This is a genomic window from Streptomyces alboflavus (assembly GCF_000716675.1).
Lineage (GTDB): Bacteria > Actinomycetota > Actinomycetes > Streptomycetales > Streptomycetaceae > Streptomyces > Streptomyces alboflavus.
Window position 1 is genome coordinate 54360 of sequence record NZ_JNXT01000010.1, and the last position, 55483, is coordinate 109842.

Consider the following 55483-nt stretch of genomic DNA (forward strand, 5'->3'; position numbering starts at 1 on the left):
GGAACGGGGCGCAGCGTCGTGCCGTCGGCAGGAGCGGACCAGTCGTCACCGCCGCCGGGCGGGCGCAGGTGGTAGGTGCGCCGCTCCTCGTCGGGCAGGGCGACAACGACACCGATCCGTCCGTCTCGGGCGGCATCCCGCGCGAGGTCGCCGAGTCGGGGGATGAAGGGGGCTGCTGTGCCTAACTCCCCACCCTGGGAAGGGAGATGAGGTGTTGGTCGTGGCGTCATGCCCCGACGCTAGGAGCGCGTCAGGGGCCCAATATGAGGGCGAGGAATACGATCCTCATCCGTCCAGGTGGAAGCGGTCGGACATGCGGCGCAGCTTCTCGCGTGTGGCCGCGCGTTCGGCGTAGACGATGCTGCGGAGCGTCGAGCGAGCGATGGGGTGGTTGCGCACGAGCTGCGGAGCGATCCGCTCGGCGGTCTCCAACTCGGCGAGTGCCTTGTCCCGGCTGCCGTCCCACAGCCACGCTCGCGCCAGGTCCATGTGGTGGTGCCCCTGGCGGGAGTTGGGGAGGGCGGCGACCAGCTCAGGGCTGGTGCGGCGGTTTATGGCGAGGGCCTTGGCCTGCTCCCCCGTCTCCAGGGCCACGCTGATCGCGTGGATCTGCACGTTGCCGGGCGAGAAGGTGACTGAGTGGCGGTCGTAGACCGGTGGCCCCTGGTAGCCGCGCATGCGGTCGGCGGCAGCACGCGCGTGGCTGATGCGGTCGTCGGCCTCGGACGGCCGTCCTGCGCGCGCTGCTGATACGGCGGCCCGGAGTTGGAGCGAGCCCCACATCCGCAGGGCGAGCGGGGCGCCCCGGTCGTAGTCCTCCTGGAGGCTGGCCAGTGCCTTGTCCGACAGGGCGATTGAGTCGGCCCAGTCCGCCGTTGCCCACATGTCCCAGACTCGCATCCAGTCGGCGAGCGAGGGCATGACGGGGTCGCCGGAGAGGCGAGCGGACCACGCGGCGCGCTCGGCGGCCATGGCGATCAACTCGGCATGACCGAGGGCGTGCGCGGCGGTGTGGGCGAACTTGCAGGCGACCGCGTACACCGCGTACGCCTCTTCGCGCTCATGGCCCGTGGCCGCCTCGGCGAGCGCGCGTGCCTCGCGCAGCAGGTCGGGCAGAACGCGCAGGATCGCGACGTTGGCCGCAGCGTCCCGCAGACGGTGCAGGCGGGTCATCTCCCGCCACAGCTCACCGGACGGCCGAGGCATGCCGTCGAATACCGGGGTGAGGTCGTAGCGGCGCAATTCCCGCATGATCGATGCCGCAGCAACCTGCCACTGGTTCTCGGCCGGACTACTCGTGTACGGCCGCCCGATCAGGTCGTTGGGATGGACGTGCAGCTCGGCGGCGATCGCGTTGAGCAGCCCCACGCGATCGAGTTCGATCTGCCCGCGCTCCATCTTGGACACCCACCCCTGGGTCTTCCCCAGTGCGGCGGCGAGGTCCGCCTGCGGCATCCCCAGGCGCAGACGCGCCCGGCGTGCGCGGCGGCCGATCTCCTCGGCTTCCTCCAGCATCAGCGCACCCTCCAGACTGCGGCGGGCCCGCTGCACTCGTGCCGTCGGCAGGGCATAGGGGCACCATCCGTTCGGGCCTGTCCCTCAGCACGGTACCCATGCCCGCGGTGGAGCGACGAGATACCCATGCCCCCGTCTCGCACCGCGGAAGGCGGGGCGTGAACGGTCGTGCCCCGAGGGCACACCCAGGGCACAAGACCGAGAAAGGGCCCGGAAAGCGGCGGCAACTACTGGAGGTAGTTTTCGCAGCTCACGGGCCCTTTCGGGGCTAGCTCGCAGGCCAGACGATCATGCGGGAAGTTCGTGAACTACCGGTAGTTCGTGGGCCGTTCGGTCCGCCGAGGTACGACGGAGGGCGGGCACCCGGATCGGGTGCCCGCCCTTGCTGCTGGCTGCAGTCTGTGTCGTCGTCAGCGGCGCGAGTGGCCGAAGAGGATGCGGTAGGCGATCAGGAGGACGAGGGAGCCGCCGATGGCCGCGGCCCAGGTCGCGCCGTCGAAGAAGTGGTCGGCTATCGGGCGGTCGAGGAAGCGCGCGGAGATCCAGCCGCCTACGAAGGCTCCCGCGACGCCGATCAGCGTCGTACCGATGAAGCCGCCCGGGTCGCGGCCCGGGAGCAGGAGCTTGGCGGTGGCACCGGCGAGCAGCCCTAGAACGATCCAGCTGATGATGCCCATGGTGACCTGCCTTTGCGTGCTGTAGTGCGGGTGGCTCTTCGTACCTTTTCGTGGGGTGTTGTCCTCAAGGACGTTGTGGGGGGCGTGCGCGGTTCCCGGGCGCCGTGCGGGTGCGGCGCATGACACAGCGGTGACCGTGGGGTCTGGTGTGGTTGGTGGGACGTTCCGGCGGGGCGTCGGGCCCTCGTCACCAGTCGCGCTTCTCGTCCCGGTTCGCCGGGGGCAGGGTGCCTGCGGGGGCGGGGGCGCCCGTCGGGCCGGCGGTGAACGGCTCGTCCGTGGGCACGATGTCGCGGCCCAAGGGCAGCAACGAGATGGGGATCATCTTGAAGTTGGCGAGGCCCAGCGGGATGCCGATGATCGTGACGCAGAGCAGCAGGCCGGTGAAGATGTGGCCGAGGGCGAGCCACCAGCCCGCGAGGATCAGCCAGAGGACGTTGCCGATCAGCGAGGGCGCGCCCGCGTCCGCGCGCTCGACCGCCTTGCGCCCGAAGGGCCACAGTGCGAACAGGCCGATGCGGAACGACGCGAGGCCGAACGGGATGGTTGCGCAACACTCCGCATGAGCATGTACGGCCGTTCCGGTTCGGGTCGCACATCTGAATGACCAGATCGGGTACTACTGGTGGGGCCGGGTACGAGCGGTGGCCGCGAAGGAGAAACGATCGTGAAGCTGATCCTGAACATCATCTGGTTGATCTTCTGCGGAATCTGGATGGCATTGGCGTACACCGTCGCGGCGCTCATCTGCTTCGTGTTGATCGTGACCATCCCGTTTGGCATCGCCGCGCTGCGCATCGCTGGCTTTGCGCTCTGGCCGTTCGGCCGTACGACGGTCGAGAAGCCCACGGCAGGGGTGGCCTCACTCATCGGAAACGTGGTCTGGATCATCGTCGCGGGCTGGTGGCTGACCATCGGCCACATCGTCACCGGAGTCCTGCTGTGCCTCACGGTCATCGGCATCCCGCTGGGCCTCGCCAACTTCAAGTTGATCCCGATTTCACTCATGCCGCTTGGTCGCGACATCGTCCCCACGGACCAGCCGTTCAGCGCGGCATCTGTTCGCGGCCCGGCTCCGGCAGGCCACCCTCAGAACCCCGGCTGGTAGCCCGCGCGGCAAGACGGGAAAGCTAACGGGCTGTGCCCCGCACCTGCTTCGAGGTGCGGGGCACAGTTGGTGCTGCGCAGACGGATGCGTCTACTTCGCAACCTTGCTGACGCGCCAACCGACCATGCCCCTGACTCCGGGCAGCCCGCTCGTGTCGATCTCCAGATTGCTTCGCGATCCCACAGTGCGCTGCGTCACCGGGACGCCGTCGCAGTCCACGGTTTCGCGAGTGTGCTTTTCCGCACGGATGGACAGGCTGATCTTGCCCTTCCCGGCGCAAGCGACCGCCACCTGGTACGACCTTCCCGGGGACAGCTTCGGTCGTGTGTGAACACCGTCGCTGACACGTTCGAGGCCGGATTCGACCAACGTGCCGGTGTCCTCGAGTTCGTCCGTGCCCAGCGCCTCCTTCACGCGCTGGCCGAGCTTCGGATCGTCCTGGACGCGTGCGGTCCTGGTGGGCTTTGGGCTGCCCTTTTCGGTTGACTCCCCCGACCTGTCCGAGTCACCCGAGCATCCGGCGACGAGCGCGAGGGTCAGCGTGGTGCAGAGGGCCCATGCGTACCGCTGTGGGGTACTCATGAACTCGTCGACCAGTATCGCCAGCCGGTCGACTTGGTGGGGAGCTTCGCCGAGCCTGACCCAAGCTTCACCTTGCCGCAACGGTCCGCACTCGTCGCGTACTTGGTCCACTTGACGTTGTATCCCCATGAGCCGTACTGCAAGTGGCCGTACTTGCGGGCAGGAATGTCGTGGCTGTATTCGTGGCCGACAGTGACCCCTACCTCGCCGACGACCTTGACGCCGAACGTCACCTTGGACTTGGCGATGATGGCATTGGTGCTGGCTTCAACGCTGCCGCTCAACTCGACACCGATCTTGCCGGACTTCTCGACCTTGACCTTCATCGTGCCGCCGGGGCCGTCCTTGAACGTGGTGCCGTTCCAGCGCGAAGGTACGTGGTAATTCTTCTTGCTGGTGATCTTGTACCACTTCTTGTACGGGTAGTCGCACCGGGGCGGGGCGGACGCGTCATCGCTCACCTCGGGCAGAGCGTCGAGCTTGTCCTCGCTGGCTACTTCCTCTGCCGACATGCTGGGGCCTTCCACCACGCTGTCGGCAGTCTCCTCGGTGGCGATCTGCTCGGAGCTGACCTCCTCGGGCGCCGCGTCCGCAGCGGATTCCTCGGCGTTGGCAGTGGCCGCCAGCGACGTAGTGAGGACAAGAGCCGCAGCCGGTATGAGCACACGCCGCATCGACGTTCTGCGCATGGTTTTCCCCCTCTTAGTTTCGCCTGGTCAGGCGGGTCGGGGAAAACGTATAGCTACTCACCGGTCACGGTCGATCACTGAGTGGATCTTCTGAGTAAGAATTGAGACAGCGGCGGAGGAGCCGCCTGGGTCTGCGCGTCAGAAGGGCAGTTCCGGCCTGGCTGCGCCGCGCTTGATGGTTGTGATCTGCTCGTGGAAGTCGCGCGCTGTGGCTTCGCGGGGGTAGCGGGAGCGGAGTTCTCTGTCCAACTCGTCCGCGACCAAGAGCAGGGACGGGAGCGACTTCCGGTTGGCTTCAAGGGCTGCGGTACCCATGCCCACCGCTTCCTCGATCTCGCCAGTGCGAGCGGCGGCAACTCCGAGGGTGAGGCGGGCCTCTGCCGCGCGCATGGGCGAGATCTCGGTTCCGTCGGGTCCCGTGCTGATCCGGATCACTGACCGGGCGTGGGTGGCGGCGCGCTCGTCGTCTCCGAGGAGGCGGTAGGCATCCATCTCGTAGAAGTCCCACTTGTCCGGGTCGATGATGAAGTGGTGCTCGGGGTGGTCCGGACGCGGAAGCCGTTGCCTCGTCGCCGATCCGGAGCGCTGACGCCGTGACCGACGAGCGGCCGCCATAGCGACCTCCGGCCCGTCGCTGCCTGTACGCCCTCCTGCGCACCGGGGAGGAGTGGGCGACGAGCCGGATTTGCAGCTGGTTGCCGACCCAGCCCGGCTGCGAGGAGCGCGGCTCCTTCGGACGCCTCGGGAGCTCCCTTCCTGAGGAGTGGCCGCGCTTCACAACCTCATACCGAGACCGGACCACCCCCGCGCCTGGCAGCAACTGGGGTGGTCCGGGAGAGGGACGCAGCGGTCCCCGGTTCCTGATGGTGCCGGGCCGCTGTCGTGCATCTGGGCCTTGGCCAAAGGGAGTTGAGGATCCGCTATCCAGATCAAGGCAGAGGTGGGCAGGGTGACTGGCGCGGGTGAGGACTGGCTGAGCGACGGCCTCGACGTGGCGGGCGATGACTGCGGTCTGTGGGTTTCCGGCGTGGACTACGTGACGGGCCGGCGCGATGCACGGGAGGCTGCTGGTCGGCTGAACCGCGCGCTCTTTGGCGCAGGCTTCGGTCTGTCGGAGGTGCGGGCGGTCGCGTCGACGGGGGCGACGGTCGCGGGGTCGTGTGCGTCACGGGCTGACCGAGAGCGGTGGACCGCCTTGCCGGGTTCCTGAAGTCGGCCACTGGCACGGACGGCGGTGTGGCATGAGGTGCCTTTTCGCTGATGAGCGCCGCAGGTGGGCACGTCGCCGGCCGCAGAGGCTTTGGGCGGGAGCTGCCATGGGGCGAGTGAACAGGGGGCCTTACCGCGCGACATTTGAGTCAAAGTGACTTCGTATGGCGCTTAACCGGTGAGCCGGTTGGCTCTGCCGCAGTGTTTGCGGGAGCAGGGGCCAACCCTTCTGACGAACCTCCACAACAAGACCTCTTGCCAGGACCTCGGCGCTACCTCGCACCATGCGACCCCGAATGTTCCATGTGTCACATGGCCAAGGAGGCCCACCATCACGGGGCCACCAGCCACGTCGAACTCAGATCGACGGCCTGAGCGGCACTCATTCAATTTTTCATGCCATAGCCCTTCAGCGGTGCAGCACAACAGGCCGCCTCATTCACGCCAGAGCTACATGCGGCATGACCGATTCCGGGCTTTGCGTATGCGACGTTCCATCCGAGGATTCGTGAAGTTGCCTGATTGATCGAAGGCAACGCGAACAAGTGGACTCAATCGACTAGGGAGAGCTCTGTGCGTTCCAAGCGCTTCATAGCCGGCGTCGCAACCCTGGCGTCCGTCGGACTCGTCGGTGGTATCGCCTCACAGGCGATGGCCGACAGCAGCACCCCCGCCGCGATCACCGCCGAGGACGGCCGTGCCCTCTACGCGGGCGCGTTCTTCCTTCAAGGGGAGACGGGCAAGGACCTGGCCGGGTCACCGTACTTCAACGGCTCCGCCACGGTCCTCAAGGAGAACAACACGGCCAAGGCGAAGGCCGCGGTCGCCAAGGTCCTGGACAGGATCGAGGCGGACCGACCCGGGTTCTTCAAGAGCTTCGGCCAGCAGCTGTCCTCGGGGGACCCGCGCCTGGTCGAGGCCGGCCTCATCGAGGGCGGCAAGGCCCTCGGTGAGGTGGCGAAGACCGAGACGTTCAAGAAGGAGCTCGGCGACGGGAAGGGCCTCGTCGTGACCGCGGTCAACGTCGTCGCTGCCGTGAACGTCGTCACCTCCGTGGCCGCCGTCAACGTTGCCGCCGTGTACAACAGGGTCAAGTTGTGGGCGCCGCCGCAGAACTCCGGCAGCGGCATCGCCAAGGAGAAGGCCATCGCCGACCTGACCCAGCGTCTGGCGGCCTGACGCTCACGTCGCCGGCCCTTGGCCGGGGCCGGTGACGTGAGGTGATTCCCCGGGGCGCACAGCTTGGTCCCTTTCGCTGTGCGCCCCGCTTCCCGTGCAGTGTCCCGGCCGGAGTGTCCTTCCACGAGCGCTCCGGCCGGTATGTCCACGAGAGGAGAACTCTTCGGTGAAGCGTATCGCCGTATCCATGGTCGCTGTAGGGGCAGCCGTCGGACTCGCCGTTCCGGCCGCCGCGGAGGGCCGGTCCCTCGCCACCGCCCACGCAGTGGCCCCTCCGCCCGATGACGGGCGGAAGCTGTTCGCCGGCCTGTACTTCGGTCAGGGCGAGGTGGCCGAGAAGCTGTCCCGCAGTCAGCTGTTCGACGTCCCCGAGAATCAGGCGGCCAGGGCCAACAGCCCCGACGCGCTGCGGCACGCCGCACGTGTCCTCGACCGGATGGAGGCGGTCGAGCCGGGCTTCTTCGCCGCGTTCGCCGACGACCTGCGGTCGGGTGATCCGCGCCGGGCCCAGTCCGCGCTGTCCCTGCCGATCGACGCTCCCGCAGCCGGCAGCGCCGGAAAGGGAACCTGTCTCGACATCGTGACGAACCTGACGGTCGTCACGCAGGGCGCACTGATCATCAACCTGCAGAACATCGCAGTCAAGCCGCCTCAGGACGGCACGGGCAGCGGCCAGGGCGCGCGCCTCGTCCCCCTCCGTGCCATCGCACAGGCCATGACCAGTGACGGGCTCGGCAAGGAGAAGGTCACAGCCGAGCTCACGCGGGCCCTCAAGGACGCCTGATCCGCACGCCAACGCAAGGCCGGCCGACATGGGTGGCCGGACTCGCCTTTCCCGACGGGGCTGTTGTGAAGCGAGACCAGTTGATCGAACGCATACCGTGGCAGCACGAGCCCGGCCACCGCGTGGCACTGTCACGCCGCTGGCTGGCGGCCCTCACCACTGCCTGGGGGGTGGTGATTCTCTATGTGGCACAGGCCGCGCTGCCGGAGAACGTCCTCACCCTGCCCTGGCAGGAACCCACGACCCGCCCGGTCGCCAGCACGGCGCCACAGGGCTGGGCCTTCTTCACCAAGTCCCCCAGGGACGCTGAACTCACCCCCTACCGTCTGGACGGCGGGAAGTGGGGCAGCGTGCGGCTGACCCCGCACTCGAAGCCGTCCAACGCCTTCGGGCTCGACCGGGCCTCCCGCTCCCAGGGCATCGAGGCGGCGCTGCTGGTCAGCGTCGCGGGGAAGAAGGTGAGGTGGCGCAACTGCACCAAGGAGCGCACCGCCGAGGACTGCCTGGCGAGCACGCCGAACTCGGGTAAGGTCACCAACCCCTCACCGGCCCCCTCGCTCTGCGGTACGGCGGCGCTGGTGCAGATGAAGCCGACGCCGTGGGCCTGGCGTGACTTGCTGAAGGAGACCCACACCCCGGAGAAGGCGGCTGTGTGGGAGGTGTCATGCTGACGGGTACGCGCACGCTGCCCTTGCCATGGACCAGTCTGTACGGTCTTGCCCGCACCCTGGTGGCGCTCGGTACGGCCGGGACTCTGACGTTCTCCAGCGCGGAGACCCTGTTCCGGCCGGTGGCCACGCTCGGCCCGCACCCAGTCTGCCAGGGCCCCGGCGCGGCCTCGGTGTTCTGCTTCGTCCCCGATGCCTCCCAGACGTACACCGGGCTCATCTGGGTGAAGTGGCTCTGTGTCCTGGTGCTCCTCGTCGTGGCCTCCGGCTGGCGGCCACGGCTGACCGCGCTGCCCCACGCGTACGTCAACTTCTCAGTGTTCACTGGCATAGCGATCGGCGATGGCGGCGACCAGATCGGCCTCATCCTCTCCGTGCTCCTTGCGCTGCCCGCGCTGGGGGACCGGCGACACTGGCACTGGCAGAAGACCACGGAGCCGGATACCGGGGGACGGGTGCGGCGCGGTTGGGCGATGGCCGGGATCACCGGCCTCATGGTGCTCAGGCTGCAGATGTCGTTTCTCTACTTCCAGGCCGCCGTGGCGAAGTTCCCGCACACGGAGTGGGCCGACGGAACAGCCATGTGGTACTGGGGTACGTCGCTGCAGTTCGGGCCGCCGCCCTGGCTGGCCCCGCTGGTCGAGTGGGTCGTGTCGATCCCGCTGGGAGTCGCGCTGATGACGTGGCTACCTCTGGCCACCGAAATGTTCCTCGCGGCCGCTCTGCTCCTTCCGCAGAGGGTCCGTTGGGGCGTGCTGTGGGCGGGGCTCGGCTTCCACCTCATGATCGCCCTCATCATGGGGCTGTGGTCGTTCGCGCTGGCGATGGCAGGGGGCATCGTCATCCTCTGCTGCCCTCTGGGGGCGCACCTGACCCCACGCCGTCGTCACACCTGCGCGGGCGAGGACATGCAGGACGACACCAGCGCGAGCGTCTCCGCCTCCGACAAGCCCATGGAGCGGGCGTCGGCCACCAGCTGACGGGCCTTCTCGAACAGCGCCGCCCGGGACTGGGGCGTGACCGCGGTGACGACCGCGCCCCGTCCGGGCCGCAGCTCGATCAGCCCCTCGTCGCGGAGGATCTGATAGCCGCGCAGCACGGTGTGCATGTTCACACCGAGCGAACGGGCGACCTCACGCGCCGCGGGGAGCCGTTGCCCCTGCTGCAAGTCGCCCTCGGCCATGGCTCTGCGTACGGAGGACGCGACCTGGTCGGAGAGCGGCGTGGACAGCGAGGGGTCGATTCGTACGAGCACCTAGAGACTCCGCATGTCTTCGTCGCGACGCAGCAGGGCTTCGATGAGCCCCGCGGCGGAGGCGGCGTCGTCCGTGGTGACTACGAACTCGCGGCCGCTCTTCAGCTTGAGCCACAGCGCGTCACCCGGCCGCAGGGCCACTGCGTGCCGCCCGGGCTGGATACGGTAGCCGAAGCCGTGCAGTTCGGTGAGGGTCGTCCGCTTGGCCCAGGCATTCTCGATCTGATCCAGCGGAATGCGTCGGCGTACGAAGGGTGCGACGACGGGGGCGACGGACACCCCGGAGGCGTCCACGTTGACCCGCACGGTGCCGACGATGACCAGGACGACGCCGAGGGGGATGCCGGCGTAGGCGGCGGTCGAGTCCCCGGTCAGGACCGTGACGACGACCCCGGCGATCGTGAGGACGGCGCCGACCGGCCACAACCAGGTCAGACCCGCAGTGCGGTTCCAGGCGACTTTCTCGCCGGGAGAGAGATTGATCGGCGGGGTCATTGGATCCTCCACATCAGGGTGGCGCCCACACCGGATGCCAGCGCTGCGGCGACCGCGGCGGCCGGCAGATGGGTCGATAACGGGAAGTCGACCAAGTTGGGGTGTGCGAGGCCCCGGTTGGCGAACAGCAGCGCGATGGTCAGATAACCCGTGAGCCCAGCCAGCGCCCAGCAGGCGATGGCGTTGAACTGTAAGGCGCGCTGCGTTCCGCCCCGGCGCCACGCGGGGTAGCCGAAGGCCAGGACCTCGATGGCGAAAAGGCCCACGGTGAAGCCCCACGCTCCGACGGGCGTCATGTAGCCGTCGGGTCCGTCGGAGCCGAAGTGCGTGGCGACCTTGTCCGGGAAGGTGCCGGACAAGGAGACGAACACCGCGGTGTAGACGACGGCGGCGATGACGAGCGGACCCGCCGTCACTGCGAACCTGACTACCGGCGACCTCGTATGCCGGGGTGTGCTGTGCGGTGTGTTCGCGAACTGCGCCATAGGCCAATTCCTTTCAGCGCGGCGGCAGTTGATGTAATCAGAACAGAACAAGTAGCGCTAAGGAAGCCCCAAGCCGCCGCCGGGGTCGCGGCGGCGCGGACGTGTGGGGAGCGGGCGGGAGCGGGTCGGCGAGCCGGCAGTCGGCATTCGCGGGGCGGTCAGTCCCCGGCTTCCCAGCTCTCCTTCGTAGTGACGACAACGTCGTTGACCTTGTCGTCGACGACCTGGGCGGCTCGGTATTCCGTGGTGTCGTCACTGGTGAAGCTGACCAAGATCCAACTTCCCTTGGCACTCACGCCGTTGCCGCTGGTCGGCTTGACGTCCGTGGCCTTCATGCCAGCGGTGGACAGGTCACTCAGCACCTTTCCGGGATCGCTCGCGCGTTGCCGTGCACAAGCCTTGACGCTTCCGCCTCCACGGAAGCCGCTCGTCTCCAACGCGCAGGCTTCCGCCCATTTGCCCTTGGCAGCGAACTTGAAGTGCTCTTCGGCGATTTCCCTGTCGCTGCCCAGCGAACAGGCGCCAAGTAGACCGAGCGACGCGGCAGCGGCTAAGAGGGCGGGGGCACGTCGCAGCGAGGTGCGTGACATGAGCAGGCCTCCTATTGTTTGCATCACAATAGAACAATGGCGTATTTGCGTGCAAGAGGCAGGCCCTCCCTCGGCGTGCGCGGGGGTATCGTCAAAGTTGTTCCGCGGTGCGTGATGCGATCTCGCTGTAGGCCGTCGCGTCGGGTAAGGCGGCCAGGAGGCCGATGTCGTCAACGAGCATCTGGTAGGGGCGGGAGGGGATGAACCCACCGCCTCGCACCGCAGTTCGCCCGCTCTCTCGCCGCTGAACGGCCGGGCACACCCACTCGAGGGTGATGCCGCAGTACGTGGACGATCATCCTCAGCCAGCCTGCATCGGCCGCCCCAGACACCAACCCGTCCTGAGGCACTTCGATCTCTGGACATCCGGCGGCACCCGGGAGCGTGTGAACGCGGCCCTGGCAGATACGAAACGGGTCCAGTTTCCGGAGCCTGAGTGGCTATCTCCAGATGACGTTCAGAACTGTCTTCACTGCTGACGACCTGCCATCTGCTCGAGCCGGGCGATGCGCTCCGCCATCGGCGGGTGGGTGGAGAACAGCTTCGACATGCCCTGGCCGGGCCGGAACGGGTTGGCAATCATCATATGGCTCGCCGTTTCGAGCCGGGGCTCCGGCGGGAGCGGCAACTGCTTCGTACCGGCGTCGAGTTTGCGCAAGGCACTGGCGAGAGCCAGTGGGTCGCCGGTGAGTTGCGCGCCGGACGCGTCGGCCTCGTACTCCCTGGAACGGCTGATGGCGAGCTGGATGATGGACGCGGCGAGCGGGCCGAGCAGCATGATCAGGAGCATCCCGAAGATGCCGGGGCCTTCGTTGTCGTTGGAGCGTCCGATCGGAATCAGCCAGGCGAAGTTGACCAGGAACATGATGACGGAGGCGAGGGCGCCGGCGACCGAGGAGATCAGGATGTCGCGGTTGTAGACGTGGCTCAGTTCGTGGCCGATGACTCCGCGCAGCTCGCGCGGGGTGAGGATGCGCAGGATGCCGTCCGTGCAGCACACGGCGGCGTTGCGCGGGTTGCGGCCGGTCGCGAAGGCGTTCGGCGCCTCCGTCGGTGAGATGTAGAGCCGGGGCATGGGCTGGCGGGCCTGGGTGGAGAGCTCACGCACCATGCGGTACAGCTCGGGGGCCTCGAACTCGCTCACCGGGCGTGCCCGCATCGCGCGCAGGGCCAGCTTGTCGCTGTTCCAGTACGCGTACGCGTTCGTGCCGACCGCCACGAAGAGCGCGACGATCAAGCCCATACGCCCGAAGAAGCTGCCGATGACGATGATGAGTGCGGACAGTCCCCCGAGGAGTACGGCGGTCTTCAGCCCGTTGGTCCGGCGGTGCACGGTACGCCCTCCTGGTGGTGCGCGGGGGAACCCTTCTTGCTGGTGCTTCCACTGTTCAGTGGACCCTCCCTTACTGGTCAACGCCAGGCGGAGGGTGCTAGTTCCCTTGTGCGCTCAGGAGAGGTGTGGGCCGCGCGGGTGACGGGGCGGTCCGGGTCCGTGTTCGCCGGTCGGCGGAGGACGCCCTCCCCCGTTCACCCCATGCCGTACGAGCGGCTCAGCGCACGCCGTGTTCCGCGAACTGGAGGACGAGCTGGGGCGCCCCGGAGAGGGCGACGCCGAGCACGGCGGTGACCGCGATGGCCGCGGTGAGGGGGGCCGGAATGTGGTGCTTGGCGGGCTCGCCCTCGGGGGCGCGGAACAGCAGCGCCGTCCACTGGAGGTAGTAGTAGAGCGCGATCACCACGTTGGCCGCCATGACGACGGCCAGCCAGCCGAGGCCCGCGTCGACCGCCGTGGAGAACACGGTGACCTTCGCGAAGAGGCCGATGATGCCCGGCGGCAGACCGGCCAGGCACAGCAGGAAGAAGGCGAGGACCAGGGCCGACAGGGGGCTCTTGGCGTACAGGCCCCGGTAGTCGCTGACGCGGTTCAGCTTCTGAGTGCGGCCGACCAGGGCGGCGACGGCGAACGCTCCGAGGTTCACGGCGGCGTACATCAGGGCGTACGCGACGGTCGCGCCGGTGGTCTCCAGGACGTCGGTGTGGCGGTCGGCGTACCCGGCTGCCGCGATCGGCACCAGGAGGTAGCCCGCCTGGCCGACCGAGGACCAGGCGAGCAGCCGGACCGCGCTGTACGCGCGCGTGGACTGCTGGCGCAGGGCGGCGACGTTGCCGATGGTCATGGTGAGGGCGGCGAGCGCGGCGAGCGCGGGGCCCCAGACGTCGGCGTACTCCGGGAAGGCGACGACCGTGACGAGGATCAGGCCGGTGAAGCCGACGGCCTTGCCGACGACGGAGAGGTACGCGGCGACGGGCAACGGCGCGCCTACGTAGGTGTCGGGTACCCAGAAGTGGAAGGGGACGGCGGCCACCTTGAAGGCGAAGCCGACGAGGGTGAGGACGACGCCGGTCTGCGCGAGCGTGTCCAGCTGTCCGTCGACGTTCCCGAGCTTCTCGCCGACCTCGGTGAGGTGCATGGTGCCCGTCGCGGCGTACACGAAGCTGACGCCCAGGAGGGTCACGGCGGTCGCGGTCACGGAGGAGAGGAAGAACTTCAGGGCCGCCTCGGAGGAGCGCTTGTCGCCGCGCTTGAGGCCGACGAGGGCGAAGGCGGGCAGCGATGCGACCTCCAGGGCGACGACGAGGGTCGCGAGGTCGCGGGAGGCGGGCAGCAGGGCGGCGCCCGCGGCCGAGGAGAGCAGCAGGAACCAGTACTCCCCTTCGGGGAGGTCCTTGTCGGCGTTCCGCGCGTCCTTGAGGGCGGTCATCGAGAGCAGGGCGGTGAGCAGCGCGCCGCCGATGACGAGGAGCTGGATGACGAGGGTGAACTCGTCGACCGTGTAGCTGCAGGCGGTGGCCCTAGGGCCGCTCAGGCAGAAGGTCGAGCGGTGCGAGTCGGTCAGGGGCAGCAGGAACAGGCCCGCCGCCACCAGGCCCGCGAGGGAGACCCAGCCGAGCACGTGCTTGTTGCGCTCGCTCAGGAACAGGTCGGCGACGAGGACCGCGAGGCCTACGACCGCCACGATCGTGGGCGGGGCGACGGCCACCCAGTCGACGGACTGGATGAGGCTCGCGGTGGATTCGGCGGCGATCACGACTTGCCTCCTGCGAGGAGCTGCTGGACGGCCGGGTCGGTGAGGCCGAGGAGGGCCGCGGGCCAGAGGCCGGCGAGGACGGTGAGGGCGACGAGCGGGGTCCAGGCGGCGAACTCGTAGCCCTGGACGTCGGCGAGCCGCGGCGTCTCCTGGGTCTCGGACGTCGGGCCCATGCAGACGCGGCGTACGACGATGAGCATGTACGCGGCCGTGAGCAGGGTGCCGAACGCGGCGATCGCCATGAACGTGAGGAACGCGGGGCGGCTGAGGTCGTCGGCGGGTTTGAACGCGCCGAACAGTGCGAGCATCTCGCCCCAGAACCCGGCGAGTCCCGGCAGGCCGAGCGAGGCGACGGCGCCGAAGGCGAGCAGGCCGCCGAGGCGTGGTGCCTTGCCGTAGAGGGCGGCGCCGGACTCCTTGGCCAGGGTGTCGAGGTCGCTCGTGCCCGTGCGGTCCTTGAGCGCGCCGACCAGGAAGAACAGCAGGCCGGTGATGAGGCCGTGGGCGATGTTGGCGAAGAGCGCGCCGTTCACGCCGGTCGGCGTCATCGTCGAGATGCCGAGGAGCACGAAACCCATGTGGCCGACGGAGGAGTACGCGATGAGGCGCTTGAGGTCGCCCTTGGCGCCGGGCCGCGCGAGGGCCAGGCAGGCCAGGGATCCGTAGATGATCCCGACGACGGCGAACGCGGCGAGGTAGGGCGCGAACGTCTCCATCCCGTCGGGCGCGATCGGCAGCAGGATCCGGACGAACCCGTATGTACCCATCTTCAGCAGGACACCGGCCAGCAGGACCGAGCCGACGGTGGGCGCGGCGGTGTGGGCGTCGGGGAGCCAGCTGTGCAGCGGCCACATCGGCGTCTTGACGGCGAGCCCGATCCCGATCGCCAGAACGGCGATGACCTGCACGGATGTACTCAGCTGCCGGTCGTTGTCAGTGGCGAGTGCCACCATGTCGAATGTGCCCGCCCTCAGCCCGATGAGGAGCAGGCCGAGCAGCATGACGACGGAGCCGAGCAGCGTGTAGAGGATGAACTTCCAAGCCGCTTGCGTGCGTTGGGCTCCGCCCCAGCGGGCGATGAGGAAGTACATCGGGATGAGCACCATCTCGAACGCGAGGAAGAACAGCAGCAGATCGAGGACGGCGAAGGTCGCGAGGGTGCCGGACTCCAGGACGAGGATCAGCGCCACGAATGCCTTGGGGGACGGCCCGGCAGGCATTTTGAAGTAGCTGTACAGCGCGCAGAGGAAGGTCAGGAGCGCGGTCAGGACCAGCAGGGGGAGGGAGATGCCGTCGATGCCGAGGTGGATGCGCACGTCGAGTGCGGGGATCCAGCTGATGTCCGTCGTGGCCTGCATCTTCGACGGGTGGTCGTGGTCGAAGCCGAGCGCGAGGACGATCGCGGCGACGAGGATCACGCCGGTCACGGTCACGCCGTGGCGCAGCACGGCCTGGTCGGGGGACTTCCCCTTCAGCCCGGGCGGGGCCGGCAGGAGAGCGGCCGCGGCTCCGACGAGCGGGCCGACGACGATCAACGCGAGAAGGAACTGCATCACTGACTCACTGATACCGATCACGGCTGCTCACGCTCCGGCGGTGGCGACGAGGACGGCGGCGACCGCCAGGACGACGGTGCCCGCGAGCAGCGCGCTCAGGTAGGTCTGCACGTTGCCGGTCTGCGCGCGGCGGACGGCCGCGCCGAGCCAGCGGGGTGCGGTGCCTGCGCCGCGTACGTACGTGTCGACGACCTCGCGGTCGAGGAAGCGGACGAGGCGGGCGCCGGCCTGGACGGGGCGGACGAACAGGGCCGCGTAGAGGGCGTCGAGGTGGAAGCCGACGGCGGCGTGGCGGTGCAGCGGGCCGAGCAGGAGGCGGCCCGGGTCCGCCGGGTCGGGGGCGCTCGCGACGTTCCCATAGGCCGGGGCGTGCGTGGCGATGGCCTCCGCCTCGACCTGGCCCCCGTCGGCGTCGGGGTGGGCGGCGACCGCGCCGATCGGGACGCGGGCGGCGAGCGCGGTGGTGTGCCGCCACGCGCCGTACGTGACCAGGGCGCCGACCAGGGCGACGCCCGTGCCGAGGACGGAGGTGGTGAGCGTCGGGGCGAGCTTGTGGCCGTCGAACCAGTCCGGGAGGACGCCGACGGTCACGCCGAAGGCCAGCGAGGGGACGGCGAGGACCCACAGCACGGCGGTCATGGCGACCGGCTGCCTGCCGTGGTCCGGTGCTTCGGCTCCCCTGCCCCGGAAGGCGAGCAGCCACAGGCGGGTCGCGTACGCGGCGGTCAGGAGGGCGGCGACCAGGCCCGCGACGAGGACGATCCAGCCCGCGGCGGCGGGGGCGGAGTCGGCGTGGCCTGTGGCCGTGTGCTCGGCGGCGCCGAGGACGGCCTCCTTGGAGAAGAAGCCGCTGAAGGGCGGGATCGCGGCGAGCGCGAGGAGCGCCACGGTCATCGTCCAGTAGGCGTCGGGGACGCGGTCGCGCAGGTCCTTCATGCGGGACATGGCGGCGAGGGAGTTGGTGCCGGCGGCGTGGATGATCACGCCGGCGGCGAGGAACAGGAGCGCCTTGAAGGCGCCGTGCGACAGGAGGTGGAAGACGGCGGCACCGCGGTCGCCGACGGCGAGGGCGCCGGTCATGTAGCCGAGCTGGCCGATCGTCGAGTACGCGAGGACGCGCTTGATGTCGTCCTGGGCGAGCGCGGCGAGGGCCGAGCCCGCCATGGTCACGGCGGCCATGACGGCGAGGACGACCAGGGCGGCGGCCGAGGCGGCGAAGACCGGGAGGAGCCGGGCGACGAAGTAGACACCGGCGGCGACCATCGTCGCGGCGTGGATGAGCGCCGAGACGGGGGTCGGGCCCGCCATCGCGTCGGGAAGCCAGGTGTGCAGCGGGAACTGCGCGGACTTGCCCGCGACGCCAGCGAGGAGGAGCAGGGCGATGAGGGTGGGGTGGTCCAGGCCGCCCTGCGCGACGGTGGCCAGGATCTCCGTGATCCGGAACGAGCCCGCGTCCACGGCGAGCGCGAACAGGCCGATCAGGAAGGGGACGTCACCGAGCTTGGTGACCAGGAAGGCCTTCAGGGAGGCGGCGCGGGCCTCGGGCGTCTCCCAGTAGTGGCCGACGAGGAAGTACGAGCAGATGCCCATGATCTCCCAGCCGACCAGAAGCACCATCAGGTCGCCGGAGTAGACGACGAGCAGCATCGCGGAGGTGAAGAGGGAGACCAGGGCGGCGTACGAGGGGTAGCGCGGGTCGTCGCGCAGGTAGGCCGTCGAGTAGATCTGCACGCAGGAGGCGACGACGCCGACGAGGACGGCGACGAGGGCCGCGAAGCCGTCGATGTGCAGGGCGAGGTCGATGGGGACCGAGCCGGTGGGGGTGAGCTGGGTGGCCGCGTCCACGGCCGCGTCGCCGCCCTGGCGCACGGCCACGACGGCGGCGAGCCCGAGCGAGGTCAGCGCGGGAAGCACCGCGAGCGGCCGGACGAGGCCGGGGACCGTGCGGCCGAGCAGCAGACCGGCGACGGCGCCGAGGAACGGCAGGAGGGGGACGAGGACGGCGAGGGTGGTCGTGGTCACGCGGTGGCCTCAGCCTTCTGCGACGCCCCGGGGGCGGGCTCGTCGGGTTCCTCGGCGGCGGCGCCCTCCGGGCCGACGCCGTCGCCGTCGCCGCCGTCGTCCGGGCGCTCGGCGGTGTCGCGGAGGTCGTCGACGGCGGAGGTGCCGCGGTTGCGGTAGACGGCGAGGACGATCGCGAGGCCGATGCCGATCTCGGCGGCGGCGATGGCGATGGTGAACAGGGTCAGGGCCTGGCCGGAGTGCAGGGTGTCGCGGAGCCAGACGTCGAAGGCGACCAGGTTGAGGTTGACGGCGTTGAGCATCAGCTCGACGGACATCAGGACCAGGATCGCGTTGCGGCGGGCGAGGACGCCGTAGAGGCCGACGCAGAAGAGGAGGACGGCGAGGACGGCGGGGTAGGCGAGGTGCATCAGCGGGTCCCCTCCGTCTGGTCCGTCTGGTCCGTCTGGCCCGTCTGGTCGTTCGGTGCCTTCGGTGCCTTCTGGTCCTTCGGGGCCTTCTGGGCGGCCGGGGTCTTGGGGCCGTTGCGGTTCTGGCGGCCGTTGGCGTCCGGCTCGTCCTTGGACTTGCGGGACAGCACGATCGCGCCGACGAGGGCGGCGAGCAGCAGGACCGAGAGCGCCTCGAAGGGCAGGACCCAGTGCCGGAAGAGGATCGAGCCGGTGACGTCGGTGGTGCCCTGGGGCTTGTCCAGCTCGATCCACTGGGTGCGGAAGGCGTCCACGACGACCCAGACCAGGGCGCCGGCCGCGGCGAGGGCGACGGCGAGCGCGACAGGCCGGTTGCCCGAGTCTGCGTCCGGGGAGCGGCCGATGGGCGCCCTGGTGAGCATCAGGCCGAAGAGCAGGAGGACGACGACGGAGCCGACGTAGATGAGGACCTGGACCCAGGCGATGAACTCGGCGGTCAGGAGCAGGTACTCGACGGCGAGGCCGCCGAGCGCGACGACCAGCCAGAGCGCGGCGTGCACGAGCTGGCGGGTGGTGACGGTGATGACCGCGGCGCCCAGGGTGACGAGTCCGACGAGCACGAAGGCGATCTCGATGCCGGTCGGGGAGAGGAAGCCCTGGGGGGCGTCGGCGGCGATGGGGAGGTTCACGCGTCCCCCTCCGGCCTGGCCTCGGGGGCCGGCTCCGGCGCCGGCTCGGCGGCCTGGTCCGCGGCCAGTTTCTCGGCCTCGGCGGCCAGCTTGTCGGCGGCCTTGCGGGCGGCGGCGAGTTCCTTCGGCTCCTCGGCGGCCGGGTCGAGCGCGGGCGGGGCGGGGACCGTCCACATCCACTCGCGGAGCTTGTCGCGCTCGTGGGTGAGTTCGTGGATGTCGGTCTCGGCGTACTCGAACTCCGGGGACCAGAACAGCGCGTCGAAGGGGCACACCTCGATGCAGATGCCGCAGTACATGCAGAGGGAGAAGTCGATGGCGAAGCGGTCGAGGACGTTGCGGCTGCGCTCGCGGCCGCCGGGCGCGGCGGCCGGGACCGTCTCCTTGTGGGAGTCGATGTAGATGCACCAGTCCGGGCACTCTCGGGCGCACAGCATGCAGACCGTGCAGTTCTCCTCGAACAGGCCGATGACGCCCCGGGTGCGGGGCGGCAGTTCGGGCTGCACGTCGGGGTACTGCTCGGTGACGGTCTTCTTCGTCATCGTGCGGAGGGTGACGGCTAGGCCCTTGGCGAGGCCTGACCCAGGTACCGGGGGCATCAGTTGATCGCCACCTTCACGATTCCGGTGAGCGCGATCTGCGCGAGGGCGAGCGGGACGAGGAGGACCCAGGCGAGCTTCTGGAGCTGGTCCTCACGGAGCCGGGGGTAGGTGACGCGCAGCCAGATCACGACGAACGCGAGGACGGCCGTCTTCAGGAGCGTCCACACCCAGCCGAGCCCGTCGGCGCCCCACGGGCCGTGCCAGCCGCCCAGGAACAGGACGGTGGTCAGGCCGCACAGGACGACGATCCCGGCGTACTCGGCGAGCAGGAAGAGGGCGAAGCGCAGGCCCGTGTACTCGGTGTACGCGCCGAAGATGATCTCGGAGTCGGCGACCGGCATGTCGAAGGGCGGGCGCTGGAGCTCGGCGAGCCCGGCGACGAAGAAGACGATCGCGCCGACGATCTGCCAGGGCAGCCACCACCACTCGAAGGCGTCCACGATGCCGGGCAGCGAGACCGTGCCCGCGGCCATCGCCACGGACGCGGCGGCGAGCAGCATCGGCAGCTCGTACGCGAGGAGCTGGGCCGCGGTACGCAGGCCGCCGAGGAGGGAGAACTTGTTGGCCGACGCCCAGCCCGCCATCAGGGAGCCGAGGACGCCGACGCCCATGACGGCGAGCACGAAGAAGACGCCCGCGTCGACGACCTGCCCGACGGCGCCCTCGCCGGGGCCGATCGGGATGGCGAGGAGCACGAGCAGGTACGGCAGCAGGGCCACGGCCGGGGCGAGCTGGAAGACCCGGCGGTCGGCGTCGGCCGGGACGACGTCTTCCTTCTGGGCGAACTTGACGCCGTCGGCGACGAGTTGGGCCCAGCCGTGGAAGCCGCCCGCGTACATGGGGCCGAGGCGGCCCTGCATGTGGGCCATCACCTTGTGTTCGGTCTGGCCGATGATCAGGGGGAACGTCAGGAAGACGACGAAGACGACGAGGAGTCGCAGCGTGACGTCGAGGGCGTCGTTCACTGCGGGCCTCCTGGGCGGGTGTCAGGGTCGTCGGGGGCGTCGGGGGCGTCGGGAGTTTTCGGAGCCTCGGGTTTCGGCGGCTGCGCAGCTTCCGGCGCGGCGTCCGCTGCCTTCGGTGCGGCCTCCGGTACCTCCGGCGCAGCCTCCGGTGCCTCCGGTACCTCCGGCGCGGTCTCCGGCGTGGCCTCCGTCGAGGCCTCGTCGAACGCCGGGCGCGCGTTGTGCCACGGGGCCTCGTCCTTCGCCTTCGGGGGCCGCGCGGCCTCCGTGGCCGGGGTCGCCGGAGCAGCCGGGGTCGCCGGAGCAGCCGGGCTCGCCGGAGCAGCCGGGTTCGCCGGAGCCGCTGCCTCCCCCTCGGGCGCCGCCGCGCCCTCCGCCCGCTGCGAGGCCGACCCCTGCGACACACTGCGTGCCCGCCGGGCCGGAGCCGGAGCCGCCTCCGTCTCCGCCTGGCTCGCGGACCCCTCGCCCGCGGTCCGCGCGCGCCGGGCCGGGCGCTCGCCCGCGGCGCGCCCCGCCGCACCGCCCGCGGCCCGCCCCGCCCCACGCGCGGGCCGTGCCGGAGCGGCCGGAAGCTGCCCCTTCAGCGGGCCCCACTCGTTGGGGTCGGGCACGCCCGGCGGCAGCATCTGCCGCCGCTTGGGCCCACCGTGCTCGGATTCCCCCGGCTCCTTGGCTCCCGGCCACGCCTTCGCGACCCGCGCCGCGAGCACGAAGTCCTTGCGCAGCGGGTGGCCCTCGAAGCCCTCGGGAAGCAGCAGCGGTACGAGATGGGGGTGGCCCTCGAAGCCGACGCCGAACATCTCGTGGGTCTCGCGCTCGTGCCAGGCCGCGCCCGCGTAGACGTCGACGGCGGTCGGCAGGACGGGCGCCTCGTGCGGCACGGTCGTGCGGACGAGCAGCCGCCGCACCGGGGACAGGGCGACGACGTGGGCGGACACGCGGAATCCGGTGCCCGGTTCGTCGACGGCGCTGAGCCAGTCGAAGTAGGTGCAGCCGAGGTCGTCGCGGGCGGTGCGCAGGGCGTCGAGCCAGGTGGCCACGGGCACGTCCACCGTCAGGACCTCGTACGACTCCTCGGCGCTCGCCTCCGCGCCGAACAGCTCCTCGACGGGAGCGGGCAGCCAGCCGGTCATCCGGCGTCCTCCCCCGTCACCGGCGCCGCGCCCGGCGCGGGCGGCGGGACCAGGCCGCTCTGCAGCGCCGCCGTGGACGGCCGCGTCCCGTTCGCTCCGTAGCGCTCGCCGAGCGACTCGCGGGCGATCTTCTCCTGGAGCTTGAGGATGCCCTGGAGCAGCGCCTCCGGGCGCGGCGGGCATCCGGGAACGTAGACGTCGACGGGGATGATCTGGTCGACGCCCTTGGTGACGGAGTACGAGTCCCAGTACGGGCCGCCGCAGTTGGAGCAGGCGCCGAAGGAGATGACGTACTTGGGCTCGGGCATCTGCTCGTACAGACGCTTCACGGCGGGCGCCATCTTGTCGGTGACCGTGCCGGAGACGACCATCAGGTCGGCCTGGCGCGGGCCCGGTGCGAACGGGATCACGCCGAGGCGGATGAAGTCGTGCCGGGCCATGGACGCCGCGATGAACTCGATGGCGCAGCAGGCGAGGCCGAAGTTGAAGACCCACAGGCTGTAGCGGCGGCCCCAGTTGAGGACCACCTTCATCGGCTCGGGGGCGAGGCGGGACAGGACGCCAAGCCGCTTCGGCTCCGGGAGGAGCACGGGCTCCGCCGCGGGCTCCTGGTTCACGTCCATGTGAGGACGCCCTTCTTGTATGCGTACAGCAGGCCCACGGCCAGGAAGCCGAGGAAGATGAACATCTCGACGAGGGTCGCGGCGCCGTATCCGGGCGCGGCGAAGACCGTCGCCCACGGGAAGAGGAAGATCGAGTCGACGGCGAAGATGACGTAGAGGAACGCGTAGACGTAGTAGCGGACCTGGGTGTGGGCCCAGCCGTCGCCGACCGGGTCGACGCCGCATTCGTAGGTGAGCAGTTTCTCCGGGGTCGGTACGACCGGCCGCAGGAGCCGGCCCGCACCGAAGGCCACGGCGACGAACAGCACGCCCACGACGGCGAGCAGCCCGACGACGGAGTACGACTCGAAGTAGCTCGCCGCGACGTCCGTGCGGTGCGTCGTCACTGGCACCTCAGCCCCTCACTCCCGAAACTCACGCGTGTCTCGCTCACGTCTCACCCGTGTCTCGTCCGATTCGCCGTCACAGCGGGTCAACGGAGCAGCTTGCCGTCACGTCCGTTCGACGATCTGTACGCACGGGAGTCTAGGGCCTGCTAAAGGAGAGGTAAGCAGACCGTCACGGCCAAGCATGGGCGGGGTGGGGTTAACCACAGTGCGATCCGGCGGTCCCCCTCATGGCGCGAGCGCGGCGAGCCGGGCACCCTTTGCGGTATGACCGCAAGCACCACGCCTTCGGAAGCCCCACCAGAGGGCCCGCCGCCTGCCCGTTTCGCCTATGACGTGCACACCTGGAAGGAGATCGCGCATCTCCTGGTGAACCTGCCGATCGGGATCGCCGGTTTTGTGTACGTGGTGGCGGCGCTGGGCATAGGCGGCGTCCTCTCGGTGACGGTGATCGGTCTGCCGCTGCTCGCGTTCGCGCTGTTCGGCGCGCGGCTGCTCGGCAAGGCGGAGCGCTGGCGGGCGCGGCTGCTTCTCGGTGTCCGGATCGAGGAGCCGAGCCCGATGCCGTCGCCTTCGCGGCGCGGCGGCAGCTTCCTCAACTGGCTCTGGTCCACGCTCAAGGACCCGGTGGGCTGGCGCACGATGCTGTACTGCTTCATCCGGCTGCCGTGGGCCGTGGTGACGTTCACGGTCATGTCCGTCGGGGTGTTCGTGCTGTGGCCGATTCTGCCCTTCATCGCGCGCCTGCTCGCCAACGCCGACCGGGCGATGGTGCGGGGCCTGCTGTCGCGCTCCGACGAACTGGAGCGGCGCATCGCCGAACTGGAGTCGGACCGGGGGGTCGTCGTGGACACCGCGGCGGCCGACCTGCGGCGCATCGAGCGCGATCTGCACGACGGCGCGCAGGCGCGTCTCGTGGCGCTCGCGATGGGGCTCGGCCTCGCCAAGGAGAAGCTCCTGGAGGACCCGGAAGCGGCGGCGGCGATGGTCGGCGAGGCGCACGGCGAGGTGAAGCTGGCCCTCCAGGAGCTGCGGGACCTGGCGCGCGGCATCCACCCGGCCGTCCTCACCGACCGCGGCCTGGACGCGGCCCTGTCGTCGGTCGCCTCCCGGTGCACGGTGCCGGTGAAGGTGACGGCCGACCTGCCGACGCGCCCGGCCGCCGCGATCGAGGGCATCGCGTACTTCACCGTCTCCGAACTCCTGCAGAACGTGAGCAAGCACAGCGGGGCGCGGACCGCGAGCGTCGAGGTGTGGCGCTCCGACCAGCGCCTGTTGATACAGGTGTGGGACGACGGCCACGGCGGCGCCAGCCTGGACGGCGGCAGCGGCATGGCGGGCCTCGCGGACCGGCTCGGCGCGGTGGACGGCCTGTTCATCATCGACTCGCCCACGGGCGGGCCGACGACGATCACGGCGGAGCTGCCGTGGCGCGACCGGAGCGCGGACTGAGGGCCCTTCCGGGTGCCACGCTCCCCCGCGAGGTAGGGAAAACCCCCCGCTCAAGACGCCGACCCACTCCATGGTCGCGACCGGGCGCCGGAGCGCACTCTGGGGTTACGACAAGGGGAAGCTCACGCGGGGCAGGCAAGAACCCGCGCGGGGACGAGCAGAACGGATGACAGCGATGGCCACGGATTACGGACAGGGGTACGGACACGTCATGGAAGCCGACGTCGAGGACCACCGCGGCCACGGCGGTCAGCGGGGCGGCGGGCGCGACGAGGGCCGTCTTGGCCGCCTCCCGGTCGCCCTGCGCGCACCGCTGGAGGGGCGCGCGTGGCGTGAAGTCCTGTACGTGCTCCTCTCCTTCCCGATCAGCATCATCGGCTTCGTCTTCGCGGTCACGATGCTGTCGACCGGGGTGGCGCTCGCCGTCACGTTCATCGGCATCCCCGTGCTCGCCCTGGGGCTCATGGCCTGCCGCGGCTTCGGCGCCCTGGAGCGGATCCGGGCCCGGACGCTGCTCGGGGTGGACGTCAAGGACCCGCACCCGCTGAAGCCCCGGGACAAGGGCTTCATGGCGTGGATGGGGGCCGTCCTCAAGAGCGGGGTCTCCTGGCGGCACGTCCTGTACGCGCTGATCCACATGCCGTGGGCGATCTTCTCGTTCGTCGTGACGGCGGTCTTCTGGACGTACGGCTGGACGATGCTGACGTACCCGCTGTGGTTCTGGCTGTTCCCGCTCTACGGGGGGCAGGACGGCATCCAGCTCTACGGCGACGACGGCCACCGGATATACCTGGACAACCCCTTTGAAATCAGCCTCACCGCTGGTACGGGACTGCTCGTCACGCTGGCCACGCCCTGGATCGTCCGCGCCCTGACCACCGTCGACCGGCTGCTCGTCCTCGGCCTCCTCGGCCCCTCGCGTCTGGTGTCACGTGTCGTCGAGCTGGAGTCGGACCGGGGGGTCGTCGTGGACACCGCGGCGGCCGACCTGCGGCGCATCGAGCGGGACCTGCACGACGGGGCGCAGGCGCGGCTCGTCGCCCTCGCCATGGACCTCGGCCTCGCCAAGGAGAAGCTGGCCGAGGACCCGCAGGCGGCGGCGCGGATGGTGGACGAGGCGCACGGCGAGGTGAAGGTCGCGCTGCAGGAGCTGCGGGATCTCGCCCGGGGGATCCACCCCGCGGTCCTCACCGACCGGGGGCTCGACGCCGCGCTCTCCGCGCTGGCCGCGCGGTGCACCGTGCCGGTGGAGGTCGAGGTGGATCTGGCCGCGCGGCCCGCCGCCGCGATCGAGGGGATCGCCTACTTCACGGTGTCCGAGCTGCTGCAGAACATCAGTAAGCACAGTGGGGCGGGGCGGGCCTCTGTGGACGTGTGGAAGGTCGAGGACCGGTTGATGCTGCAGGTCGGGGATGACGGGCGGGGTGGGGCCGATGTGTCGGCCGGGTCCGGGCTCGCGGGGCTCGCGGAGCGGTTGGACGCGGTGGACGGGATTCTGGTGGTCGAGTCGCCCGTCGGGGGGCCGACGCTGATCACGGCCGAGCTGCCCTGGCGGGGCTAAGCCTCTCTGGCGGGGGCGCCTCGGTCCTGCCTCTGCCCTGGGGTCCAGGGGGTGGGTGTTCCCTTCGGGTGGGACAGCCGCCCCCGATCGGCGCTCCACGCCTCGTCCTCAAACTCCCCCAAGCTCTTAAGGAGCAGGGGGTACCCCCACGACGGGCTGGAAACTTCGCCGAGGCGGGCTGACATGCGCCGCCGCACGGGCTGAAATCGGAGTCGTACGACACTCTTCACCTCAGCCCGGCGCGGGCTCGTCCGAATGCTGGGATGCTGGAGCCTGTCAATGGGGCGGGGACAGGCTGTGGGGGTCCAGAACATCGTGGAGGACAAGGTGCGGGTGGTCATCGCCGAGGATTCAGTGCTGCTCAGGGAGGGCCTGACCCGGTTGCTGACCGACCGCGGGCACGACGTGGTCGCGGGGGTGGGTGACGCGGAGGCGCTGATCAAGACGATCACCGAGTTCGCGGCACAGGGCACGCTGCCGGACGTCGTGGTCGCGGACGTGCGGATGCCGCCGACGCACACCGACGAAGGGGTGCGCGCGGCCGTGCTGCTGCGCCAGCGCCATCCGGGGCTCGGCGTGCTGGTGCTCTCGCAGTACGTGGAGGAGCAGTACGCGACGGAGCTGCTCGCCGGGTCGAGCCGGGGCGTGGGCTATCTGCTCAAGGACCGGGTCGCCGAGGTCAGGGAGTTCGTGGACGCGGTCGTGCGCGTCGCCCAGGGCGGCACCGCGCTCGACCCCGAGGTCGTGGCGCAGTTGCTCGGGCGCAGCCGCAAGCAGGACGTCCTCGTGGGTCTCACCCCGCGCGAGCGGGAGGTCCTCGGCCTGATGGCGGAGGGGCGGACCAACTCTGCCATCGCGCGCCAGCTTGTCGTGAGCGACGGGGCGGTCGAGAAGCACGTGAGCAACATTTTCCTGAAGCTCGGGCTCTCGCCCAGTGACGGGGACCATCGGCGGGTACTCGCGGTCCTGACCTATCTCAATTCCTGACCTCGGTTCTTGCCTAACCTGACCTCGGTTCCGGGCCCCCGCTCCTGGACCGAGGGCCCTTCGTCCCGTCACCGGGACGAGGTCACGCACAGCGACACCGCACCACCGCAACACGGTCCTAGAACCAAAGGATGAGCGGAGAACGTCTTCATGACAGGCCGGGGGGCGAGTCACAGCATGACAAATCAGGGCATCCAGCCGTCTCAAAGGTGCGTCCACCATGCGAGCGGCCCTAAGAAGGTGACCCTTACAGACGTAGGGTGGGCGATGGGAGGGCAGGGCGGCCTGCCGCTCCCGCACAGCCGCCTCGAGGGAGGTCCAGTTCAGTGACCAGCCAGGTCAGTAGCCCGGCCGAGCAGGCCGACGAAGCCGTCGTAGGGGAGCAGCGCAAGGCCGCTGCGGGCGAGAAGGACGTGCGTCGTCTCGACCGGGTGATCATTCGGTTCGCGGGTGACTCCGGTGACGGCATGCAGCTCACGGGTGACCGGTTCACCTCCGAGACGGCGTCCTTCGGCAACGACCTGTCGACGCTGCCGAACTTCCCCGCCGAGATCCGCGCCCCCGCCGGGACGCTGCCCGGTGTGTCGTCGTTCCAGCTGCACTTCGCGGACCACGACATCCTCACCCCGGGCGACGCGCCGAACGTCCTGGTCGCGATGAACCCGGCGGCGCTGAAGGCGAACATCGGCGACGTGCCGCGCGGCGCCGAGGTGATCGTGAACACGGACGAGTTCACCAAGCGGGCCATGCAGAAGGTGGGGTACGAGACCTCGCCGCTTGAGGACGGCTCGCTGGACGGCTTCCAGGTGCACCCGGTGCCGCTGACCACGCTGACGGTCGAGGCGCTGAAGGAGTTCGACCTGTCCCGGAAGGACGCCGGGCGCAGCAAGAACATGTTCGCGCTCGGCCTGCTCTCGTGGATGTACCACCGGCCGACCGAGGGCACCGAGAAGTTCCTGAAGACCAAGTTCGCCAAGAAGCCGGAGATCGCCGCCGCGAACATCGCCGCGTTCCGCGCGGGCTGGAACTTCGGCGAGACGACCGAGGACTTCGCGGTCAGCTACGAGGTGGCGCCCGCGGCGAAGGCGTTCCCCACGGGCACGTACCGCAACATCTCCGGCAACCTCGCCCTGTCGTACGGCCTGATCGCGGCCGCGCGCCAGGCGGACCTGCCGCTGTACCTGGGCTCGTACCCGATCACGCCGGCCTCGGACATCCTGCACGAGCTGAGCAAGCACAAGAACTTCGGCGTGCGGACCTTCCAGGCCGAGGACGAGATCGCGGGCATCGGCGCGGCTCTCGGCGCGGCCTTCGGCGGCTCGCTCGCCGTGACCACGACGTCCGGCCCCGGTGTGGCGCTGAAGTCGGAGACCATCGGCCTCGCGGTGTCCCTGGAGCTGCCGCTCCTGATCGTCGACATCCAGCGCGGCGGCCCCTCCACGGGCCTGCCGACCAAGACCGAGCAGGCGGACCTCCTCCAGGCGATGTACGGCCGCAACGGCGAGGCCCCGGTGCCCGTCGTCGCCCCGCGCACGCCCGCTGACTGCTTCGACGCGACCATCGAGGCGGCCCGGATCGCCGTCACGTACCGCACCCCGGTCTTCCTGCTGTCCGACGGCTATCTGGCCAACGGCTCCGAGCCGTGGCGCGTACCGGACACCGACGAACTGCCGGACCTGCGCACCCAGTTCGCCACCGGGCCGAACCACACCCTGGAGGACGGCACCGACGTCTTCTGGCCGTATCTGCGCGACCCGCAGACCCTCGCCCGGCCGTGGGCGATCCCTGGCACGCCGGGCCTGGAGCACCGCATCGGCGGCATCGAGAAGCAGGACGGCACCGGCAACATCTCCTACGACCCGGCCAACCACGACTTCATGGTCCGCACCAGGCAGGCCAAGGTCGACGGCATCGAGGTGCCCGACCTGGAGGTCGACGACGCGAGCGGCGACGCCCGGCTGCTCGTCCTCGGCTGGGGCTCGACGTACGGCCCGATCACGGCGGCGGTGCGCCGGCTGCGCGCCGCCGGGCAGAGCGTCGCGCAGGCGCATCTGCGCCACCTCAACCCGTTCCCGAGGAACCTGGGCGAGGTCCTGAAGCGTTACGACAAGGTGGTGATCCCCGAGATGAACCTCGGTCAGCTCGCCACCCTGATCCGCGCCCGTTACCTCGTGGACGCGGTCTCGTACAACCAGGTCAACGGCATGCCGTTCAAGGCCGAGCAGCTCGCCACGGCTCTCAAGGAGGCCATCGATGGCTGACACCACGCTCGAGGGGCCCACAGGTTCCCAGACGCTTCTGAAGCTCGTGCCCAAGGCCGAGGGCAAGCAGTCCATGAAGGACTTCAAGTCCGACCAGGAAGTGCGCTGGTGCCCCGGCTGCGGTGACTACGCGGTCCTGGCCGCCGTGCAGGGCTTCATGCCCGAGCTCGGGCTCGCCAAGGAGAACATCGTCTTCGTCTCCGGCATCGGCTGCTCGTCCCGCTTCCCGTACTACATGAACACGTACGGGATGCACTCCATCCACGGCCGCGCCCCGGCCATCGCGACGGGCCTCGCCTCCAGCAGGCGCGACCTGTCGGTCTGGGTCGTCACGGGTGACGGCGACGCGCTGTCCATCGGCGGCAACCACCTCATCCACGCGCTGCGCCGCAACGTGAACCTGAAGATCCTGCTGTTCAACAACCGGATCTACGGCCTCACCAAGGGGCAGTACTCCCCGACCTCCGAGGTCGGCAAGATCACCAAGTCGACGCCGATGGGCTCGCTCGACGCGCCCTTCAACCCGGTGTCCCTGGCGATCGGCGCGGAGGCGTCCTTCGTGGCGCGCACGGTGGACTCCGACCGCAAGCACCTCACCGAGGTCCTGCGCCAGGCCGCCGACCACCCGGGCACGGCCCTTGTGGAGATCTACCAGAACTGCAACATCTTCAACGACGGCGCCTTCGAGGTCCTGAAGGACAAGCAGCAGGCCGAGGAGGCCGTGATCCGCCTGGAGCACGGCGCGCCGATCCGTTTCGGGGCCGACAACTCCAAGGGCGTCGTCCGCGACCCGGCCACCGGTGACCTGAAGGTCGTCGCGGTGACGGAGGAGAACCAGTCGCAGATCCTGGTCCACGACGCCCACGCCGCGTCCCCGACCACGGCCTTCGCGCTGTCCCGCCTCGCCGACCCCGACACGCTGCACCACACGCCCATCGGCGTCTTCCGCAGCGTGGACCGGCCGGTGTACGACACGCTGATGGCCGACCAGCTCGACGCGGCCATCGAGCAGCGCGGCAAGGGTGATCTCGCTGCGCTGCTGGCCGGCGGGGATACCTGGACTGTGGTCGGGTAAGCGCTTCGACTGCGGGCCGTTCGTGGCTGGTCGCGCAGTTCCCCGCGCCCCTTAGGGGCGCCTCCGGCACCGGAGCCCGGTCCTGACCGTCAGGACCGGGCTTCGTCGTACTTCGCGCGTGCCTCCAGCACGTCGTCCATCCGTCGGTCCGTCCACGCCGCGAGGGTGTGGACCAGCTCGGCGGCTTCGCGGCCCAGGCCGGTGAGGGAGTAGTCGACGCGGGGCGGGATGACCGGCTTGGCGTCGCGGTGCACCATGCCGTCGCGCTCCAGGGTCTGGAGGGTCTGGGTCAGCATCTTCTCGCTGACGGGCCGGCTGCCCAGGGCGTCGATCGCGCGGCGCAGCTCACTGAAGCGGTACGAGCGCTCGGCGAGGGTGATCAGGACGAGGACGCCCCAGCGGCTGGTGACGTGCTCGAGCACGAGGCGGTGGGGGCACATCTGCTCGGTGTCCAAGGTCCACTTGGTACTTACGGCCATACCAGTACCTTACTTCAAAGTGGGTACTTACGGATAGTTAGTGCCGGAGCTAGGGTGAGTGGCATACCCCGTCACAACAGCCCTGACCAGGCCATACAGGAGATTTCGCCATGAGCATCGTCGTCACCGGAGCCACCGGCCACCTCGGCCGCCTCGTCGTCACGGGCCTGCTGGACGCGGGCGTGCCCGCCGACCAGGTCGTGGCCGTCGTACGGAACAAGGAGAAGGCCGCGGACCTGGCCGCGCGCGGCGTGGAGCTGCGCGTCGCCGACTACAGCGCGCCCGAGACGCTCGCCGGGGCCTTCGCCGCGGGCGACAAGGTGCTCCTGATCTCCGGCAGCGAGGTCGGGCAGCGGGTGCCGCAGCACCGGGCCGTGATCGACGCGGCGCGGGCCGCGGGCGTCGCGCACCTCGTCTACACGGGCGTGCTCGGCGGGCCCGCCGCCGACTTCGACCTGGCCGCCGAGCACAAGGTCACCGAGCAGGCGATCCTCGACTCGGGCCTGCCGTACACGTTCCTGCGCAACGGCTGGTACCACGAGAACTACACGGAGCACCTGGCCCCGGTCCTCGCCCACGACGCCGTCGTCGGCAGCGCGGGCACGGGCCGGGTGGCCTCGGCCGCCCGCGCCGACTACGCCGCCGCGGCCGTCGCGGTCCTGACCGGCGAGGGCCACGAGGGCGTCGCGTACGAGCTGAGCGGGGACACGGCGTGGAGCTTCCCCGAGTACGCCGCCGAGGTCGCCGCGCACTCCGGCAGGCCCGTCACGTACCAGGAGGTCTCCCCCGCCGAGCACCGCGCCGTGCTGACCGGCGCCGGGATGCCGGAGCCGATCGCCGCGATCCTCGTGGACGTGGACGCGGCGATCGGGCGCGGACTGCTCGCCGGGGGCAGCGGCGATCTGGCCCGCCTCATCGGGCGGCCGACGACGCCGATGGGCGAGGCGATCGTGGCGGCGCTCAAGGGCTGAACCCCACGGGGATCGCACCGGGATCAGGCCGCGATCAGGCCGCGATCAAGCCTGGATCGCACCGGGTTCGCCTCCGGAGACGGGCTGTCATGACCGTATTGCGATACGGACATGACAGCCGTGCCCCGGGGGCGCTACCTTCGTGCTCGGCAGCGAGCGGCTGCCCCGCACGAAGGAGGAGCCGTGACCCCAGCGCAGGCGAAGGCCGAGGCACGGATAGGTCTGCTCAACGGCTTCGCCGCGTACGGCATGTGGGGCCTCGTGCCCCTCTTCTGGCCGCTGCTCAAGCCCGCGGGCGCGGGCGAGATCCTGGCCCACCGCATGGCGTGGTCCCTGATCGTCGTCGGCGTCGCGCTGCTCGTCGTGCGCCGCTGGGCCTGGGCCGGTGAGCTGCTGCGCCAGCCGCGCAAGCTGGGCCTGGTGACGGTGGCCGCGGCCGTGATCACCCTCAACTGGGGCGTCTACATCTGGGCCGTGAACTCCGGCCACGTCGTCGAGGCCTCCCTCGGCTACTTCATCAACCCCCTGGTCACCATCGCCATCGGCGTCCTGCTGCTCGGCGAGCGGCTGCGCCCCGTGCAGTGGACGGCCGTCGGCGTCGGCCTCGCCGCCGTCCTCGTCCTCGGCTTCGGCTACGGCCGCCCGCCGTGGATCTCCCTCGTGCTCGCCTTCTCCTTCGCCACGTACGGCCTGGTCAAGAAGAAGGTCAACCTCGGCGGCCTGGAGTCGCTCGCCGCCGAGACCGCCGTGCAGTTCCTGCCCGCGCTCGCCTTCGTGGTGTGGCTCGGCACGCAGGGCGATGCCACCTTCGCCACCGAGGGCTTCGGGCACGCCGCGCTGCTCGCCGCCACGGGCGTGGTGACGGCCGCGCCGCTGGTCTGCTTCGGCGCCGCCGCGATCCGGGTGCCGCTGTCCACGCTCGGGCTGCTCCAGTACCTGGCGCCCGTCTTCCAGTTCCTGCTCGGCATCCTGTACTTCCACGAGGCGATGCCGCCCGAGCGGTGGGCCGGGTTCGCGCTGGTGTGGCTGGCGCTCGTGCTGCTGACCTTCGACGGTCTGCGCACCGCGCGGCGCAACGCGGTGCGGGCGGCCGCGCTCGCCGCCCAGGCCCGCTCGACCACCACGACCGACCCGGCCGACCCGGCCGTCACGACCGCCCCGGCCGTCGAGGCGGACAAGACCGACGACGCCGCCCCGGCCACCCCCGCCGCCTCCCGCTAGCCCCAGGCCCCCGCCGCCGCAGCCGACTTCACGTACGCGCCGAAGTCCTTCGGCTCCCGCCCGAGCACGTCCCGTACGCCGGTCGCCAGCGAGGACAGGTGGCCCTCGGCGACGAACGTGAAGAGGTCGGTGAACTCCTGGGCGGCGGCCGCGGGCACGCCGTCCGTGGTCAGCTCCGCCAGGAACTGCTCCGGCGAGATCGCCTCGAAGCGCATCGGGCGCCCCGACGCCTCCGCGATCTCCGCGACCGCCGCGCCGTAGGTGAGCGCGCGCGGCCCCGAGAGCTCGTACACGCGGTGCGTGTGGCCGTCCTCGGTGAGCAGCGCGACCACGACGTCCGCGATGTCCTCCACGTCGACGAACGGCTCGACCGTCTCGCCGACCGGCAGCGCGAGGCGGCCGCCGAGGAGCGGCGCGTGGAAGAAGTCCTCGGAGAAGTTCTGCGCGAAGTTGTTGGCCCGGACCACCGTCCAGTCGACGCCCGCGTCCGCGACGGCCCGCTCGGCCCGCGCCATGCCCGGCAGGAAGGACTCGCCGGACACGTCGGCGCCGCGCCCGGACAGGACCACGAAGCGCCGCACGCCCGCCGCCGCGGCCTGCGCCACGAAGTCGTCGACGGGCTCCGGGTCCTCCGGCGCGATCAGGTAGAGCCCGGTCACGCCGGCCAGGACCGGGGCCCAGGTGGTCCGGTCGTGCCAGTCGAAGCGGGTCTCGCCGGAGCGGGAGGCCGCCCGCACGGTGTGGCCCGCGGCGCGCAGCCGGGGCACGACGCGGCGGCCGGTCTTGCCGGTGGCGCCGAGGACGAGGAACAGGGGGTCGGTGCGGTCGGAGCCGTCGGTGCGGTCGGAGCGGTCGGAGTGCGGTGTTGTCGTCATGCGGCAAGCCAACCCCCGTGCCGTTCCTGGTGACATGGGCGGGCGTCTTGGCCCCATAGGCGTGCGTCTCACACCCGCCGGAGTCCCGCCCCGCCACACACCCGCCACACCCGCCTCTCGCCCGCCGCAGTCCGCCCCACGGGTACCGCGGCCCGCCCCGCCGCGGCGGTGCTCCGTTTACGGTTGACCGCATGGACGCTCTGGGGGATCTGCTGCGTGGCATCCGCGCCGACGGCGCACGGTTCAGTCGTACGGTCCTGAGCGGGGCGTGGGAGTCGAAGCCGCCGGAACCCGCCGCGCTGACGCTGGTGATGGTGTTGCGGGGCGAGGCGCGGGTGACGCCGGGGCCCGGGGTCGTGGGGGTCGGCGGCCTGCGGACGGTCACGGCCGGGTCCGCCGCCGTCAGCACCTCCGCGCCGTACCGCGTCGCCGCCGCCGACAGCGCCGAGACCGAGCTGGTCACCGGCGCCTACCAGTGGGACGGGGCCGGCGGGCGGCGGCTGCTCACCGCGCTGCCGCCGCTGCTCGTCGTCCCGGGCGGCGAGGAGTGCCTGACGATCATCGAGCTGATCGCCGAGGAGGTGGCCGCCGAACGGCCGGGCCGCCAGTACGTGATGGACCGGATGCTCGACTGGCTGCTCGCCTGCACCCTGCGGGACTGGTTCGACCTGCCCGAGGCGCGGCCGCCCGCCTGGTACCGGGCGCTCGGCGACGACGTGGTGGGCCCGGCCCTGCGCGCCATGCACGACGAGCCGGGCCGGGCCTGGACGGTGGCGTCCCTCGCCGGGCGCGCCCAGGTGTCCCGCGCGGCGTTCGCCAGGAACTTCGCCGACCTGGTGGGGGTGCCCCCGATGGCGTACCTCACCGAGTGGCGCATGGCCCTGGCCGCCGACCTCCTCGCGGAGCCCGGCGCCACGGTCGCGGCGGTGGCCGCGCGGGTGGGGTACGCCGACGGGTTCGGCTTCAGCGACGCCTTCAAGCGGATCCGCGGGGTCACACCGAGCGGCTACCGCGCCTCCCTGACGGCGCGCCGCGCGGACTCAGGGGCGCTCAGGGCGGCGGGCTGAGCGCCGCTGCCCGCGACCGTGCGCCCCGGGCCACTGCCCGTGCCCCGCTCGCCACTTGAGCCGTCACGTGACCCGCCATGTGACACACCACGTGACCCGCTTCCGGACCCGGCACCCGGCCCGGCGCCACGCCCACCGCCCCGGCTCGTCCGCACGCCGACCATCGCGACCACCGTGCCCAGGACCGCCATGACCACCGGCACGACCAGCGCCCAGCGGAACGCCGCCAGATCGGCGTCCGCCGCCCCGCCCGCGCCCCCGCCCGCGTGCGCACCCCCGGAGACCAGGCCGTGGACAGCTGTCACAGCCGAGATGCCGATCGCCGCGCCGAACTGCGTGGCGGTCTGAAGCAGTCCGCTCGCGAGCCCCTGCTCCCGCTCGGCGACCCCGTCCGTCGCCGCGATCATCTGCGGGCCGAGCGTGAGCGCGAAGCCGGTGCCCGCGAGCAGCAGCGTCGGGAACATCGCGAGGTACGGCCAGTCCGCGCCGACCGGCAGGAAGAGCCCGTACCCCACGGCGGCCATGACGAAGCCGCCGAGGATCACGCGCGCGTTGCCGAACCGCCGGACCAGGCGCGGGGTGAGCGTCGGCGAGAGGATCACGTCGCAGCCGAGGACGATCATCGCGACGGCGGTCTGCCAGGACGACCAGCCGCGCAGGTCCTGGAGGTAGAGCGTCAGGACGAACTGGAAGCCCATGAAGGCCCCGAGATAGAGCAGCGCCCCGAGCCCGGCCCGCACCACGGACCCCGTACGGAAGATCCCGAGCCGCACCAGCGGGTCCGCCGTGCGCCGCTCGATGCCGACGAAGGCCCCGACGAGCAGCAGCCCCGCGAGCACCGCGGCGGCCGTCAACGGCCAGTCCGCGAAGCCGTGTTCGAGCCGTACGACGCCGAAGGCGAGCAGTAGCATGGCCCCGGCCGCCGCCGCGGCCCCGGGCAGGTCGAACCGGCGCGAGGGCCCGGTCCCGGCGCGGGGCGGCTCCGGCGGGACGAGCCGCAGCGCCGCCACGAGGATCGCGGCCGCGAAGAACACCGGCGTGAAGAACACCCACTGCCACCCGAGTTCGGTGAGCAGCCCGCCGACGACCAGGCCGAGCGAGAAGCCGCCCGCCGAGGTCCCGGCGAAGACGAGGAGCGCCTTGTTCCGGTCGGGGCCCTCCGCGTACGAGGTGGTGATGATCGACATCGCGGCGGGCGTCATGAACGCCGCGGCCACGCCGGTGACGAAGCGTGCGACGACCAGCATCCAGCCCTCGGTCGCGAAGCCGCCGAACCCGGAGAAGACCAGGAAGATCCCGAGCCAGAGGAGGAACATCCGCCGTCGGCCGAGCAGGTCGGCGGCCCGGCCGCCGAGGAGGGTGAAGCCCGCGTAGCCGAGGACGTAGGCGCTGACGACCCAGGCCGCCATGCCGGTCGAGAGGCCCAGGTCGGACCGGATCGAGGGGATCGCGATCGCGACCATCGCGATGTCGATGCCCTCTAAAAAGATCGTTCCACACAGTACGAGCAGCAGTGCCCAGGCGCGGGCGCCCATGAGGACTCCTTGGTCTCGGGTGTCGGCCTCGGGGTGTCGGTTACTCGACCGAGGGCCGGTTCCTTCTTGTAACCAAGGGAATCGTGGGGCAGCATCGACAGGTATGGAAGAAGGCACTTTGAAGTCACCGGGTAACTCCAAAGGCACCGTGGGCTCGCCCGTGAACGACAGGGACTATGGCGACGCCGATCCCTTCCAGTGGGACACCCGCGAGGACTGCCAGGTGCGGCAGATCCTCGACCGGGTCGCCGACAAGTGGTCGCTCCTCGTGATCGCGCTCCTGGACCGCCGCCGCCTGCGCTTCACCGAGCTGCGGCGCGAGATCGACGGCATCAGCCAGCGCATGCTGACGGTCACCCTGCGCCAGCTGGAGCGCGACGGCCTGGTCCTTCGCACGGTGCATCCGGTGGTCCCGCCGCGCGTGGAGTACGAACTCACGCCCCTCGGCGGCACGTTGCACCACACGATCCAGTCCCTGGTGACGTGGACGGAGGAGCACCAGGGGGAGATCGCGGCGGCGCGGACGGCGTACGACGCGCGCGAGGCGGAGGCGGACCACTAGGCCTTCGGGGGCGCCGTGCCCTTCGGGGTCGCCGAGTCCGCCGAGTCCTTCGGGGTCGCCCGGCTCGCCCGGTGCGTGCGCGCCTTCGCCCTGTTCCCGCAGCGCTCCATCGCGCACCAGCGCCGCCGTCCCGGCCGTGAGGTGTCCACGAAGAGCAGGAAGCAGTCGTGGGCGGAGCACTCGCGTACGCGCGGGGCGTACGGGCCGGTGAAGAGGTCGACGGCGTCGCGGGCGACCGTCGCGAGGAGCTGGGTGCCGGTGCCGCCGGGGGTCCAGGCGCGGGTGCCGTCCGGCTCGATGCGGGCGGCGAGCGGGGGCGCGGCCGCGGCGGCGTTGAGCGCCGCGAGGTGGCGGGGGTCCCAGGGGCGGCCGTGGGCGTGGTCGGCCGTGAACAGGAACAGCGCGTCGCGCAGGTCCCTCACCGACGCCAACTCGGCCTCTGTGACGGTCAGTCCGGGGCATCCGCCGAGGCGGCTCGCGGCCGCCCACGCGGCCAGGTCCGAGGGCTCGCGCAGCGTCTCGAAGCGGGCGAACTCGCCGGGGCCGCCGGTCGCGAGCAGTTCCAGGCAGAGCGCGCCGGGGTCGAAGCGGTAGACCTGCCCGTCCGGCGGCCGCATGATCACGCCCTGCGGGCGCCCCGGCCCACCCGCCGACGCGCCGCCTCGGCCATCACGGCCATCACGGCCGCCCCGGCTTTCCCGGGCTTCTCGGGTTTCTCGCTTCTCGTCCGGCACATAACCACTATAAGCGGTTACGATGAAGGCATGACCCTGCACTGGAAACTCGTGATCGATGCGCAGGACCCGCACGCCCAGGCCGCCTTCTGGGGCGAGACGCTGGGGTACGAGGTCGAGGACAACAGCGCCCTGATCGAGCGACTGCTCGGTTTCGGCGCCGTGACGGAGGCCGACACCGTCGACTTCCGGGGACGCCGGAGCTTCCGCGACCTCATCGCCGTACGGCATCCGGACGACCCCGTCGACGAGGAGACCGGCACCGGCCTCGGGCGGCGGCTGCTCTTCCAACGCGTCCCGGAGACGAAGTCCGGCAAGAACCGGCTGCACGTGGACGTGCACGCCGCGCCCGGCACCCGCGAGAAGGAGCAGACCCGCCTGGAGGCGCTGGGCGCGACCGCGCTGCGGCACGTCCAAGAGCAGGGCGGCGAGTGGGTGGTGATGGCCGACCCGGAGGGAAACGAGTTCTGTCTGACGTAGGCCGGGCGGGCGCGGGGCGGCGGGGCGGGCGCGGGGCGGTGGCGCGCGCCCGTCAGGCCAGCGCGTGGCCCGTCGTCGCGTCCACGTAGTCCGGGATCTCCTCGTGCCGGTCCCCCACCGTCAGCGTGCCCGTGGGCTCGAAGAGGAGGATCGAGGCGCGGCCGCGGGCGATCGGCTTGTGCTCCGTGCCGCGCGGGACGGTGAAGACGGAGCCCCGGGGCAGCGTGACGGTGCGCTCGCCCGCCTCGTCGCGCAGGGCGATGTCCACCTCCCCCTCCACCACGAGGAAGAACTCGTCGGTGTTCTCGTGGACGTGCCAGAGGTACTCGCCCTCGACCTTGGCGACGCGGACGTCGTAGTCGTTGACGCGGGTGACGATGCGGGGGCTCCACAGCGCGTCGAAGGAGGCCAGGGCGTCGGACAGGGCTATCGGATCGCGGCCGCGGGCGGCGGTTTCGTTGGTCATGGACTCATCGTCGGCCTTGGCCGGGGCCGCGACGAGTGCTAGAAATCGCATATGGCGCAAGAAAACTCTCACGGCTCCGCCGCTCCCCGCCTCCACCGCGTCGTCGTCATCGTCGACGAGAACTCCAACCCCTTCGAGCTGGGCTGCGCCTCCGAGATCTTCGGCCTGCGCAGGCCCGAACTCGGCCGGGAGCTGTACGAGTTCACGCTCTGCTCGCCCGAGCCCCGCACCCTGATGCGGGACGGCTTCTTCACCCTCACCGGGGTCGCCGCCCTCGACGCGGCCGACACCGCGGACACCCTGATCGTGCCGAACCGCCCCGACACCTGGGTCCCCCGCCGCCCCGCCGTCCTCGCCGCCGTCCGCAGGGCGCACGCGCGCGGCGCCCGCCTCGTCGGCTTCTGCAGCGGCGCCTTCACGCTGGCCGAGGCCGGGGTCCTCGACGGGCGCCGGGCCACCGCGCACTGGCAGTGGGCGGACGACTTCCGGCGCCGCTTCCCCGCCGTCCACCTCGAACCGGACGTCCTCTTCGTCGACGACGGCGACATCCTCACCGCCGCGGGCAGCGCCGCCGCGCTCGACCTCGGACTGCACGTCGTGCGCCGCGACTTCGGCGCGGAGATCGCCAACTCCGTGTCGCGGCGCCTGGTCTTCGCCGCCCACCGGGACGGCGGCCAGCGCCAGTTCGTGGAACGCCCCGTCCCCGACGTGCCCGACGAGTCGCTCGCGCCGCTGCTCGCCTGGGCCCAGGAGCGCCTCGGCGAACCCCTCACGGTCCCCGACCTCGCCGCGCACGCCGCCGTCAGCCCGGCCACACTGCACCGGCGCTTCCGCGCACAGCTCGGCACGACCCCGCTGGCCTGGCTGAACGGCGAGCGCACCGCGTTCGCGTGCCGCCTCATCGAGCGCGGCGAGGAACGGCTCGACGTGGTCGCCCACCGGAGCGGCCTCGGCACGGCGGCCAACCTGCGGGCCCGCCTCCGCCGTGAGACGGGCCTCAGCCCGTCCGCGTACCGCCGCCGCTTCGGCCCCTGAACCCGCCCCGGCCACGCCCGCGGAACGGGCCGTTCACCCGCACCCGCGCCCCGCCCGCACACGCCAAAACCCTTGCGGTCGCGAAGAGATACCCCTGGCCCGAGCACCGAAGATCACCAAGTGCACAATGAGCCGCATGTCGATGACCAATACAACGAATGCGGCGAGTGCGGCCAATTCCCCGCGCCCCGCGACGCTCGACGACGCCACGGCGATCAGCCGCACCCTGACGCTCGCGTTCGACGACGACCCGATGATGCGCTGGTTCTTCCCCGACGAGGCCACGCGCGAGGCGGGCCTCGGGCGGTACTTCGCCACCATCTTCACCCGGCAGTACGGCCGTCACGGCGTCTGTGAGCGCACCGAGTCCGCCGCCTCGTTCTGGGTGCCGCCGGGCGCGCAGGACAAGGCCGTGCCGGACGCCGAGACCGTCCAGGAGCTGTCGGAGATCCTGGGCGACCGCGCGCCGCTGTTCCGCGAGGCCGTCGAGCTGGCCGCCGAGCACGGCCCCAAGGAGCCGCACTGGTACCTGGCCGTCGTCGGCGCCGACCCCGCCGCCCAGGGCCAGGGCCACGGCTCCGCCCTGCTCCGCTCGGGCCTCGCCAAGGCCGACGCGGACGGCCTGCCGGTCTACCTGGAGTCGTCCAAGCCCGCCAACATCCCGGTCTACGAGCACTTCGGCTTCACGGTGCTCGGCGAGGTCGAGCTGCCGGGCGGCGGCCCGGCCCTGTGGGCGATGCGGCGCCCGGCGGCGGCCTGAGGGCTCCCTCCGTGGTGGCCCGGCCCCGCCACCAGGGCCGGGCCACCACAGCGGCCCCTAGCCCCGCCGCACCCGCTCAAGCACCGCACTCCCCAGCTCCAGCGCCTCCCCCGGCTCCCGCACGCACTGCTGGAGGTCCACGAAGCAGCTCTCCGCCCCGGTGTCCCGCACCCCGCGCAGCACGGCGGCGATGTACTCGGCCGTCGCCCCGGGCCTCGGGTTGTGCCGGATCTGGCGGCGCAGCGCGTCCGGGTCCCGACCCGCGTCCTCGGCGGCGCGCCGCGCGATCCCCCACAGCCCCGCCTGCGCCTGTGCGGGCAGCGAGACGCCGACCCACCCGGCGGCCCTGCGGCCGACGCGGGCCATCGCGGCCGGGCTGAACCCGCCCAGGTAGAGCGGCGGCCCGGCAGGCTGGGCGGGACGGAGCCCGACGTACGAGCGCGGGATCTCCCAGTGCTCGCCCTTGTGCCCGAAGACCTCCTGCGCCCAGATGCCCTCCAGGATGTCGAGGATCTCCTCCAGGCGGGCCCCGCGTTTGCCGAAGTCGGCGTTCACAGCCGTGTATTCGTCCCGCAGCCAGCCGATGCCGAGCCCGGCGTCCAGGCGGCCGCCGCTGACCTGGTCCAGGGAGGTGAGCGAGCGCGCGAGGAGCAGGGGCGGGTACCAGGGGGCGTTGAGGGTGCTCGTGCCGAGCCGGACCCGGGTGGTGGCGGTGGCGGCGACGGTGAGCACGACGAGCGGGTCGAGGAAGGTCTTGTACTCGGCCGGGTACGGGTGCTCCGGGGTGTGTCCGGGGTAGAGGTCGCTGGGCTCGACCGGGGTCAGCGAGCGGTCGCCGACCCAGAGCGAGTCGAACCCGGCGGCCTCCGCGTCCCGCGCGAAGGGGGCGACGGCCTCGGCGCGGGCGTGGGTTCCGTACTGCGGCAGCGCGATACCTATGTGCATGGGCTCATCCTGGCGGCGGCAGGGGCCTTCGCCCGAACAGCCCACGCCGTGAACCGCACGACACCCGCGCCGCACCCGCGGCCGCGCCCGCCCCACCGGCATCGCCGCCCCGCACGGACAGCGCCCCCACGCCACGCCGACAACTTATGTACTGCCTGAGTCCACCTCCTGTTTCCTACCGTGGTCCCGTGGCCGTCGTCGAGAAGTGGAAATCGCAGAGCAGCCGACCCGAGCGTCGCGACCGCGAACGACCGGCCCACCGGCTGCTCGTCGCCGTGTGCGCCCTCTTCGCCCTCGCCTCGCTGGCCCTCGTCCCCCTCGACCTGCGGCTCGGCTGGGACGAACTGGTCTACGCCAGCCGCTTCGGCCCCTACGCCCCCGACCAGGCACCCGGCGTGCCCTTCAGCGCGCCCCGCACCCGGGGCGTGCCCGTGCTGCTCGCACCCGTCGCCTCCTGGAGCGACTCGGTCGTGCTGCTGCGGATGTGGCTGACGGCGCTCGCGACCGCCGCGCTGTACCTGGGCTTCAGGCCCTGGCTGCGGTCGATGCCGCGGCTGCCGTACGTGGCGGGGATCGCGGCCGCGCTGTACGGCACCCTGTGGACGGCCGTGTTCTACGCCGACGCCGCGATGCCGAACCACTACACGGCCATGGGCACGGCGGCCGCCGTCGGCCTCTTCCTGCGCCGCCGCCCCGGCCCCCGCGCCTGCGCGGGCATCGCCGCCGGAGTCCTCGTCGCCACCCTGATGCGGCCCAACGACGGCGTCTCCGTGGCCGTGCCGCTGCTCGCCGCCGCCGTCCTGGTGCCGCTGTGGCGCTCGCGCGCCCGGGCGCTCGCCGTGCTCGGCGGCCTCGGTGCGGGTCTGCTGCCGTGGGCGATCGAGGCGTACGTTCGCTTCGGTGGCGTACGCGAACGGCTCAGCGACGCCAGCGAAGTGCAGGGCGGGCTGCGGTTCACGGACTCGCTCCTGCACCAGTTCACGGCGATCGACGGGCCCCTGCTGTGCCGTCCGTGCGAGGGCGACGGGGTGCGGGTGCCCGCCCTGACGTGGTGGGTGCTGCTCGCCGTGCTCGTGCCGCTCGGGCTGTGGTCGGCGCGGCGGTTCCGGCAGACGGCGACGGCGGCGCAGCTGGCCCTGGTCGTGGGGCTGTGCGCCGCGCTGCCCTACGTCCTCGTGGTGCCCTACACCGCGCCCCGGTTCCTGCTGCCCACCCACGCGCTGCTCGCGGTGCCCGCGGCGCTCGGGGTGCTCGCGGCGGTGCGGTGGGCCCGCGCCGCGCGGCGGCCCGCGCTGGCCGGGGGCGTGCTCGCGGGGCTGCTCGCCGGGCATCTGGCCATGCAGGGCTCCCTCGTCAGCGCCAACGCCCGGATCCAGTCCGAGGCGCGGGAGGACTGGGCGCGGGTGGCCGCGGTCGTGCACGAGCGCGGGGTGCGGCCGCCCTGTCTGCTCGGCGGCAACACGTCGGTGATCCCGCTGGCGTACGTGGCCGGCTGCGAGCCCGCCCCGCGCGCGCACGAACGAAAGCCCGGGGACCGGCGGCGGCCCGACGTGCTGGTCCTTCGGCAGCATGCGGCGCCGCCGTGGGCCAGGGATTGGCAGCGGGTCGCGGTGCCGGACACGTACGCGCGCGGCTGGCGCGTTCTCGTACCGCCCGACCTGTGAATTTCCGTCGTACGGGCGGAGTTTGAGGGCCCGGCGCGATGACCCGGCGAACCGGTATGCGGAACACTCCGTCCGGATCCCGCTCTTGACGTGAACTCAACACCGCTCCACCATCGGGCACTCCAGGCTCATTCGGAATTCAACTCACGGAAAGCCGGAGCCCCCCACATGAGACTCTCCGTCACCGGACGCAGCGCGGCCGCGGCCGTCATCGCCGCCGCCGCACTTCTGACAACCAGCGCGATATCCACCGCGGCCACCGGATCCACCGGCACGTCCGCACCCCCGCGCGCGGCCGCCCCGGACATCCCCGTGGCCAACGTCAAGGCCCACCTCTCGCAGTTCCAGTCGATCGCCTCCGCCAACGGCGGCACCCGGTCGCACGGCAGCGCGGGCTACAAGGCCTCCATCGACTACATCAAGGGCAAGCTGGACGCCGCCGGATTCACCACCACCGTGCAGCAGTTCACCACCAGCGGCCGCGTCGGCTACAACCTGATCGCCGACTGGCCCGGCGGCGACGCCAACCAGGTCGTCATGGCCGGTTCGCACCTCGACAGCGTCAGCCGCGGCGCCGGCATCAACGACAACGCGTCCGGCTCGGCCGCCGTCCTGGAGACCGCGCTCGCGGTGTCCCGTGAGCAGTACAAGCCCACCAAGCACCTGCGGTTCGCCTGGTGGGGCGCCGAGGAACTGGGCCTGATCGGCTCCTCGAACTACGTCCGCGGCCTGCCCGCGGCCGAGCGCACGAAGATCAAGAGCTATCTGAACTTCGACATGATCGGCTCGCCGAACCCGGGCTACTTCGTCTACGACGACGACCCCACCATCGAGCGGACCTTCAAGGCGTACTACTCGGGCCTGAACGTCAGCACCGAGCCGGACCGCGAGGGCGACGGCCGCTCCGACCACGCGCCGTTCAAGAACGCGGGCGTCCCGGTCGGCGGCATCTTCTCCGGCGCCAGCACCGCCAAGTCCTCGGCCCAGGCCCAGAAGTGGGGCGGCACGGCGGGGCAGGCGTTCGACCGCTGCTACCACGCGTCGTGCGACACCACGGCGAACATCAACAACACGGCGATCGACCGCAACAGCGACGCGGTCGCGTACGCGGTGTGGGGGCTCTCCTCCTAGGCCGCCGACCGGGCCGCCGACCGGGCCTCCGGACGTAGCTCCCCGGACCTAGGTCCCCCTGGACGCGAATGCTTGCGCGTGCATATAGTGCACGCGCAGGCATTCGCTGTGCGCAAGCAGCGCGCACTTCATCCCAGGGAGACCCATGGCCACCCGCAGCTTCCTCTTCGTCCACGGCAGCGCGCGCCCCGACGGCAACACCGCCATGCTGGCCCGCAAGGCCGCCGAGCAACTGCCCGCCGACGTCGAGCAGCGCTGGATCGACCTCGCCGACCACCCGCTCCCCGACTTCAAGGACCTGCGGCACGACGACTCCGTCCCGCGCGCCCGCCCCCGCCCGGAGGGCGACACCGAGGCGCTGCTCCTGGACGCCACCCTCGCCGCCACGGACATCGTGATCGCGTCGCCGCTGTACTGGTACTCGGTGTCGGCCACCACCAAGCGCTACCTGGACTACTGGGACGCCTGGCTGGAGGTGCCGGAGCTGAGCTTCAAGGACGAGATGGCGGGGCGCACGCTGTGGGGCGTGACGGCGCTCGCGGACCGCAACGAGGCGGCCGCGGACCCGCTGGTCGGCACCCTGCGCAACACCGCCGCGTTCTTCCCGATGCGCTTCGGCGGCGTCCTGTTCGGCAACGGCACCCGCCCCGGTCACGTCCTGAACGACACCGAGGCCCTGGCGCGCGCCAAGACGTTCTTCGCCCAGGAGGACATCCCGCTGGCCACGTTCCCATTCACGTCCTCGGACTACAGCGAGTAGGCCCTGGACGGTGAGCGGGCCGAGCTAGGAGGCGATGTCCTTCGCCCCGAACCGCGCCCACGCCGCCGAGCCGAACACCCCCGCGTACAGCGCCTGGAGGCCGAGGTTCTTCACCAGGTCGTCCCAGTAGACGGGGTCGCGCATCAGGTCGGCGAACGACAGCCAGTAGTGCGAGAACAGATACGGGTGGATCGCGTGCAGCTGCGGGATCTGGTCGACGATCTGGACGGTGATGAGCAGGCCCACGGTCGTCGCCATGGCGGCGATGCCGCTGCTCGTCATCGTCGACACGAACAGGCCGAGCGCCGAGACCCCGATCAGTGAGGCGGCCACGACCAGCGCGATCAGCAGGGCCCGCAGCAGCCCGTCCGAGAAGCTGATCCGCGTCCCGGAGATCGTCGTGACCTCCCCCAGCGGGAACAGCAACGCCCCCACCGCCAGCGCGGACGCCGCCACCACCAGCGTCGCGACCAGGCAGAACGTCAGCGCGGCGGCGTACTTGGCGAGCAGCAGGCGGGTGCGGCCCGCGGGTGCCACCAGGAGGTAGCGCAGCGTCCCCGCGCTCGCCTCGCCCGCGATGGCATCGCCCGCGACGACGCCGATCGCCATCGGCAGGAAGAACGGCAGGGTCGCCGCCAGCGCCGTGAACACCAGGAACAGACCGTTGTTGGTGACCTGCGCGATGAACGCGGGCCCGCCGCCCCCGTCGGGACCGCCGCCGCCGACGGAGCCGCCGTCGCTCGTCTCGATCTTCACGGCGATGCCCACGAGCACGGGCACGGCGGCGAGCACCGCGAGCAGCGCGAGGGTGCGCCAGCGGCGGAAGGTGAGGGACAGCTCGCTGCGGAACAGGCCCAGGGTCCAGGCGAGGCGCACGGGGCGGGGCTCGGTGGGGTGAGCCCTGTCGGCGTGCGCTGTGGTGGCGTGGGCCTTGGCGGCATGCGGCGTGGTGGCGTGGGCCTTGGCGGCATGCGCCGTGGTGGCGTGCGCCGTGGTGGCGTGCGTCGTGGCGGGGCTCGTCCCGTCCGCCCCGTCCGTGCCATCCGCCCCGGCCGTCACTTCAGCCCGCGACATCAAATCCCTCTCCCGTCAGCGCGACGAACGCGTCCTCCAAGGAGGCCCGTTCGACGCCGAATCCACGGACGCGGACGCCCGCCTCGACCAGTGCGGCGTTCACGTCGGCGAGGTCCGTGCCGGGCGGCTCGCCCGTGACGCGGTCCTCGGTGACGACCAGGTCGGCCACGCCCAGCTCCTTCAGGACGCGGGCCGCGTCGCCGGTGTCCGGCGTCGTCACCGAGAGCCGTCCGCGCGCGCCGGCCGCGAGTTCGGCGACCGGGCCCTGCGTGATCAGACGGCCCTGCGCCATCACCGCCGCGTGCGTGCAGACCTGCTCGATCTCGTCCAGGAGGTGCGAGGAGAGGAAGACGGTGGTCCCGTCGGACGCCAGCTCCCGCACCAGGGAGCGGATCTCGCGCATGCCCTGCGGGTCGAGCCCGTTCGTCGGCTCGTCGAGGACAAGCAGTTCGCGCGGCTGCAGCAGGGCGGCGGCCAGGCCGAGGCGCTGCTTCATGCCGAGCGAGTACGCCTTGGCCTTCTTGCCCGCGGCCGCCGTCAGGCCGACCCGGTCCAGGGCCGCGTCGGCGCGCGCCCCGCGGGTGCGGGGGTCGGCGGTCGGGTCGGCGGAGTCGTACCGCAGGAGGTTGTCGCGGCCGGAGAGGAAGCCGTAGAGCGCGGGGCCCTCGATGAGCGCGCCCACGTGCGGCAGGACCCTGCGGGTCTCGAACGGCATGGGGCGGCCGAGGACCTTGGCGCGGCCGGAAGTCGGCTCGATCAGGCCCATCAGCATGCGGATCGTCGTGGTCTTGCCGGAGCCGTTGGGGCCGAGGAACCCGAAGACGCTGCCGCCCGGGACGCTGAGGTCGAGGCCGTCCACGGCGAGGTGCTTGCCGTACCGCTTGGTCAGCCCGGACGTCTCGATCACGCTGCCCCTGGTCCCGCCCGTGGTGCTCGGCACCGGCTTCCTCCCGTTGAACGTCTGGCTGAACGATGGGCGGCGGTTGGGAGGTACCGGTTCCGGTACCTCCCAACCGCCGCCCGCTCTCACGTGCTCACGGCGCCCGGCCCCGCTGGGCCGCACACGGCTCTACTGGGCCGCGTTCGCCGCCTTGACCAGCGCGTCCTTCGTGACCGCGCCGACGTACACCTTGCCGTCGTCGGTGACCAGGGCGTTGATCAGGCGGGTCTTGAAGACCGTGCCCGAGCCGAAGTCGCCGTTCACCTTGTCGCCGAGGGAGTCGAGGAACTTCGCCGCCTCCTGCGGCACCTCGTCGGAACCGGCGGCCGACGTCGGCAGGCCCTGGCCGCCCGGCAGCTTCAGCTCGGCGATGGACGTCCAGCCCTCGCCGATGACGTTCAGGCCCTCGGGGCCCTCGCCCTCGAAGTCCCCGCCGCGGTGGCCGGGCTTCTTGGACCCGTCGCCCTCCTCGGTGACCTTCGTGCCCTTCGGCGGCTTGAAGTCGAAGGTGGACGCCGACGGCTTGCCGAAGTCGACCTTCGTGAAGCCCGCGTCGACGACGGCGGAGCCGCCGCCGGCCGGGGACAGCGTGAACTTCAGCGGCGTACCGGTCTTCTCGTCCACCGCGACGGTGATCTGGCCGACCGTCGAACCGGAGTCCTTCGGCTTCAGCACCAGGCGGTAGGCGTCCCGGCCCGCGACCTGCGCGCTGCCGTCGACCTTCACGGACGTCGAGGACTTCTCGGCCGCCTTCAGGGCCTGCTCGGCGAACTCCTTGGGCGTGGCGGGAAGTTCCTTCGGCAGGTCCTTGCCGCCCTTGTCGCCCTTCTTGTCGGCGTGGCCGCCGCCGTCCTTGGAGTGATACGCCTCGTTCGACGCGCTGTCGTACGCCCAGACGTCGTCGCCGTTGTGGATCAGGCTGTACTCGGCGGCGTCGTCGAGCACCGACAGCTTCTGCTTGTCGGGGCCGTCGGCCGCGATCCGCAGGGTGTGCGTGCCGGAGGCCAGCTCCATCAGCTTGGCGCTCGGGTCGGCCGCTCCCTTGCCGCCCTTGCCGCCCTCGTCGTCCCCGCCGCCCCCGGCGCCCGGCGCAAAACCGCCGGTCATGCCGGAGCCGAACGACGGCAGGCCCAGGTCGGTGCTGATCTTCACGGTGCCGGAGAGCTGCTCGGTGTCCGACGCGGCGATCTTCTCGATGAGTTCCTGTGCGGTGATCTCCGGCAGATCCGGGTCACCCGAGGTGGCGAGTGCCGGGACGAGCCCGATGGTCGCCGCGGCCACCCCCGCCACCGCGAGCGGGACGACATAGCGCACGGCCTTGCGGCGGCCCGCGCTGAGCTCGTCTGCCTCGGTGGTGTCCTGCTCCGGTTCGTACGGTGCCATTGTGTGCCTTACCTCCGTCGTCGGCGGCGGCGATTCGTTCCTCGCGTGCACTCGTCCACCCCGCGCCGCCATTCTCACCCGAATTGGTCAGGATGTGGTTGTCGGTACCTGTCTTCGTCTGTCTCCATCCGACCAAATCGGCCACGCGGAAGCGTCAGACCCCGGGAGCAAGTCCGCGTACTGCTCTGGGATGACAAAAAGGGGCGGCACCTCCCCCGTCCCGTAAGGGGAGGCGCCGCCCGGGAGGGTGACGGTCGGTGCGTCACGGGGGAGTTCCGCACGTACGTCACATGGTCTGAGCGTCGCGTTCTGGCGCTGCGACGACCGGCGAAGCGGTCAGCGCTGCACGAAGACGACCGGCGAAGCGGTCAGTCAGCGCTGCACGAAAACGGTCAGTCAGCGCTGTACGAAGACGTAGTCCGCGCCGTACGGAACGGCCACGATCTTGCCCTTGGCGCAGCCGCCGGACGGCTGGACGCCGCCGACGGTGTTCAGGCGCAGGATCTCGGTCGTGCCCGCGAGCAGCCCGCGCTTCTTGCCGACCTGCTTGGCCTTCAGGTCGAGTTCGGCGATGTTCTTCGCGCCGTTGGGCGTCTTGGAGATGAGCTTGCCGGTGACGCCGCTGCGGTCGGGCGCGACCCAGCGCGGGGTGCCGGAGTTCGGCGCGACGAAGTCGTGGGCGATGTGGCCGCCGAGGGTCGCGCGGACGTCGCGCTGCTGGAAGGTGAAGCCGCCCGAGCCGTCCTCGGCCTTCTTGCATTGGTAGATCTGCTTGCCCTTGAGCACGGAGGCCTGGAAGCTGCGGGCGGCCGCGTCCAGGGAGACGTTCGCGGTGACCTTGTGGAGCTGGCCGCGGACGGCTCCGCCGGGGAACTCGGCGGTGTGCAGGTTGGCGTAGAAGCCGTTCGGGTTCGCCTTGAGCTGCCCCAGCAGCGCGGCGTCCGCGACCTTGACCGTGCCGGTCACGCGCTGGTGCTCGGCCTTGGCGAGCAGCTTGGTGAAGTCGACCTTGATGCCGCCGTTGGTGCCCTTGACGCCCTGGTGGATGTGGAGCGCGGACGGCTTGGCGGTGCCGCGCCACTTGACGGTGACGCTGACCTTGTCGCCCTTGACCTTCACGAACTGCAGGGCCGCGCCGTCCTTGTCCCCGACGGCGGGACCGCCCTGCACGGGCACCTCGTTGGCCCCGTTCATGCTGGCCACGAAGAGGGAGCCGCCGCGGCTCGCGGTGCTGCTCCGCACCTCGACGGCGTCCCCGCCGTGGGCCCCGCCGTGCGCGGCGCTCTTGGAGCCCTTCGCCTCGCTCCCGCTGTCCGCCGTCGCGGGCAGGGCGGCGGCGGCAACCCCGGCGGCCGCGGCGACCGCGACACCGGTGACGATCAGGGTGCGGCGACGGTTCTTCGCAGAAGTACTGATGGCGCCCATGACGTGAAATCTCCCCGTTCCTCAGCCGACGCCCCCTGCGTCAGCTTCTGGGCATGAGTACGGAACGGATCTGAGCCTGGACTCAATCCAAGCTGAGGAATTTCACGTGACCTGCGTCACACGTCGAGTCGGCATGGCGGGACGCGGCCCCGAGCCTCACCCCGCGCGGTGGACCACCAGGTCACAGAGCTCGACCAGCGACGCCTTGGCGTCACACTCGGGCAGCGGGGCCAGCGCGGCCCGCGCCTCCTCGGCGTACCGCACCGTGTCCCGCCGAGCCAGCTCAAGAGCCGGATGCACCCGCAGCCGCGCCAGCGCCTCGGCGTGCCGCGCGTCGTCCGTGAGGTCGGAGTCGAGCAGCTCGCACAGCGCGACGTCCTCCGCGAGCCCGAGCCGCGCGACCCGCTCCCGCAGCCGCAGCACCGGCAGCGTGGGAATCCCTTCCCGCAGGTCGGTGCCGGGCGTCTTCCCGGACTCGGTGGACTCGGACGCGATGTCGAGGACGTCGTCGGCGAGCTGGAAGGCGACCCCGAGCCGCTCCCCGTACTGCGTGAGCACGTCCACGACCGCCTCGTCGGCCCCCGACATCATCGCGCCGAACCGGCAGGCGACCGCGACCAGCGAACCGGTCTTGCCCGCGAGCACTTCGAGGTAGTGGTCGACGGGGTCACGCCCGTCGGAGGGTCCCGCCGTCTCCAGGATCTGCCCGGTGACGAGCCGCTCGAACGCCTCGGCCTGGACCCGGACGGCCTCCGGGCCGAGGTCGGCCAGCGTGTGGGACGCGCGCGCGAACAGGAAGTCGCCGGTGAGGACCGCGACGGAGTTGCCCCAGCGCTGGTTGGCGCTGGCCACCCCGCGGCGGACATCGGCCTCGTCCATCACGTCGTCGTGGTACAGCGTCGCGAGGTGCGTCAGCTCCACGACCACGGCGGACGGCACCACACCGGGGGCGTACGGGTCGCCGAACTGGGCCGTGAGCATCACCAGGAGTGGCCGAAAACGTTTGCCGCCCGCGCGCACGAGGTGCTGTGCGGCCTCGGTGATGAAGGGGACCTCGCTCTTGGTGGCCTCGAGCAGGCCTTCCTCGACAGCCGCCAACCCGGCCTGGACATCGGCTTCGAGAGCCTGGTCCCGCACGCTCAGCCCGAAGGGCCCGACGACGGTCACGAGGGGTTCTCCTGTCTGCTGACGATCACAAGTCGATCACTCGGTCGATCATTCGTCGATGACACGGTTTGTCGATGTGTCGCTGCCATCACTCAAGTCAGCGTATCCGGTCGCCTTTCGATCACAGCGAGCGCCTGCCCGAGCAGAGGAGACCAGCGTGCCCGATAGACATGGAATGACCGAAATACTCCACAGAGAACGATGTGCCCCACATGAAGGGAGTGATGCCTCCCTCCATCGGACGCCCCGCCACCACCCGCCCCGCCCCTGCACCCACTCCCGGCACACCGCCGGTACGCGCACCGAACCGGGGCGGCCCCCCGGGCCGACACCGGCGAGCCCCGTCCACCCGGCCCCGGACCCCGCCGGAGGACGGTGACGACATCCGGCCAGAGATCCGGTGTGTGCACGTTTCCGGCCATGGTCCAGGAGCGGGGACCGAGGGCGGGTGGCCGGGCTGAGGACGGGTGGCCGGGCCGAGGGTGGGTGGCCGGGCCGAGCGTGCGTGACCGGGCCGAGGCCAGGGCGGGCGTGGCTGCCGGGGTACGGAGCCCCGGCCCCGGCACCGGGGCGAGCCGCGCCCCCCGCCCCTCACCCCAGCAGCCGCTCAAGCACCACCGCGATCCCGTCCTCCTCGTTCGACGCGGTCAACTCGTCCGCCACCGCCTTGAGTTCGAGGTGGGCGTTGGCCATGGCCACCCCGTGCGCCGCCCACGCGAACATGGGGATGTCGTTCGGCATGTCCCCGAAGGCGATCGTGTCGGCGGCGCTCAGCCCCAGCCGCTCCGCCGCGAGGGCGAGCCCCGTCGCCTTGGTGACGCCGCACGGCTGGAGCTCCACCGTGCCGGGCCCGGACATCGTCACGGTCGCCAGCGACCCCACCGCGTCACGGGCCACCGCCGCCAACTCGTCGTCCGCGAGCGCGGGGTGCCGCAGCAGCACCTTGCTGATCGGCTCCTCCCACAGCACGTCGCGCCGGGGCACCCGCACCGCGGGCAACGTCGGGTGCGGCATCTCGTACCCGGGCTCGATCAGCGTCAGGCCGTCCACGCCGTCCTGGTCGACCGCCGCGAAGACCTGCCCGACCTCGGCCTCGATCTTCCCGAGCGCGGCCTCGGCCAGCTCCCGGTCCAGCGTCACCGACCAGACCATGCGGCCGCTCCCGGCGTCGTACAACTGGGCGCCCTGCCCGCACACCGCAAGACCGTCGCAGCCGAGCTCCTCAAGGAGCGGGCGCACGCGGGGCGCGGGACGTCCGGTGACGACGAGGTGCCGTGCGCCGCCCTCGCTCGCGGCGGCCAGCGCCCTGCGCGACCGGTCGGACACCGTGTCGTCGCAGCGCAGCAAGGTTCCGTCGAGGTCAGTGGCGATGAGGGCATATGCGAGGGGAACGGCCATGATCCGAAGAATACGGATCTGACGCCGGTCGGTAAGCCGTGTGGCAGGAGCTGTGACGGATCGGGTGCGCCGGGCGCACTCCCGGCAGACACCGGGGTGTGGGCCCGGATACGCCCGGTGACGCGCGCCCGGGGCGCATCCGCGCGCTGGCCCCGTCGGCCCGCTCCGGGTTCACCGGAACGAGGCGGCCCGGGATCACCCCCGCCCGGACCGACCCCGCCCAGACCGACCCCACCCGGCCTCGCTCGACCCCACCCGGACCGTCCCCCGCAACCCGAGTCACGCCGCCCACAGCAACCCGAGTCGCACCCTCCCCAGCAACCCGAGTCACGCCGCCCACGGCAACCCGAGTCGCGCCGTCCCTCGCAACCCGAGTCGCGCCGAACCGCCCCACGGCCGCGTGCACGCCTTCACGCCGGGCCCGAACTCCCGCACGCGGGCGGGCAGTCCGCCCCGAGGGCCGCCACGCCCTGGCCCGATGCGCCCTGGCCCGCTGCGCCCCGGCCTGCCCTGCCCGGCCCGGCCCTGACTCTCTGCGCCCCGGCCCGTCCGGCCCACCACCCCCGCCTGGCCCGCCACACCCCAGCCTGCCCCGGCCCGTCGCTCCCCGGGCTGCCCCGGCCCATCGCTCCCCCACGCCGCTCCAGCCCGCCGCACCCCGTCCTGCGTCGGCCCATCGCGTCCCGGCGTGCTCCAACCCACCGCACCCCGGCCCACCCCGGCCCGGCCACCCCTCGGCCCACCTTCCCCGTCGGCCCGCCCCTCCGTCACCAGCCCCAGTCCCAGTCCCACCCCCTCCGGCTAGTCCGCCGTCCCCGCCGACACCCCCGCCGCCCCTCCGCCCGCGTCCAGGCGGGGTATGCGGCGCTGCGCCGCGTACGCCGCCGCCGGATAGCGGGGGTCGGGCCGCAGTGCGTACTCCCGGAGGCAGCCTTCCGTGAACTTGATGACGTGCTCGTCGCCGTGCTCGACGGCGCGGGCGCCCAGCTCGTCGAGCGGGGGCAGGTCGTCGGCCTCGGCCCGCCAGGCCGACGACTCCTCGTCACGCCGGTCGGTGGTGAAGGCCAGCAGGAAGGCCGACTGGACCTGCCACAGTCGCGCGAGCGTCGGCTCGTACAACTCCTGCGGAAGGTGCGGCAGTACGAGGCGGGCCGCGGCGGGGGCGGTGAGGCCGTGGACGAGGGGGACCGGGAAGACCTCGGGGTGGCCCAGATACACATCGGCGAACTGCAGCGTCATGTCGCTGAGCAGCCGGGACGCCGGGTGCGGTGCCAGCCACTCCAACGACTCCGCGTACCCGGGGAGTCGGTCGAGGGTCTCGATGCGGCCAAGGGCGACGGCTGGTCCGCGCGGTCCTTCGAGCGGCACGCGGGGCAGCGCGGCGACGGCCTCCGGGACGGTGCGGGGGCCGCGCAGGGCGGGGGTGCCGGGCAGGGCCCGATACCGGGCGGCCCAGTACGCCAGGCCTCTGGCCAGCTCGTCCAGTTGGAGCCGCGTCGGCTTCTCCCCGGCGACAGAGAGACCCCGCACCGCGTGCGCCGTCCGGATGAGGCCGTGCGTCAGGCCGGCGAAGAGGCCGGGGAGCAGGCGCGGCCACCAGCGGGCGAGGACGTCCCGCCAGGCAGCGGTGGCGAGTTCGCGCGCGAACAGCCGCTCCCAGTCCCCCGCACGGCCGAAATCACCCAGCGCCTGCCGCCACGACGACTCGTCGGCGGGGTCGAGGGCGAAGCGCGCGGCCGGAGGCTCGTGGTGGTCGAGGGCGCGCCGATAGCGCCCGATCCAGCCGGCCACCTCGTCGCCGTGCCCGAGCACCGCGACGGCCTCGGCGCCCATGGGCCCGTGATTGGCGAGGTCGACGCCGACGCCGCGCTCGTACCCGAGGTCCTCCAGTCGTTCCAACGCGTCATTGACGGCTTCGTAGTAGCTGATCGACGGCATGCTCACTCACCTTCAGAAAGCTCGTGGTCCACACAGGGCTCGTAACACTTTGGATACCCAAACAGTTCGGGGATCCAAACAAACTACACTCACGGAATGCAGAGCGCGCAAGAACCGGAGCAGCCGGGGGCCGGGTCCTCCCAGCACCCCCTCACCCCCGTCGAGATCCGGATCGTGGGGCTCGTGCCGCTCCTGGAGCCGTATTTCCGGGGGGCGGCCGTGAGCGCGCTGATGCCGGAGCCGCTGCGCGAGGCCATGGACAGCCACGGCCTGACCCCGCGTCACGGCGCGGTCCTTCCCCAGCTCCTCGCGGCCGACGGGCCGTTGACCGTCAGCGGCATCGCCGACCGGCTCCAGGTGTCCCTGCCGACAGCGAGCGAACTGGTCGGGGGCCTCGCCCGCGCCGGCATCGTCACGCGCGCCCCGGACGAGACGAACCGCCGCCGGGTCCTCGTGTCCCTCGCCGAGGAGTACCGCCCGCTCCTGGAGTCGTTCGTCGCCCGCCGGGGCGAGCCGCTGCTCCGTGCCCTCGCGGGGCTCCCCGCCGAGCAGCGGGAGGGGTTCATGGCGGGGCTGCGGGCCTGGGTGCGCGAGGTGCAGCAGTAGCGCGGGGAACCGTTCGCGCCGCGCGCACGTCGCACAGGGGCAAGCCGGTCTCCCGTACGCGGGCAGGCCTCCGTACGTCACCTGGCACGAACGTCACCTGGCACGAAGGAACGACATGACTCTCCGTCCGGCCCGCAAGCTCGCCCTCACCACCGCCGCCTCCGCCGCGCTGCTCACGGCGCTGCTCACCTGGCAGGCAGTGGCCGCGGACTCGGACGGCACCGGCAGGGAGTCGCGCCCTGGCGCGGGGGCCGCGGTGTCGGACACCGCGCGCACGAAGACCGGCAAGGAGTCCCCCGCGACGCCCGGCAAGAAGCCCGGCAAGGCTCCCGCCAAGGCGTCGGACACCACGACCGGCGAGGTCGAGCACGGCGGGACCGACGCGGCGGGGTACTGGACGCCGGAGCGCATGCGCGACGCCCAGCCCGCGCCCATGCCTGTGGTCGAGCGCTGAGGCCGGACGCCCCGGCCGCCGGGCCCGAGGCCGAGCCCGGACGGTGACGGCCGAGCGCCGAGCCCGGACGGTGACGGCCGAGCATTGAGCCCGGCGCGCCGGGCCCGCCCTCACGCCCCCCGGTGGGCCGCCGCCAGGTGCCCCGCGAGCCGCGGCGAGGCGAACTCCGTGCCGCACACGAACCGCATCACCGGCCCGTACGACGACCCGGCGAGCATGCCCGTGAAGTACAGGCCGGGGACCGAAGAGACATAGCCCGCGCCCAGCTTGGGCGTGCCGCGGCTGGTGGCGAGGCGGGCGCGCAGGCCGTGGCCGAGGAAGCTGAGGGCGGCGAGGTCCACGCGATAGCCCGTCGCGGCGATG

General features: G+C 71.4%; 57 protein-coding genes and 1 pseudogene (2 of these 58 only partly in view). 22 read left to right on the top strand and 36 right to left on the bottom strand.

Translation table 11 applies throughout. The annotated features are described in order from the left end of the window. From OO63_RS46700 to OO63_RS10310, 4 genes and pseudogenes are all read right to left on the bottom strand, one after another. On the bottom strand, positions 1–230 hold the beginning of the coding sequence (locus OO63_RS46700) for a hypothetical protein (protein WP_234311206.1). The gene continues 256 nt to the left of window position 1, outside the view; 230 of the gene's 486 nt are visible here — the first part of the coding sequence; it begins with the start codon at positions 228–230; its stop codon lies beyond the left edge, outside the window. A 55-nt stretch (positions 231–285) separates the two neighbouring features. Next, positions 286–1515 carry a helix-turn-helix domain-containing protein gene (locus OO63_RS10300; protein ID WP_030359051.1) on the bottom strand — a complete coding sequence of 410 codons (1230 nt, stop codon included), beginning with the start codon at positions 1513–1515 and terminating at the stop codon, positions 286–288. A 410-nt stretch (positions 1516–1925) separates the two neighbouring features. Beyond that, positions 1926–2192, bottom strand: coding sequence for a GlsB/YeaQ/YmgE family stress response membrane protein (locus tag OO63_RS10305; protein ID WP_030359052.1), 267 nt, complete (start codon positions 2190–2192; stop codon positions 1926–1928). A gap of 187 nt (positions 2193–2379) precedes the next feature. Continuing rightward, positions 2380–2739 (bottom strand): annotated as a pseudogene (locus OO63_RS10310) (YccF domain-containing protein); the annotation flags it as partial. A gap of 120 nt (positions 2740–2859) precedes the next feature. Here OO63_RS10310 and OO63_RS10315 point away from each other — a divergent pair. Continuing rightward, on the top strand, positions 2860–3300 hold the full coding sequence (locus OO63_RS10315; RefSeq protein WP_051810722.1) for a YccF domain-containing protein: 441 nt from the start codon (positions 2860–2862) through the stop codon (positions 3298–3300). 90 nt (positions 3301–3390) lie between these two features. Here the strand turns inward: OO63_RS10315 and OO63_RS43360 are convergent, their stop codons facing one another. The 3 genes from OO63_RS43360 to OO63_RS10330 all read right to left on the bottom strand — a co-directional run bounded on the left by OO63_RS43360 (position 3391) and on the right by OO63_RS10330 (position 5186). Beyond that, entirely contained in the window at positions 3391–3882 is a 492-nt protein-coding gene (locus OO63_RS43360) for a hypothetical protein (RefSeq protein WP_051810723.1), read from the bottom strand. Then, complete coding sequence (locus tag OO63_RS10325; RefSeq protein WP_234311207.1) at positions 3879–4571, bottom strand: hypothetical protein; 693 nt, start codon at positions 4569–4571, stop codon at positions 3879–3881. The genes OO63_RS43360 and OO63_RS10325 overlap by 4 nt, the downstream gene beginning before the upstream one ends. Positions 4572–4709: 138 nt before the next feature. Next, on the bottom strand, positions 4710–5186 hold the full coding sequence (locus OO63_RS10330; protein WP_051810724.1) for a hypothetical protein: 477 nt from the start codon (positions 5184–5186) through the stop codon (positions 4710–4712). A 1167-nt stretch (positions 5187–6353) separates the two neighbouring features. Here OO63_RS10330 and OO63_RS10340 point away from each other — a divergent pair. From OO63_RS10340 to OO63_RS10355, 4 genes are all read left to right on the top strand, one after another. Beyond that, entirely contained in the window at positions 6354–6959 is a 606-nt protein-coding gene (locus tag OO63_RS10340) for a sporulation delaying protein family toxin (RefSeq protein ID WP_030359059.1), read from the top strand. A 187-nt stretch (positions 6960–7146) separates the two neighbouring features. Continuing rightward, positions 7147–7743 carry a sporulation delaying protein family toxin gene (locus tag OO63_RS42135; RefSeq protein ID WP_051810725.1) on the top strand — a complete coding sequence of 199 codons (597 nt, stop codon included), beginning with the start codon at positions 7147–7149 and terminating at the stop codon, positions 7741–7743. 80 nt (positions 7744–7823) lie between these two features. Next, the gene (locus OO63_RS10350; protein WP_051810726.1) at positions 7824–8414 is read left to right on the top strand and encodes an SdpA family antimicrobial peptide system protein; all 591 of its coding nucleotides are present in this window, start codon (positions 7824–7826) and stop codon (positions 8412–8414) included. Continuing rightward, positions 8408–9391 carry a sporulation-delaying protein SdpB family protein gene (locus OO63_RS10355; RefSeq protein WP_033264008.1) on the top strand — a complete coding sequence of 328 codons (984 nt, stop codon included), beginning with the start codon at positions 8408–8410 and terminating at the stop codon, positions 9389–9391. Before OO63_RS10350 ends, OO63_RS10355 begins: the two co-directional genes overlap by 7 nt. Here OO63_RS10355 and OO63_RS43365 read toward each other — a convergent pair. The 15 genes from OO63_RS43365 to OO63_RS10425 form a co-directional block, all read right to left on the bottom strand. Next, positions 9298–9666 carry a GntR family transcriptional regulator gene (locus OO63_RS43365; protein ID WP_078619059.1) on the bottom strand — a complete coding sequence of 123 codons (369 nt, stop codon included), beginning with the start codon at positions 9664–9666 and terminating at the stop codon, positions 9298–9300. The genes OO63_RS10355 and OO63_RS43365 overlap by 94 nt on opposite strands. Continuing rightward, positions 9667–10161, bottom strand: coding sequence for a hypothetical protein (locus tag OO63_RS45345; RefSeq protein WP_051810727.1), 495 nt, complete (start codon positions 10159–10161; stop codon positions 9667–9669). Next, positions 10158–10577: a DUF1648 domain-containing protein gene (locus OO63_RS10365; RefSeq protein ID WP_030359064.1), complete on the bottom strand. Its 420-nt coding sequence runs from the start codon at positions 10575–10577 to the stop codon at positions 10158–10160. Before OO63_RS10365 ends, OO63_RS45345 begins: the two co-directional genes overlap by 4 nt. 227 nt (positions 10578–10804) lie before the next feature. After that, positions 10805–11236: a hypothetical protein gene (locus OO63_RS45350; protein ID WP_157853978.1), complete on the bottom strand. Its 432-nt coding sequence runs from the start codon at positions 11234–11236 to the stop codon at positions 10805–10807. Positions 11237–11705: 469 nt separating this feature from the next. Beyond that, positions 11706–12569 carry a zinc metalloprotease HtpX gene (gene htpX, locus OO63_RS10375; protein ID WP_030359066.1) on the bottom strand — a complete coding sequence of 288 codons (864 nt, stop codon included), beginning with the start codon at positions 12567–12569 and terminating at the stop codon, positions 11706–11708. Between the two features lie 217 nt (positions 12570–12786). Continuing rightward, positions 12787–14325, bottom strand: a complete 1539-nt coding sequence (locus OO63_RS10380) for an NADH-quinone oxidoreductase subunit N (protein WP_030359067.1) — start codon at positions 14323–14325, stop codon at positions 12787–12789. After that, on the bottom strand, positions 14322–15902 hold the full coding sequence (locus tag OO63_RS10385) for an NADH-quinone oxidoreductase subunit M (RefSeq protein ID WP_030359068.1): 1581 nt from the start codon (positions 15900–15902) through the stop codon (positions 14322–14324). Before OO63_RS10385 ends, OO63_RS10380 begins: the two co-directional genes overlap by 4 nt. Before the next feature lie 6 nt (positions 15903–15908). Then, positions 15909–17903: an NADH-quinone oxidoreductase subunit 5 family protein gene (locus OO63_RS10390; protein WP_030359069.1), complete on the bottom strand. Its 1995-nt coding sequence runs from the start codon at positions 17901–17903 to the stop codon at positions 15909–15911. Further along, complete coding sequence (gene nuoK / locus OO63_RS10395; protein WP_030359070.1) at positions 17900–18313, bottom strand: NADH-quinone oxidoreductase subunit NuoK; 414 nt, start codon at positions 18311–18313, stop codon at positions 17900–17902. The genes OO63_RS10390 and nuoK overlap by 4 nt, the downstream gene beginning before the upstream one ends. Beyond that, positions 18313–19002, bottom strand: coding sequence for an NADH-quinone oxidoreductase subunit J family protein (locus OO63_RS10400; protein ID WP_051810728.1), 690 nt, complete (start codon positions 19000–19002; stop codon positions 18313–18315). The genes nuoK and OO63_RS10400 overlap by 1 nt, the downstream gene beginning before the upstream one ends. Further along, entirely contained in the window at positions 18999–19601 is a 603-nt protein-coding gene (locus OO63_RS10405) for a NuoI/complex I 23 kDa subunit family protein (protein WP_030359072.1), read from the bottom strand. Before OO63_RS10405 ends, OO63_RS10400 begins: the two co-directional genes overlap by 4 nt. Beyond that, positions 19601–20569, bottom strand: coding sequence for a complex I subunit 1/NuoH family protein (locus OO63_RS10410; RefSeq protein WP_030359073.1), 969 nt, complete (start codon positions 20567–20569; stop codon positions 19601–19603). Before OO63_RS10410 ends, OO63_RS10405 begins: the two co-directional genes overlap by 1 nt. After that, positions 20566–21705, bottom strand: a complete 1140-nt coding sequence (locus OO63_RS10415) for an NADH-quinone oxidoreductase subunit C (protein ID WP_030359074.1) — start codon at positions 21703–21705, stop codon at positions 20566–20568. Before OO63_RS10415 ends, OO63_RS10410 begins: the two co-directional genes overlap by 4 nt. Beyond that, positions 21702–22328 (bottom strand): NADH-quinone oxidoreductase subunit B, encoded by a 627-nt coding sequence (locus tag OO63_RS10420; protein WP_030359075.1) that lies wholly within the window; start codon positions 22326–22328, stop codon positions 21702–21704. The genes OO63_RS10415 and OO63_RS10420 overlap by 4 nt, the downstream gene beginning before the upstream one ends. Beyond that, on the bottom strand, positions 22319–22720 hold the full coding sequence (locus OO63_RS10425) for an NADH-quinone oxidoreductase subunit A (protein ID WP_030359076.1): 402 nt from the start codon (positions 22718–22720) through the stop codon (positions 22319–22321). Before OO63_RS10425 ends, OO63_RS10420 begins: the two co-directional genes overlap by 10 nt. A gap of 261 nt (positions 22721–22981) precedes the next feature. Here OO63_RS10425 and OO63_RS10430 point away from each other — a divergent pair, with 261 nt between their 5' ends. From OO63_RS10430 to OO63_RS10450, 5 genes are all read left to right on the top strand, one after another. After that, positions 22982–24166, top strand: coding sequence for a sensor histidine kinase (locus OO63_RS10430; RefSeq protein ID WP_030359077.1), 1185 nt, complete (start codon positions 22982–22984; stop codon positions 24164–24166). A gap of 175 nt (positions 24167–24341) precedes the next feature. Then, positions 24342–25727: a sensor histidine kinase gene (locus tag OO63_RS10435; protein ID WP_030359078.1), complete on the top strand. Its 1386-nt coding sequence runs from the start codon at positions 24342–24344 to the stop codon at positions 25725–25727. Between the two features lie 327 nt (positions 25728–26054). Continuing rightward, positions 26055–26714 carry a response regulator transcription factor gene (locus OO63_RS10440; protein WP_282916681.1) on the top strand — a complete coding sequence of 220 codons (660 nt, stop codon included), beginning with the start codon at positions 26055–26057 and terminating at the stop codon, positions 26712–26714. A 326-nt stretch (positions 26715–27040) separates the two neighbouring features. Further along, a complete protein-coding gene (locus tag OO63_RS10445) occupies positions 27041–28975 on the top strand; it encodes a 2-oxoacid:acceptor oxidoreductase subunit alpha (protein ID WP_030359080.1) in 1935 nt (644 codons plus the stop codon). After that, the gene (locus tag OO63_RS10450) at positions 28968–30050 is read left to right on the top strand and encodes a 2-oxoacid:ferredoxin oxidoreductase subunit beta (protein WP_030359081.1); all 1083 of its coding nucleotides are present in this window, start codon (positions 28968–28970) and stop codon (positions 30048–30050) included. The genes OO63_RS10445 and OO63_RS10450 overlap by 8 nt, the downstream gene beginning before the upstream one ends. Positions 30051–30139: 89 nt before the next feature. Here the strand turns inward: OO63_RS10450 and OO63_RS10455 are convergent, their stop codons facing one another. After that, the gene (locus OO63_RS10455) at positions 30140–30529 is read right to left on the bottom strand and encodes a winged helix-turn-helix transcriptional regulator (RefSeq protein ID WP_030359082.1); all 390 of its coding nucleotides are present in this window, start codon (positions 30527–30529) and stop codon (positions 30140–30142) included. 110 nt (positions 30530–30639) lie between these two features. Between OO63_RS10455 and OO63_RS10460 the strand changes: the two genes are divergently transcribed. Together OO63_RS10460 and rarD are read left to right on the top strand one after the other, a co-directional pair. Beyond that, positions 30640–31500, top strand: a complete 861-nt coding sequence (locus OO63_RS10460) for an SDR family oxidoreductase (protein ID WP_030359083.1) — start codon at positions 30640–30642, stop codon at positions 31498–31500. 183 nt (positions 31501–31683) lie between these two features. Beyond that, a complete protein-coding gene (gene rarD, locus OO63_RS10465) occupies positions 31684–32721 on the top strand; it encodes an EamA family transporter RarD (protein ID WP_033263998.1) in 1038 nt (345 codons plus the stop codon). Here rarD and OO63_RS10470 read toward each other — a convergent pair. Next, positions 32718–33596 (bottom strand): NAD(P)H-binding protein, encoded by an 879-nt coding sequence (locus tag OO63_RS10470; RefSeq protein ID WP_078619060.1) that lies wholly within the window; start codon positions 33594–33596, stop codon positions 32718–32720. The genes rarD and OO63_RS10470 overlap by 4 nt on opposite strands. Positions 33597–33787: 191 nt before the next feature. On the opposite strand from OO63_RS10470, the gene OO63_RS10475 reads away from it, so the two are divergent. Further along, positions 33788–34663: an AraC family transcriptional regulator gene (locus tag OO63_RS10475; RefSeq protein ID WP_033263999.1), complete on the top strand. Its 876-nt coding sequence runs from the start codon at positions 33788–33790 to the stop codon at positions 34661–34663. Here the strand turns inward: OO63_RS10475 and OO63_RS10480 are convergent. Beyond that, positions 34603–36198 (bottom strand): MFS transporter, encoded by a 1596-nt coding sequence (locus OO63_RS10480; protein WP_078619061.1) that lies wholly within the window; start codon positions 36196–36198, stop codon positions 34603–34605. The two genes, OO63_RS10475 and OO63_RS10480, sit on opposite strands and share 61 nt — an antisense overlap. Positions 36199–36301: 103 nt before the next feature. Between OO63_RS10480 and OO63_RS10485 the strand changes: the two genes are divergently transcribed. After that, on the top strand, positions 36302–36760 hold the full coding sequence (locus tag OO63_RS10485; protein WP_030359088.1) for a winged helix-turn-helix transcriptional regulator: 459 nt from the start codon (positions 36302–36304) through the stop codon (positions 36758–36760). On the opposite strand, the gene OO63_RS10490 is transcribed toward OO63_RS10485, so the two are convergent. Then, the gene (locus OO63_RS10490) at positions 36757–37377 is read right to left on the bottom strand and encodes a CGNR zinc finger domain-containing protein (protein ID WP_051810733.1); all 621 of its coding nucleotides are present in this window, start codon (positions 37375–37377) and stop codon (positions 36757–36759) included. The genes OO63_RS10485 and OO63_RS10490 overlap by 4 nt on opposite strands. 147 nt (positions 37378–37524) lie before the next feature. Here OO63_RS10490 and OO63_RS10495 point away from each other — a divergent pair, with 147 nt between their 5' ends. Beyond that, positions 37525–37974 (top strand): VOC family protein, encoded by a 450-nt coding sequence (locus tag OO63_RS10495; protein WP_030359090.1) that lies wholly within the window; start codon positions 37525–37527, stop codon positions 37972–37974. Between the two features lie 52 nt (positions 37975–38026). Here OO63_RS10495 and OO63_RS10500 read toward each other — a convergent pair whose 3' ends face one another. Continuing rightward, positions 38027–38440, bottom strand: a complete 414-nt coding sequence (locus OO63_RS10500) for a cupin domain-containing protein (protein ID WP_030359091.1) — start codon at positions 38438–38440, stop codon at positions 38027–38029. 51 nt (positions 38441–38491) lie between these two features. Here OO63_RS10500 and OO63_RS10505 point away from each other — a divergent pair, with 51 nt between their 5' ends. Then, complete coding sequence (locus OO63_RS10505; protein WP_030359092.1) at positions 38492–39475, top strand: GlxA family transcriptional regulator; 984 nt, start codon at positions 38492–38494, stop codon at positions 39473–39475. A 127-nt stretch (positions 39476–39602) separates the two neighbouring features. Beyond that, positions 39603–40235, top strand: coding sequence for a GNAT family N-acetyltransferase (locus OO63_RS10510; protein WP_030359093.1), 633 nt, complete (start codon positions 39603–39605; stop codon positions 40233–40235). 57 nt (positions 40236–40292) lie between these two features. On the opposite strand, the gene OO63_RS10515 is transcribed toward OO63_RS10510, so the two are convergent. Beyond that, entirely contained in the window at positions 40293–41180 is an 888-nt protein-coding gene (locus OO63_RS10515) for a TIGR03619 family F420-dependent LLM class oxidoreductase (RefSeq protein WP_030359094.1), read from the bottom strand. Positions 41181–41368: 188 nt separating this feature from the next. Here OO63_RS10515 and OO63_RS10520 point away from each other — a divergent pair, with 188 nt between their 5' ends. From OO63_RS10520 to OO63_RS10530, 3 genes are all read left to right on the top strand, one after another. Further along, the gene (locus OO63_RS10520; RefSeq protein WP_234311208.1) at positions 41369–42844 is read left to right on the top strand and encodes a hypothetical protein; all 1476 of its coding nucleotides are present in this window, start codon (positions 41369–41371) and stop codon (positions 42842–42844) included. Between the two features lie 168 nt (positions 42845–43012). Beyond that, positions 43013–43975, top strand: a complete 963-nt coding sequence (locus OO63_RS10525) for a M28 family metallopeptidase (protein ID WP_030359096.1) — start codon at positions 43013–43015, stop codon at positions 43973–43975. Positions 43976–44120: 145 nt separating this feature from the next. Next, positions 44121–44735: a flavodoxin family protein gene (locus OO63_RS10530; RefSeq protein ID WP_030359097.1), complete on the top strand. Its 615-nt coding sequence runs from the start codon at positions 44121–44123 to the stop codon at positions 44733–44735. Between the two features lie 24 nt (positions 44736–44759). On the opposite strand, the gene OO63_RS10535 is transcribed toward OO63_RS10530, so the two are convergent. The 7 genes from OO63_RS10535 to OO63_RS10565 all read right to left on the bottom strand — a co-directional run bounded on the left by OO63_RS10535 (position 44760) and on the right by OO63_RS10565 (position 54060). Further along, entirely contained in the window at positions 44760–45809 is a 1050-nt protein-coding gene (locus OO63_RS10535) for an ABC transporter permease (protein WP_078619062.1), read from the bottom strand. Beyond that, complete coding sequence (locus tag OO63_RS10540) at positions 45796–46749, bottom strand: ABC transporter ATP-binding protein (RefSeq protein WP_030359099.1); 954 nt, start codon at positions 46747–46749, stop codon at positions 45796–45798. Before OO63_RS10540 ends, OO63_RS10535 begins: the two co-directional genes overlap by 14 nt. Positions 46750–46878: 129 nt before the next feature. Then, positions 46879–48132, bottom strand: a complete 1254-nt coding sequence (locus OO63_RS10545) for a LolA family protein (RefSeq protein ID WP_030359100.1) — start codon at positions 48130–48132, stop codon at positions 46879–46881. Between the two features lie 396 nt (positions 48133–48528). Beyond that, positions 48529–49557, bottom strand: a complete 1029-nt coding sequence (locus OO63_RS10550; protein ID WP_030359101.1) for a CHRD domain-containing protein — start codon at positions 49555–49557, stop codon at positions 48529–48531. Between the two features lie 156 nt (positions 49558–49713). After that, positions 49714–50724, bottom strand: a complete 1011-nt coding sequence (locus tag OO63_RS10555; RefSeq protein ID WP_030359102.1) for a polyprenyl synthetase family protein — start codon at positions 50722–50724, stop codon at positions 49714–49716. Between the two features lie 591 nt (positions 50725–51315). After that, positions 51316–52122, bottom strand: a complete 807-nt coding sequence (locus tag OO63_RS10560) for a Cof-type HAD-IIB family hydrolase (RefSeq protein ID WP_030359103.1) — start codon at positions 52120–52122, stop codon at positions 51316–51318. An 801-nt stretch (positions 52123–52923) separates the two neighbouring features. Continuing rightward, complete coding sequence (locus tag OO63_RS10565; protein WP_030359104.1) at positions 52924–54060, bottom strand: questin oxidase family protein; 1137 nt, start codon at positions 54058–54060, stop codon at positions 52924–52926. Between the two features lie 96 nt (positions 54061–54156). Here OO63_RS10565 and OO63_RS10570 point away from each other — a divergent pair, with 96 nt between their 5' ends. Together OO63_RS10570 and OO63_RS10575 are read left to right on the top strand one after the other, a co-directional pair. Further along, positions 54157–54666 (top strand): MarR family winged helix-turn-helix transcriptional regulator, encoded by a 510-nt coding sequence (locus tag OO63_RS10570; RefSeq protein WP_051810729.1) that lies wholly within the window; start codon positions 54157–54159, stop codon positions 54664–54666. A gap of 115 nt (positions 54667–54781) precedes the next feature. Beyond that, positions 54782–55120: a hypothetical protein gene (locus tag OO63_RS10575; RefSeq protein ID WP_030359106.1), complete on the top strand. Its 339-nt coding sequence runs from the start codon at positions 54782–54784 to the stop codon at positions 55118–55120. 110 nt (positions 55121–55230) lie between these two features. Here the strand turns inward: OO63_RS10575 and OO63_RS10580 are convergent, their stop codons facing one another. Continuing rightward, a protein-coding gene (locus tag OO63_RS10580; RefSeq protein ID WP_051810730.1) for an FAD-dependent oxidoreductase crosses the window boundary here: on the bottom strand, positions 55231–55483 show its 3' portion. The gene runs 953 nt beyond the window's last position; only the last 253 of its 1206 coding nucleotides appear in the window; its start codon lies off the right edge, out of view; it ends in the stop codon at positions 55231–55233.

Excerpts from the sequence above, each read along its gene's own strand:
- OO63_RS10300 (WP_030359051.1), bottom strand. The coding sequence starts at position 1,515 with ATGCTGGAGGAAGCCGAGGAGATCGGCCGCCGCGCACGCCGGGCGCGT.
- OO63_RS10305 (WP_030359052.1), bottom strand. The coding sequence starts at position 2,192 with ATGGGCATCATCAGCTGGATCGTTCTAGGGCTGCTCGCCGGTGCCACC.
- OO63_RS43360 (WP_051810723.1), bottom strand. The coding sequence starts at position 3,882 with ATGAGTACCCCACAGCGGTACGCATGGGCCCTCTGCACCACGCTGACC.
- OO63_RS10325 (WP_234311207.1), bottom strand. The coding sequence starts at position 4,571 with ATGCGCAGAACGTCGATGCGGCGTGTGCTCATACCGGCTGCGGCTCTT.
- OO63_RS10330 (WP_051810724.1), bottom strand. The coding sequence starts at position 5,186 with ATGGCGGCCGCTCGTCGGTCACGGCGTCAGCGCTCCGGATCGGCGACG.
- OO63_RS42135 (WP_051810725.1), top strand. The coding sequence starts at position 7,147 with ATGGTCGCTGTAGGGGCAGCCGTCGGACTCGCCGTTCCGGCCGCCGCG.
- OO63_RS10355 (WP_033264008.1), top strand. The coding sequence starts at position 8,408 with ATGCTGACGGGTACGCGCACGCTGCCCTTGCCATGGACCAGTCTGTAC.
- OO63_RS45345 (WP_051810727.1), bottom strand. The coding sequence starts at position 10,161 with ATGACCCCGCCGATCAATCTCTCTCCCGGCGAGAAAGTCGCCTGGAAC.
- OO63_RS45350 (WP_157853978.1), bottom strand. The coding sequence starts at position 11,236 with ATGTCACGCACCTCGCTGCGACGTGCCCCCGCCCTCTTAGCCGCTGCC.
- nuoK (WP_030359070.1), bottom strand. The coding sequence starts at position 18,313 with ATGCACCTCGCCTACCCCGCCGTCCTCGCCGTCCTCCTCTTCTGCGTC.
- OO63_RS10405 (WP_030359072.1), bottom strand. The coding sequence starts at position 19,601 with ATGCCCCCGGTACCTGGGTCAGGCCTCGCCAAGGGCCTAGCCGTCACC.
- OO63_RS10415 (WP_030359074.1), bottom strand. The coding sequence starts at position 21,705 with ATGACCGGCTGGCTGCCCGCTCCCGTCGAGGAGCTGTTCGGCGCGGAG.
- OO63_RS10420 (WP_030359075.1), bottom strand. The coding sequence starts at position 22,328 with ATGGACGTGAACCAGGAGCCCGCGGCGGAGCCCGTGCTCCTCCCGGAG.
- OO63_RS10430 (WP_030359077.1), top strand. The coding sequence starts at position 22,982 with ATGACCGCAAGCACCACGCCTTCGGAAGCCCCACCAGAGGGCCCGCCG.
- OO63_RS10435 (WP_030359078.1), top strand. The coding sequence starts at position 24,342 with ATGGCCACGGATTACGGACAGGGGTACGGACACGTCATGGAAGCCGAC.
- OO63_RS10450 (WP_030359081.1), top strand. The coding sequence starts at position 28,968 with ATGGCTGACACCACGCTCGAGGGGCCCACAGGTTCCCAGACGCTTCTG.
- OO63_RS10455 (WP_030359082.1), bottom strand. The coding sequence starts at position 30,529 with ATGGCCGTAAGTACCAAGTGGACCTTGGACACCGAGCAGATGTGCCCC.
- OO63_RS10460 (WP_030359083.1), top strand. The coding sequence starts at position 30,640 with ATGAGCATCGTCGTCACCGGAGCCACCGGCCACCTCGGCCGCCTCGTC.
- OO63_RS10470 (WP_078619060.1), bottom strand. The coding sequence starts at position 33,596 with ATGACGACAACACCGCACTCCGACCGCTCCGACCGCACCGACGGCTCC.
- OO63_RS10475 (WP_033263999.1), top strand. The coding sequence starts at position 33,788 with ATGGACGCTCTGGGGGATCTGCTGCGTGGCATCCGCGCCGACGGCGCA.
- OO63_RS10480 (WP_078619061.1), bottom strand. The coding sequence starts at position 36,198 with ATGGGCGCCCGCGCCTGGGCACTGCTGCTCGTACTGTGTGGAACGATC.
- OO63_RS10485 (WP_030359088.1), top strand. The coding sequence starts at position 36,302 with ATGGAAGAAGGCACTTTGAAGTCACCGGGTAACTCCAAAGGCACCGTG.
- OO63_RS10490 (WP_051810733.1), bottom strand. The coding sequence starts at position 37,377 with ATGCGGCCGCCGGACGGGCAGGTCTACCGCTTCGACCCCGGCGCGCTC.
- OO63_RS10495 (WP_030359090.1), top strand. The coding sequence starts at position 37,525 with ATGACCCTGCACTGGAAACTCGTGATCGATGCGCAGGACCCGCACGCC.
- OO63_RS10500 (WP_030359091.1), bottom strand. The coding sequence starts at position 38,440 with ATGACCAACGAAACCGCCGCCCGCGGCCGCGATCCGATAGCCCTGTCC.
- OO63_RS10505 (WP_030359092.1), top strand. The coding sequence starts at position 38,492 with ATGGCGCAAGAAAACTCTCACGGCTCCGCCGCTCCCCGCCTCCACCGC.
- OO63_RS10510 (WP_030359093.1), top strand. The coding sequence starts at position 39,603 with ATGAGCCGCATGTCGATGACCAATACAACGAATGCGGCGAGTGCGGCC.
- OO63_RS10515 (WP_030359094.1), bottom strand. The coding sequence starts at position 41,180 with ATGCACATAGGTATCGCGCTGCCGCAGTACGGAACCCACGCCCGCGCC.
- OO63_RS10525 (WP_030359096.1), top strand. The coding sequence starts at position 43,013 with ATGAGACTCTCCGTCACCGGACGCAGCGCGGCCGCGGCCGTCATCGCC.
- OO63_RS10530 (WP_030359097.1), top strand. The coding sequence starts at position 44,121 with ATGGCCACCCGCAGCTTCCTCTTCGTCCACGGCAGCGCGCGCCCCGAC.
- OO63_RS10535 (WP_078619062.1), bottom strand. The coding sequence starts at position 45,809 with ATGTCGCGGGCTGAAGTGACGGCCGGGGCGGATGGCACGGACGGGGCG.
- OO63_RS10545 (WP_030359100.1), bottom strand. The coding sequence starts at position 48,132 with ATGGCACCGTACGAACCGGAGCAGGACACCACCGAGGCAGACGAGCTC.
- OO63_RS10550 (WP_030359101.1), bottom strand. The coding sequence starts at position 49,557 with ATGGGCGCCATCAGTACTTCTGCGAAGAACCGTCGCCGCACCCTGATC.
- OO63_RS10560 (WP_030359103.1), bottom strand. The coding sequence starts at position 52,122 with ATGGCCGTTCCCCTCGCATATGCCCTCATCGCCACTGACCTCGACGGA.
- OO63_RS10565 (WP_030359104.1), bottom strand. The coding sequence starts at position 54,060 with ATGCCGTCGATCAGCTACTACGAAGCCGTCAATGACGCGTTGGAACGA.
- OO63_RS10570 (WP_051810729.1), top strand. The coding sequence starts at position 54,157 with ATGCAGAGCGCGCAAGAACCGGAGCAGCCGGGGGCCGGGTCCTCCCAG.
- OO63_RS10575 (WP_030359106.1), top strand. The coding sequence starts at position 54,782 with ATGACTCTCCGTCCGGCCCGCAAGCTCGCCCTCACCACCGCCGCCTCC.